A 56,995-nucleotide genomic window follows, 5' to 3' on the forward strand; every position below is an offset into this window, starting at 1 on the left:
CAGCAGCGTCCGCTCCGCCCAGGCGCGGTGCGGCTTCACCTCGTTCATCTTGTTGGTGTACGCGGACCGCAGTACACCCCCGCCGTCGCGTTCCGGCCGGAGGATGTCCTGGGCGTCGCTGAACTCCTCGTGACTGACGACGGACAGCGCGTGCACGGGCAGGACGTGGGAGGGGTGGATGCAGGTCTTGCCGAGGAGGCCGTTGGCGCGGTCCAGGGAGATCTCGCGGAGCAGGCCGTCCATGGCGTGCTCGATGAGCTTCTGACGGAGCGCGGTGGCCTCCACCTCCAGGAAGGGGCTCTGCCGCAGCTGCGGCTTGAACATGCGCTCCTGCACCCGGAAGTACTCCCAGACGGGCCCGGTCACGGTGAAGCCGGTGCCGTCGGCGCGGCCGAGCATGTTCACCACGTCGGAGATCACCGAGGCGACGACCTGGATGTCGTACGCGGTCATGTCGGGGCCGCGGCGCAGCCCGTAGGAGGAGCAGAAGTCGGTGACGCCCAGGCGCAGGGCGAGCACGCGGTCGCGGTACTTGTCGACGGCGCGGAAGATGCCTTCGAGGGTCTCGACGCGGCTTTCGCGGTAGAGCAGCTCGGGCGACTCGAGCACCGGCATGGCGAAGAGACGGCGGCCGGAGGCGGACTCGGCGGCGGTGAGCGCCTCCAGGAAGGGCAGGCCGCGCTCGGCGGTGAACTTGGGCAGCACGAATCCGGACAGCGCCGCGACGGCGGGGCCGAGCCGGCGGACCAGGTCGCCGATCTGCTCCGGCCGGCGGACCCGGACGAACAGCAGCGGCAGGTCCGCGCCGGGCCGTCCGGCGAGGTCGGTGAGCTGGCGGACCAGGTTCTCCTCGCCGGCGACGACCTCGGCGTCGCTGATGGAGTCCTCCAGGCACAGCACCATGGACACCACGCCGCGGGCGCCCTGCTTGCGGACGTCGTCGGCGAGCAGGGGCCGCGTGGCGGGGCTGTAGAGCGTGGCGCCGAGCGCCGCGGACAGCAGCCGGGCCGGGGAGTCGGCGGTGAACTCGCAGGGCTCCCGATAGAAGAGACGTTTCCGCACCTCAGGGGCGATGTGCCCGAAATGACGCATTGAACTCCCCCGTGGCTGTAGTGGACTCTGTGGAGTGCCGGAAGGTGGCCGGTAATAGTACGTAAAAGTCCTTGTCGGCGGTTCCCGCCGGGCATGAACTTCAGGTAACCCCGTGATGACGGAGCCAACCCCCCGCGTTGTCGTGACCAGGACGGAGAAGGCAGGATGACCGCATGACGCACGCGATGCTGAAGGGGTCGAACGTTCCTCTCGAGGCCACCACGGTACGCGCCGTGCTGCGCTGGTCGCCCGGGCAGGGGGTGCCGGACGTGGACGCCTCAGCGCTGCTCCTCGGTCTCGACGGCCGCGTGCGCTCCGACGAGGACTTCGTCTTCTACAACCAGCCCCGGCATCCGTCCGGGAAGGTGTGGCGGCTCGGCAAGAAGCGCGTGGCCGAGGGCCTGACCGACACGATCCAGACAGATCTCGCCGGTGTCGAGTCCGGTGTCGGCCGCATTCTGCTCGTGGCGTCGGCGGACGGGGTGACCTTCGACCGTGTGCAGGCGCTGCGCATCCTGCTGTACGACACGCAGAACCCGGACGGGGAGGCGCTGGCGCACTTCGACGTGAAGCCGGAGACGGGCCAGGAGACGGCACTGATCTGCGGCGAGCTGTACCGGCGCGGGGAGAGCTGGAAGTTCCGGGCGCTCGGCGAGGGCTACTCGAACGGTCTGAAGGGTCTGGCGACCGACTTCGGTATCTCGGTGGACGAGTCGGAGGCCGCCGAGGAGCGGGAGGCGCCGAACACGCCGGAGCCGCCCGCGCAGACGCCCGGATCCGCCTCGCCCGACGCGGTGACGCAGGCGCAGGCGCAGGCGGGGCCGGCCCCGGAGGTGTCCCGCCCGCTGCCGCCCGAGCAGCCGCCCTCGGGCGTGCCCACGCAGCCCGCGTACGGTTACCCGCCGCAGCAGCCCCCGGCCACCGCGCCCGCGCAGCCCGCCTACGGCTACCCGCACCCGACGAGCCCGCCCGCGCACGGCTACCCGGCCCCCGCGCCCGCCACGGCGGCGGCCCAGGCGGCGCAGGACCGGTACGGCTTCCCGCCGCCGGCCACGGGCGCGCCCGACCCGGACTTCCGGCTGCCGCCGCAGGGGCCGCAGTTCATCGGGCGCTAGACAGGCCGGTCGCCGGGCCGGCCGCGCCTCAGCGGTCGGCCTTCGTCTTGAAGCCCCGTCCCCATTGCAGGCCCCAGCCGTACAGCCGGTCCAGCTCGGCCTGGAAGCCGTAGACGAACCGGACCTCGCGGCGCACGAGGATCTCGTTCTTCACGTTCTCGATCAGCACCACCGCGCAGGAGCGGGCCTGCGGCTGTCGCTCGTCGAGGGAGATCTCGATGCGCGGGCCGTTGCTCGGGTAGAGCGTGACGATCGCCTTGGTGCGGTCGAAGGCGGGCGTCTGGTCGTAGATGTAGGCGAAGACCAGTAGGCGTTTGATGTTCTCCCGCTGGTCGAGGTTGACGTAGATCGTCTCGCCGGAGGCGGAGCCGAACCGGTCGTCCCCGCTGAGCTTCACGTACGGCGGACCGTTGACGTCGCCGAGGTAGCCGCCGAGGGGCTGGACCACGCCCTTGGTGCCGTCCTGCAGCTCGTACAGGCAGCCCAGGTCAAGGTCGACGTTGACCATGGACTGGCTGTGTCCGACGACATCCGGCGGCCTGAGCGCCTTGAACGGGTGGCGCAGCAGGCTCTCCCGCTGCAGGCCGCCGATGTCGGAGGTGCGCATCTGCCAGCTCAGGTTGATCCGCAGATGGCCGGTGGCCGCGCCCTGCTTGGTCAGCGACACCTGGCCGTGCCGCTTGGTCAGCTCGATGGCGTTGGTGGCCGCGTTGCCGGAGTCGAAGTCGTCGTTCCGGCCGCGCCGCAGTCCGTCCAGTAAACCCATTCCCGCCCCAAGTCCACTCGTCGAACCCCCGCCGGTGGCCGCGGGGCGCCGGTGCTCCGCACGGCCGACGGGGCGGCCTGCGAGGACTGCTCCTCGTGGCCGCCCCGTCGAGAGCGTTCCTCACCCGGAGGGCTGTCACACCCCGGACACGACCTCTGTCTTGTCGTCCGCCTGTCCCTCGGCCTCCGCGAGGCGCTTGTTGCGGCGCACGGAGGACCAGAAGGAGGCGCCGATCAGGACGACGCCGATGAGACCGGTGACGATCTCGTTGATCTCGTACTGGATGGTGACGAGCAGGATCATCGCCAGGGCGCCGATCGCGTAGTGCGCGCCGTGCTCCAGGTACACGTAGTCGTCCAGGGTGCCCTGGCGGACCAGGTAGACCGTGAGCGACCGGACGTACATGGCGCCGATGCCGAGGCCGAGCGCCATCAGGACGATGTCGTTGGTGATGGCGAAGGCGCCGATGACGCCGTCGAAGGAGAAGGACGCGTCCAGGACCTCGAGGTAGAGGAACATGAAGAACGCGGCCTTGCCGGCCAGGGCGATCGCCGACTTGGGCTTGCCCTCACGCGCCGCCTTCTCCTCCTCCTCGTGCTCGTGTTCCTCCTCCTCTTCGAGCTTGTCCTCGAAGTAGCCGGAGAGCCCGCCCACGATCATGTAGGTGATCAGACCGGCGATACCGGCCAGCAGCACGGTCTCCGCCTTGTCCACGTGCGCGCCGCCGTGCTGGTGGGCGTGGGTGGCGAAGGTCATGGCGGAGATCAGCAGGATGATCAGCGCGATGCAGACCGACAGCATGTCGACCTTGCCGAGCTTGGCCAGCGGCCGCTCCAGCCAGGACAGCCACTTGATCTCCCGGTCCTCGAAGATGAAGTCGAGGAAGATCATGAGCAGGAACATGCCGCCGAAGGCCGCGATGGCCGGGTGGGCGTCGGTGACGAGCTCCTGGTACCGGTCCTTGTCGCTGAGCGCGAGGTCGACCGCCTCGATCGGACCGAGCTGGGCACTGACCGCGACGATGACGACGGGGAAGACCAGCCGCATGCCGAAGACGGCGATCAGGATGCCGATGGTGAGGAAGATCTTCTGCCAGAAGGCATTCATCTTCTTCAGGATTCCGGCGTTGACCACCGCGTTGTCGAAGGACAGCGAGATCTCGAGGATCGAGAGGATCGCCACGATTCCGAAGGCGGTCCACCCCCCGAAGAGGAATGCTGCGACCAGGCCGAGCGCGGTCACCGCGAACGACCAGCCGAAGGTTTTCAGAACCACTGGCTACCCCATGTGTGTGTACGGGTCTCCCCCGCCGCCGTGGCGGCTTTACGAAACGTTGACCCCGAAGTCTAGAGCGATGCCCCGCAGACCCGACGCGTACCCCTGCCCTACTGCACGGAACTTCCACTCGCCCTGGTAGCGGTAGAGCTCACCGAAGATCATCGCCGTCTCCGTGGAGGCGTCCTCGCTGAGGTCGTACCGGGCGAGCTCCTGGCCGTCCGCCTGGTTCACCACGCGGATGAAGGCGTTGCTGACCTGGCCGAAGGCCTGGCCGCGCTCGTCCGCCATGTGGATGGACACCGGGAAGACGATCTTGTCGCACTGCTGCGGCACCTTGGAGAGGTCCACCAGCAGGGACTCGTCGTCGCCCTCGCCCTCACCCGTGAGGTTGTCGCCGGTGTGCTCCACGGAGCCGTCGGGGCTCGTCAGCTGGTTGTAGAAGATGAACCACTCGTCCCCCATGACCCGGCCGCCGCTGCACATCAGCGCACTGGCGTCGAGGTCGAAGTCGGCGCCCGTGGTGGAGCGCGCGTCCCAGCCGAGCCCCACCATCACCTGCGTGAGGTTGGGTGCGGCCTTGGACAGAGAGACATTTCCCCCTTTGGCGAGCGTGACGCCCATGATGCTGGTCCCCCTCCGGGTGGTGTTTCCAGGTGGTCCTGCGCTCCCCCGCGAGGGGGCGTCCCCGGGCGCCGCGCGTGGAGTGCGCGCGGCGCCCGGGCGGCGGCCGTACGGGACGGCCGCTCGGGTCTGTACCCGGGACGTGCCCGGCTCAGACGTTCACGCCGAAGTCCTGCGCGATGCCGCGCAGGCCCGAGGCGTAGCCCTGGCCGATGGCGCGGAACTTCCACTCCGCGCCATGGCGGTACAGCTCGCCGAAGACCATCGCGGTCTCGGTCGAGGCGTCCTCCGACAGGTCGTAACGGGCGATCTCGGCGCCGCCGGCCTGGTTGACGACGCGGATGAACGCGTTGCGCACCTGGCCGAAGGACTGCTGGCGGTTCTCGGCGTCGTAGATGGAGACCGGGAAGACGATCTTCTCCACGTCGGCCGGGACGGCGGCCAGGTTGACCTTGATCGCCTCGTCGTCGCCCTCGCCCTCACCGGTGGTGTTGTCACCGGTGTGCTCGACGGAGCCGTCGGGGCTCTTGAGGTTGTTGAAGAAGACGAAGTTCGCGTCGCTGGCGACCTTGCCCGAGCTGTTCAGCAGGAGGGCGCTGGCGTCCAGGTCGAAGTCGGTGCCGGTCGTGGTGCGGACGTCCCACCCCAGTCCGACGATGACCGCGGTCAGGCCCGGCGCCTCCTTGCTCAGCGATACGTTGCCGCCCTTGCTGAGGCTGACTCCCACGAGTCCTCCCTTGGTGTCCCGGGGGCGGGATGCCCCGTTGTGCATGGATGTCGGATCAACGAGTCGATCCTAGTGACGGGTTCCCCGGACCCGCAGGCCGTGGGGACGGACGATCACAGGGTGTCGAGCGCCGCGAGGTACTCGCCGGCGTCACGGGCTTCCGCCATCGCGCTGCTCACGGTCGCGCGGACGACGCCCTGCCGGTCGATCACGAAGGTGCCCCGTACGGCGCAGCCCTTGTCCTCGTCGAAGACGCCGTAGGCGCGCGAGACGTTGCCGTGCGGCCAGAAGTCGCTGAGCAGCGGGAAGGGAAGATCCTCCTGCTCGCCGAAGACGCGCAGGGTGTGGATCGAGTCGTTGGAGACGGCGAGCACCTCGGCGTCGCGCTCGGCGAACTGCTCCAGCCGGTCGCGGATCTCGCTCAGCTCTCCGGTGCAGACACCGGTGAAGGCGAACGGGTAGAAGAGCAGCACGACGTTCTTCTGCCCACGGAAGTCGGACAGACGCACCGGGGCGCCGTGGTTGTCCTTGAGTTCGAAGTCGGGGGCCTGCGCTCCGACCGGGATCGTCATCGTCGTCCTCGTCCCTCCGGGGTGGTGCCGTGCGGCCACCCTACGCAGGCAGGACGAGGGCCCCGCGAACGGGCCGACGCGTGCGGCGCACGCCGCCGCCGGCCCGTCCGGGGGTGTGTCACCGCTTCGACTTGGCGGCCTTCGGGGTCGCCAGCCGGCTGCCGCTCCAGTCCTTGCCCACGCTGACGCTCTTGGACGCCGTCAGGCCGGCCGTGGTGGCGGCCTCCGAGATGTCACTCGGCTCGACGTAGCCGTCCCGGCCGGTCTTCGGCGTGAGCAGCAGGATCGCGCCGCCCTCTTCGATGTACGTGGTGGCATCCACCAGCGCATCCGTCAGGTCGCCGTCGTCGTCGCGGAACCACAGCACAACGGCGTCAGCCACGTCGTCGTAGTCCTCGTCGACAAGGTCGCTCTCGATGACGCCCTCGATGGCCTCGCGGAGCTCCTGGTCGACGTCGTCGTCGTAGCCGATCTCCTGGACCACCTGCCCGGGCTGGAACCCCAGCCTGGCGGCAGGGTTCGTCCGCTCCTCCGCGTGGTCCGCGGTCGCGCTCACGGGTTGCCTCCTGATCATGTCTTGGGAATATCTCAGCCACGCGCGTGCGCGAAGCATTGGCCGTAGTCCACACGGGCGGGACGGATCGCGCAAGTACCCGGCCGTACGGACCGCCGAAACGGTGACGATCCTGGCCGGGTCACCGCAACTCCAGGCACCCCGTCTCCGTCAGCAGTGATGGACACCACACCTTTGTGCCCCGTTTGGGCGTTTGGGAACCGTCTGTGGGTACGAGACTCGCATGTACTCGCCCCTTGGATCACCGTACCGGCCGCGCCGGGGGATTACCTCTCGGTAGAGATGACGTCCGCGGCCGCGAGGTGGAGCATGGGAGCGGCGCACACCGGGCCGTGGCGAGCGAGACGGCGGCCCATTCACGGCCCTCTGACAGGTAAGGAACAGCGTGGCTTCCGCATCCGATCGCAGCCCGATCATCATTGGCGGCCTTCCGAGTCAGGTTCCTGACTTCGACCCCGAGGAAACCCAGGAGTGGCTCGACTCCCTCGACGCCGCGGTCGACGAGCGCGGCCGGGAGCGGGCCCGTTATCTGATGCTGCGGCTGATCGAGCGTGCCCGCGCCCGACGCGTCGCCGTGCCCGAGATGCGCAGCACGGACTACGTCAACACGATCCCCACCCGTGCCGAGCCGTTCTTCCCGGGCAACGAGGAGATCGAGCGCAAGATCCTCAACGCGACCCGCTGGAACGCCGCCGTGATGGTCTCGCGCGCCCAGCGCCCGGGCATCGGGGTGGGCGGCCACATCGCGACGTTCGCGTCGTCCGCGTCGCTGTACGACGTGGGCTTCAACCACTTCTTCCGCGGCAAGGACGAGGGCGACGGCGGCGACCAGGTCTTCTTCCAGGGGCACGCCTCGCCGGGCATCTACGCCCGCGCGTACCTGCTGGACCGGCTGAGCGAGCAGCACCTCGACGGGTTCCGCCAGGAGAAGTCGAAGGCGCCGTACGCGCTGTCGTCGTACCCGCATCCGCGGTCGATGCCGGACTTCTGGGAGTTCCCGACGGTGTCGATGGGCCTCGGCCCGATCGGCGCCATCTACCAGGCGCGGATGAACCGCTACATGCACGCGCGGGGCATCGCGGACACCTCGAAGTCGCACGTGTGGGCGTTCCTCGGCGACGGCGAGATGGACGAGCCGGAGTCGCTGGGCCAGCTGAGCATCGCGGCGCGCGAGGGCCTGGACAACCTGACCTTCGTGGTCAACTGCAACCTGCAGCGGCTGGACGGCCCGGTACGGGGCAACGGCAAGATCATCCAGGAGCTGGAGTCGGTCTTCCGCGGCGCCGGCTGGAACGTGATCAAGCTGATCTGGGACCGGACCTGGGACCCGCTGCTGGCCCAGGACCGTGACGGTGTGCTGGTCAACCGGATGAACACCACACCGGACGGCCAGTTCCAGACGTACGCCACCGAGTCGGGTGCGTACATCCGTGAGCACTTCTTCGGCGACGACCACCGGCTGCGCGCGATGGTCGAGGGCATGACCGACGACCAGATCCTGCACCTGGGGCGCGGCGGCCACGACCACCGCAAGATCTACGCGGCGTACAAGACGGCGGTGGAGCACAAGGGCCAGCCGACGGTCATCCTGGCGAAGACGATCAAGGGCTGGACGCTGGGCCCGAACTTCGAGGGCCGCAACGCCACGCACCAGATGAAGAAGCTGACGGTCGACGACCTGAAGCACTTCCGGGACCGGCTGCACCTGCCCATCCCGGACAAGGACCTGGAGTCGGGTCTGCCGCCCTACTACCACCCGGGGCCGGACTCGGAGGAGCTGCAGTACATGCACGACCGCCGCCGTTCGCTCGGCGGGTACGTGCCGACCCGGGTGGTGCGGGGCAAACCGCTGGCGCTCCCGGACGACAAGACGTACGCGAGTGTGAAGAAGGGCTCGGGTCAGCAGTCCATCGCGACGACCATGGCCTTCGTGCGGCTCCTCAAGGACCTCATGCGGGACAAGGAGATCGGCCGCCGCTTCGTGCTGATCGCGCCGGACGAGTACCGCACGTTCGGCATGGACTCGTTCTTCCCGAGCGCGAAGATCTACAACCCGCTCGGCCAGCAGTACGAGGCGGTGGACCGGGAACTGCTGCTCGCCTACAAGGAGTCGCCGCAGGGTCAGATGCTGCACGACGGCATCTCCGAGGCGGGCTGCACGGCCTCGCTGATCGCGGCCGGCTCCGCGTACGCCACGCACGGCGAGCCGCTCATCCCGGTGTACGTGTTCTACTCGATGTTCGGTTTCCAGCGCACCGGCGACCAGTTCTGGCAGATGGCCGACCAGCTGGCGCGCGGTTTCGTGCTCGGCGCGACCGCGGGCCGCACCACGCTGACCGGTGAGGGCCTCCAGCACGCGGACGGGCACTCGCAGTTGCTCGCCTCGACCAACCCGGCGTGCGTCGCGTACGACCCGGCGTTCGGCTTCGAGATCGCGCACATCGTGAAGGACGGGCTGCGCCGGATGTACGGCTCGTCGCAGGAGCACCCGCACGGCGAGGACGTCTTCTACTACCTGACGGTCTACAACGAGCCCATCCAGCACCCGGCGGAGCCGGAGAACCTGGACGTAGAGGGCATCCTGAAGGGCCTGTACCGCTTCAGCGAGGGCACCTCGGGCTCGCTCCCGGCGCAGATCCTTGCGTCGGGGGTCGCGATGCCGTGGGCGGTCGAGGCGCAGAAGATCCTCGCCGAGGAGTGGAACGTCAAGGCGGACGTCTGGTCGGCGACGTCCTGGAACGAGCTGCGGCGCGACGCGGTGGAGTGCGAGGAGCACAACCTGCTGCACCCGGAGGAGGAGCAGCGCACCCCGTACGTGACGCGCAAGCTGGCGTCGGCGCAGGGGCCGGTGGTGGCGGTGTCCGACTGGATGCGGTCGGTGCCGGACCAGATCGCGCGCTGGGTGCCGGGGACGTACCAGTCGCTGGGCGCGGACGGGTTCGGCTTCGCGGACACGCGCGGGGCGGCGCGGCGCTTCTTCCACATCGACGCGCAGTCGATCGTGCTGGCGGTGCTGACGGAACTGGCGCGTGAGGGGCACCTGGACCGCTCGGTGCTGAAGCAGGCCCTCGACCGGTACCAGCTGCTGGACGTGGCGGCCGCGGACCCGGGCGCGGCGGGCGGCGACGCGTAGCGCCTGCGGCGGGGGCCGGGGGACGCCACCCGTGGCGGTGGGGCGGCCGCGGGTGCGCTCGGGCCGATGGCACAGTTCCCCGCGCCCCCGAGGGCCGTCCCACCGCCGGCCCGTGAGCGCGGGGAACGTCAACGCGCGCCCGTGGGGCGGAGCTTCAGCAGTGAGGGGGCCTCCGGCCGGTTCGCCGGAGGCCCCCTCGCTGCTGCTGTATACCGGGTCAGAACATGCCGGTCCCCATGGCGCCCGCCCCAGCCAGCCAGATGACTGCCAGGAGCGTGTCGATGGCACCGAGGACCAGGGCGATCAGGGCCGGAACCGAGCGGGAACCCGCCCAGCTGCGGCCCATGGCCAGCCAGCCGCACACCATCGCCGCCGGCCCGAGAACGATGCCCAGGACGAAGAAACCGGCGACGGCGCAGATGGCTCCGATGATCCCGAGCGTCGCGCGATCCGGCCCTCCCCCAACCTCGGACCCGCTCGGTCGGGGGGACCCCCATCGTGACCACGTCCGGCCACTGGTGCGGGGGTGCCTGCGCGTTCCGTGTCCGAAGCTCGCCATCATCAACTCCCTGATGGGTTGGTTGACATGGCGGGTACCCCCGCTTACGTCCTGGATTCCTTCCGTCCTGAATTCCCCTTGTGCGCACGGCGGATGACCGGCGAGGCGCGCCGCACCCCTCCGGCGGCGCGCCTCGGCGGTTCCCTCACGGGGCGTCAGATATGGCCGACGCCCGCGCCCGCCTCCGCGTTCTCACCGCGCTTGGTGAGCAGCGCGACCAGGACCGCGACCGCGGCGACCCCGGCGGCGACCAGCGACGCCAGGCTCATACCGGAGATGAAGGTGTCGTGGGCGACGTCGGTGATCTTCGCGGCGATCGCGTCGGGGGTGCCCTGCGCCACCGGCGGCACACCGACCTGGACCGCCTGGGAGGCCGCGGCGGCCTGCTCCGGGTCCAGCGGCGGCAGCCCGGCCTTCGCCCAGTTGCCCGGCAGGTCGCCGTCCACCTTGGAGGCCATCACGGCGCCCAGCACGGCCGTGCCGAGGCTGCCGCCGACCTGCATGGCGGACTGCTGCAGACCGCCGGCGACACCGGAGAGCTCCAGCGGCGCGTTGCCCACGATGACCTCGGTGGCGCCGACCATGACGGGGGCGAGGCCGAGGCCGAGCAGGGCGAACCAGACGGACATGGCGAGGCTGCCGGTGCTCTTCTCCAGCGTGGAGATGCCGTACATGGCGAGCGCGGTGCAGGCCATGCCGCCGGCCAGCGGGATCCGCGGACCCACCTTGGTGATCATCACGCCCGCGAGCGGCGAGCCGACGATCATCATGCCGGTGAGCGGCAGCAGGTGCAGACCGGCGTCGACCGGGCTCAGCCCGTGCACGTTCTGCAGGTAGAAGGTGACGAAGAACAGGCCGCCCATGAAGGCGATGGCCATGAGGACCATCAGCACGACACCCGCGGACAGCGGGACGGAGCGGAAGAGGCCCAGCGGGATCAGCGGCTCCTTCACCCTGGTCTCCCAGAAGGCGAAGGCGACGAAGCCGGCCACCGAGGCGGCGATGAACCCCCAGGTCCTGCCGTCGCCCCAGCCCCACTCGGGCGCCTTGATGAGCGCCCACACCAGGCAGAACATCGCGCCGGACAGCAGGGCGATGCCGGGGATGTCGAAGGAGCGCGGCGCGTTCTCGGCGCGGTGGTCGAGCAGGATCCACGCGCCGAGCGCGACGGCGAGGACGCCGACCGGCACGTTGATGAAGAACACCGACTGCCAGTTGACGTGCTCGACGAGGACGCCGCCGAGGATCGGGCCGCCGGCGGTGGAGGCGCCGATGACCATGCCCCAGATGCCGATGGCCATGTTGAGCTTCTCGGCGGGGAACGTCGCCCGCAGCAGGCCGAGCGCGGCCGGCATCAGCAGCGCGCCGAACAGGCCCTGGAGCACGCGGAAGACGATGACGAGCGTGATGCTGTCGGACAGGCCGATGGCGCCGGACGCGGCGGCGAAGCCGACCACGCCGATGAGGAAGGTCTGCCGGTGCCCGAAACGGTCACCGAGCTTGCCCGCGGTGATCAGGGACACCGCGAGGGCGAGGAAGTACGCGTTGGTGATCCACTGGACGTCGGCCAGGGTGGCGCCCAGGTCACTGGCGATGGCCGGGTTGGCGATGGCCACGATGGTGCCGTCCAGGGCCACCATCATGACGCCCACGGCGACGGTGAACAGCGTGAACCAGGGGTGCCCGCGCAGCCCCTTGCCGGGCGTCGCCTCCGACGGGCCGGCCGGAGGGCCGTCCCCCTGTCCCGCCTTGTCGAGGGTGGTCTGACTAGTCATACATTCGAGGCTAGTGTCAGCCGCTGACACTTGACAATTCATTTCACCAGTCAGTAACTGACAGGACATGCGCCCCTCGCCCGGCCCGGGCGAACGGTTCAAGGAGGAGCCATGGACACGGTCGGGACCGCCGTGGGCGCCCCACCGCAGCCGGGGCTGCGCGAGCGCAAGAAGCAGCGCACCCGGGACGCCCTGGTACGGGCCGCGCTGGAGCTCATCGCCACGCGCGGCTACGACGGCACGACGGTAGACGACATCGCCGCGGCCGTGGACGTCTCCCAGCGCACCTTCTTCCGTTACTTCGCCAGCAAGGAGGAGGTGGCGCTGTTCGTCCCCCGCCTGGCGGAGCAGCGCATCGCCGAGGCCGTACGGGCCCGCCCGCGCGACGAGGCGCCGCTGGAGACGCTGCGCCGGGCCGTGCTGGACAGCTGGGACGCCATCAACGCGGCCGTGGGCGAGCTCGTCCCCGTGGAGCTGCACATGCGCGTCTACCGGGTCATCGAGTCCACCCCCGCGCTGCTCGCCGCGCATCTGCGCCGGGCGGCGGAGCTCGAGGAGGAGCTGGCGGGCATCATCGCCGAGCGCGAGAGGCTGGACGTCGACACCGACCCCCGGCCGCGCATCCTGGTGGCCGCGTTCGGCGGGGTGATCCGGGTGGCTGAGCGCCGGTGGTCCGCCGGGGACGACCTGCGCACCGAGGCTCTGCGGGAGCTGATGCGGACGTGCCTGGACCATGTCGGACCGGCCCTCGCCACGAACTGGCGTACGACCGCATCCCTGAAACGGCACAACGAAACGTGATCCCGGTCACTGGATTCCCGCGAGACACTCTCGTTCTCCTAGTGTGTCCTCCCAGTGACTTCCTTCGACACCTCCCCCCAGCTGAACATGTGGCGGGCGCTCCTGGCGCTCGCCGTCGTCTTCGTGATGCTGGCGACCACCGGCTGGACGGCACTGCGTCACCAGCGCCACCCCGCTCCCCTGCAGGCGTCGCTCGCCGCGTGGGAGGACGGCCGGGTGGCCGGGAAGCGGCTGCCCGACCCGCAGTCGCAGCCGACGCGACTGGCCCGGTTCTTCGCCTCCCTCACCGACGCGCAGCGGCTCCGGCTCGCCGAGCGCTATCCGCTGGCGGTCGGCAACATGAACGGCGCGCCGGTCGAACTGCGCTACCGCGCCAACCGCATCGCGCTGGCCGAGGCCCGCGAGACGGAGCTGAGACGGGTGCACGACAGCCGGCTCACGCCCGCGGGCCAGGAACAGGCCGCCCGCAGGATGGACCGCATCGAGGCGCTCATGCAGCCTGAGAGGCACATCCTCGCCTTCAACCCGGCGGGCGCCGGACGGGTCGCCGAGGTCTTCGGTGACCTGCGCCACGCCGAGCGGGTGTCGGTGGTCGTCCCGGGCGTCGACACCGATCTGCTGACCTTCCAGCGCTCCGAGCGCCGGCACTCCGCCCCGGTGGGCATGGCCAAGTCGCTGTACAAGGCCCAGCGGCAGGCCGATCCGGCGAGACGCACGGCCGTGGTCGCCTGGGCCGACTACACCGCGCCCAGCGGGCTCGGCATGGACGCGGCCACGGCGATGCGCGCGGAGGACGGCGCGGACCGGCTGGAGGCGATGGTGCGGGGACTGCCCGGCCTCGCCCCGGTCTCGCTGTTCTGCCACAGCTACGGCTCGGTGGTCTGCGGACTGGCCGCGCGGGACCTGCCGGAGCGGGTCTCCGACATCGCCGTGGCCGGCAGCCCGGGGATGCGCGTGGAGCACGCCTCCCAACTGCGCACCACCGCGCGGGTCTGGGCGATGCGGGACGCCGACGACTGGATCCAGGACGTGCCCCACCTGGAGCTCGGCGGACTGGGCCACGGGGCCGACCCGATGGCCGACGGGTTCGGCGCGCGCGTGCTGTCGGCCCGTGACGCCAAGGGGCACGCCGGGTACTTCGTGCCCGGCACGGACAGCCTGCGGAACTTCGCGGGGATCGGGGTTGGCGCATACACGGCGGTGTCCTGTGCGCACCGGAACGACACCTGCCTGGCAGGTTTGTCCCGTACGACCCCTACCGGACGCGCGTAGAAGCGGAGATACTGCGGTATGCGTGGGGAGGGGACGGAGAAGCTCGTGCCGCATACGATGAGCCGCATGGGTGATGTACTGGCCGGATTTCATGCCGCCTGGGAGTTCGAGTCCGACTCCGTGCTCATCCGTTACGTACGAGGGATTCGAACACCCAAGCTGTTCCAGGCGCTCGGCGAGCGGCGCGTGCCGCTGGAGGCGATCGAGGGCGTGACCCTCACGCCCGGCAAGCGCGGGAGCGTGGTCCTGCGGCTGGAGCCCCGCCCGGGAGCCGACCCGCTGATGGAGGCGGCCGCCGGACAGTTGAAGGAGAGCAGCGACCCCTACCGGCTGGTGGTGCCCGCCGAGCGGGAGACGCTCGCCGAGTACTACGCCGACGAACTGCGCGCGCAGCTCACGGAGTCGGGCCCCGCCGAACGCCATCTGGTGGCCGCGCCCGAGCCGCCGCTGCAGTTCAAGGCGTACGACGGCAAGGCGACGTTCGACGGCACCTCCGTGGCGTTCCGCTGGTTCTGGACCGGGGCGTCCTCGGCGAAGTGGAAGGCCGGTGACCAGCGCTTCCCCGTCTCCGAGCTGAGCGGGGTGGAGTGGCGTTCGCCCGAGGTGTTCGAGGGCCATCTGCGGCTGCTGCGCCGGGACACGACGGTGCCGGCGCCGGCGCAGGCCGACCAGGACCCCGCCGCGGTGGTGTTCGGGCTCGGGTACGGGCCCGCGCACGAGTCGCTGCCGTTCGCGGCGGCGGTGCTGGCCGCGGTGCGGGACTGTGCGGCGGTGCCGGCGATATCGTCGCCCGCGGCGGCCGCGGGAGGCGTGCCGTCCGCTCGGCGCGATCCTGCGGACATCGCCGAGCGGATCCGGCACCTCGGGGAGTTGCATCAGGCGGGGCTGGTGACGGACGAGGAGTTCTCCTCGAAGAAGGCGGAGTTGCTCGCCGAGCTGTGACGTTCCCTGCGGGTGCGTGAGGGCTGGGCGCGCCGTTCCCCGCGGCCGTTCGGGGCGCCGCTGGTGGGGCGCCCTCTATTCCCTGCCTGCCGAGGTGAAGGACATGTCCGCGTAGCGGGTGCCGGCGACCTTGTCCGCGATCGGCTCGAGCAGGCTCAGGTCCGCTTCCGTCAGGGTGATGCTCGTGGCAGCCGTGTTCTCGTCCACGCGGGACGGGCTGCGGGTGCCGGGGATGGGGACGACCGGGAGACCGTGGACCGCCGCCTGCTGGTGGACCCAGGCCAGCGCGATCTGCGCCGGGGTCGCGCCGTGGTTCTCGGCGACCGCGCGGACCGGCTCCAGGAGGGCCGCGTTGGCCGCCGCGTTGTCGCCGGTGAAGCGGGGCATCGTGCGGCGGAAGTCGTCCTGCGTGAGGTCCTTCGCGGCGTCCGTGAAGGAGCCGGTGAGGAAGCCGCGGCCGAGCGGCGAGTAGGGGACGAGGGTGACGCCCAGTTCGCGCGCGGCCGGCACCACGGCGTCCTCGATGTCCCTGCTGAACAGCGACCACTCCGACTGCACGGCGGCGATCGGGTGCACGGCGTGCGCGGCGCGCAGCTCGCCGGCCGTCACCTCGCTCAGGCCCAGCTGCTTCACCTTGCCCTCGCGGACCAGCTCGGCCATGACTCCGGCGGTCTCCTCGATGGGCACGTTCACGTCGCGACGGTGCATGTAGTAGAGGTCGATGACGTCGACGCCCAGGCGGCGCAGGCTCGCCTCGACGGCCTGCCGGATGTACGGCGGGTCGTTGCGGACGATGCGCCGGGTCGGGTCGTCCGGCGGGATCGACAGGGCGAACTTCGTGGCGATCCGCACCTCGTCACGGTGCGCCGCGAGGAACGGGGCCAGGAAGCGTTCGTTGTCCCCCGCGCCGTACGCGTCGGCGGTGTCGTAGAGGGTGACGCCCCGCTCCAGGGCGCGTTCCAGGGCCGCCCGGGAGGCGTCCGCGTCGGCGGGGCCGTAGGCGAAGCTCATGCCCATGCAGCCGAGGCCCTGCACGCCCACCTCGGGGCCGTCCGCACCCAGCGTGGTCACGGGGATCGTGTGCTCGCTCATCATGCCCTTTCCGAAGCCAGGGCGCGCCCGGCGTCCGCGTAGAAGCTGATCTTGCGGTCCAGGACGGCGAGGGTGCCCTGGAGTTCGGCGATGCGGGCCAGCACGTCCTCGCGGGTCGTCCTGAGCAGCTCGAAGCGCTCGGCGTACGTGTGGTCGCCGGCCCGGACCAGTTCGGCGTAGCGCACCATGTCGGCGACCGGCATGCCCGTCAGCCGGAGCTTGCCGACCAGGGCGAGCCAGTCGAGGTCGCGGTTGGTGTAGCGCCGCTGCCCGGTGTGGGAGCGGTCGATGTGCGGCATGAGCCCGATGCGTTCGTACCAGCGAAGGGTGTGCGCGGTCAGCCCGGTGAGGGCGGCCACCTCGCTGATCGTGTACTTGTCCTTGCCGTCCGGCCGCCGGTCGCCCTGCGGGGGCATGGCGCAGGTGTCGCTCCTGGTGTCCGTGGTCTCCGTCACCGTCATGCGTCCACGCTAGATCCTTGGAGTGCGCTCCAGGCAAGCGGTGCCGGTGAGAAATGGGCGGACGTGTCGGGAGGCTCCGGCTACCGTGCGCGCATGACCCTCGTACGCCGGGCGGCGCCCGAGGACGCGGAGGAAGTCCTGCGTCTGCGCCAGGTGATGATCGATTCCATGGCCCGCTCCGACCCGTCCACCGCGTGGCACGCGGTGTCCCTGCCGGTGCTGCGCGAGCGGCTGGCGGACGACCGTTCCTTCGCCGTGTTCGTCGTGGACCACCCGGAGCGGCCGGGCGCCCTCGGGGCGCTGGTGGCCGGCACGCTGGACTACCGCATCGGCGGGGCACGGAACCCGCGCGGCACCGACGGGTACGTCTTCAGCGTCGCCACCGACCCGGACGTCCGCCGCCGTGGTTACGCGCGGGCCTGCGTGGGCGCGCTGCTGGAGTGGTTCCGCGAGCAGGGCGCCGGACGGGTGCGGCTGACCGCGAGCCCGGACGCGGAGCCGCTGTACCGGTCGCTGGGGTTCGCGCCCAGACCGGACCCTTTGCTGGAGCTCATGCTCTGAGCGCTTAGGCTCGACCGCATGTCGCTGAAGAGCCTCGCGTCGATCGAGAACTGGCCGGTTCCCACCGCTGCGGCGGGGGTGGTGCGGGCCGACGGCACCGTCCTGGGCAGGCACGGCCCGTCCGGGCACCGCTTCCCGCTCGCCTCGGTCACCAAGCCGCTGGCCGCGTACGCGGTGCTCGTCGCGTACGAGGAGGGGGCGGTCGAGCTGGACGAGCCGGCCGGACCGGACGGCGCGACGGTGCGGCACCTGCTCGCGCACACCTCGGGACTGGCGTTCGACGAGCACCGGGTCACCTCCGCGCCCGGCGAGCGGCGGCTGTACTCCAACGCCGGGTTCGAGCAGCTCGGCGACCACGTGGAGAAGGCGACGGAGATCCCGTTCGCCGAGTATCTGCGGCAGGCGGTGCTGGAACCGCTGGGGATGACGTCCACCTCGCTGGAGGGCTCCCCCGCGAAGGACGGCGTGTCCACGGTGGACGACCTGCTGCGGTTCGCCGCCGAGGTGCAGGCGCCGCGGCTGCTGGACCCGCGGACGGTGGCCGCCGCGATGACCGTGCAGTACCCGGGCACCAAGGGCGTGCTGCCGGGGTACGGCCACCAGAGCCCCAACGACTGGGGGCTGGGCTTCGAGATCCGGGACGGCAAGTCGCCGCACTGGACGGGCGCCTCGTCCTCGCCGCGCACCTTCGGGCACTTCGGCCAGTCGGGCACGTTCCTGTGGATCGACCCGGACGCGGGCGCGGCCTGCGTGGCGCTCGCCGACCGGTCGTTCGGACCCTGGGCGGTGGAGGCGTGGCCGCCGTTCACCGACGGCGTGCTGGCGGAACTGCGCGGCTGACTGCCGCCGTTCGCCCGGATTTGCCGCAATCACCGGCTTCACCTGCGACGTTGCCGTGGGGCCGGTGTGAAAACCCTGTGGAAGCGGTGTCGGTGGCGCGCCCTATGATGCGCCGGACGATCACGCGGGACCAGGGGAGGGCGCGGCATGTTCGGCAAGCTGTTCGGCAGGGGCGGGGAAAGACCGGAGGCGGATCCGTACGCCCTTCCGGCCCCGCGGCGGAGGAACGGCGTCCACCGGCTGCGCGCCCTCGGCGACCGGCGGGTGCTGGCGCTGGTGGAGGCGGCCGACGCGGGCGACTGGGAGGACGTCAAGGAGGCGCTGGCGCCCTTCGACCCGGGCCGTGACCACCTGGTCGTGGACGAGATCGCCAAGGTCGACGGGGTGGAGGACTGGATCGGCCGGGCGGTCGAGGAGGACAAGGAGCACCGGGCGACGGCGCTGCTGATCTCCGGCGCCCGGCACGTCCAGTGGGGCTGGGAGGCCCGCACCGCCGCGCGTGCCGCGCACGTCACCGAGGAGCAGTGGCGGCTCTTCCACGAGCGGCTGCGGATCGCCGAGCGGCACCTGTTCGAGGCGGCCGAGCTGCGGCCCGACTGGGTCACGCCGTGGCACCGGCTGCTGACCTCCGCGCGGGGCATGTCGCTGGGCCCGGCGGTCGCCGACGTGCGGTTCGACGCGGCGCTGCGCCGCGAGCCGCTGGACTTCGAGTGCCACCTCGACCGGCTGACGCAGCTACAGCCGCGCTGGGGCGGGGAGCCCGGGCGGGCCCTGGCGTTCGCGCGGGAGGCGTTCGCGGGCGCACCGGACGGCCACCGGCTGGGCGCGCTGGTCGCGATGGCCCACATCGAGAACTGGGTGGAGTCGGACGACGGCTCCTGCCTCGACACGGCGGAGGTCCAGGAGGAGCTGCGTACCGCGGCGCGGCGCAGCATCCTGCACCCCGCCTATGTGCGGCGGCCCGGCTGGCAGTACGACTTCAGCATGTTCGCCATGGCCTTGTCGCTGTCCGGCGAGGGCGTCGCCTGCGGGCGCGTCTTCCACGAGCTGGACGGCGCCTGGACCGAGTGGCCCTGGTCGTACTTCGCGGAGCCCGAGCAGCAGTACGCCCGCCGCCGGCGCCTCGGCTGAGCGAGCCCGCGCCCCCTCTCCCTCCGTAGGCCCTCTTCACACCCCGGACCGCCCATGACCCTGCCCGAGAACACCCCGGACCGCACCTTCCAGGTGGATCTGCGCGGCCTCGTCGACCTGCTCTCCCACCACCTCTACTCCAGCCCCCGCGTCTATCTGCGGGAACTGATGCAGAACGCGGTGGACGCGCTCACCGCCCGGCACGCCCTCGAACCGGCCTCGCCCGCAGGCTCGTTCGGCATCCGCCTGTACGCCGACCGTTCCGTGGTCCGGGTCGAGGACGACGGCGTCGGCCTCACCGAGGCGGACGTGCACAGCTTCCTCGCCACGATCGGCCGCAGCAGCAAACGCGCCGACGGGATCGCCGAGCAGCGCGGCGACTTCATCGGCCAGTTCGGCATCGGCCTGCTGTCCTGCTTCCTGGTCGCGGACGAGATCCACGTGGTCAGCCGTTCCGCCCGTGCACCCCACGCGCCCGCCGTGGAGTGGCGGGGACGCGGCGACGGCAGCTACAGCGTGCGCACCCTGCCCGCCTCGGCCCGGCCCGTCCCCGGCACCACCGTCACGCTGACCCCGCGCTCGGACGCGGGCGAATGGACCGCGCCCGCTCAAGTGCACGCCCTGGCGAAGCACTTCGGTTCGCTGCTGCGGCACCCGGTGACCTTCGACGACGGCTCCGGCGGGCCCGTCGTGCCGGTCAACCCGGAGGAGGCGCCCTGGGCGCGGACGTACCCGACACCGGGCGCCCGCTCCCGCGCGCTCGCCAAGTACGGCGAGGAGGTGTTCGGCTTCACGCCGCTGGACACCCTGGAGCTGGATCTGCCGGCCGTGGGTCTGAAGGGCGTCGCCTGCGTGCTCCCGGAGGCGGTGCCCGCCGGACGCCGTCACGGACACCGGGTGCACGTCAAGGGCATGCTGCTGTCCGAGCAGGCGGAGGAGATCCTGCCCGACTGGGCGTTCTTCGTGCGCTGCGTCGTCGACGCGGAGAGCCTGCGCCCGACGGCGTCCCGCGAGTCCCTGTACGAGGACGACACCCTCGCCGCCGTCCGGGAAGCGCTCGCCGGGAAGCTGCGCGCGTGGATCGCCCGCGTCGCCGCCAGCGACCCGGAGCTGCTGCACCGCTTCCTCCAGGCGCACCACCTGTCGGTGAAGTCGCTCGCCGTGCACGACGACGAGATCCTGCGGATGCTGCTGCCGTGGCTGCCGTTCGAGACGACCGACGGCCACTGCACCCTGGACGAGTTCTCCCGCACCCACCGCACCGTGCTGGTGACGTCCAGCGTGGAGGAGTTCCGGCAGGTTGCCGCCATCGCGTCGGCCGCCGGGCTCGGCGTGGTCAACGGCGGCTACACCTACGACCGCGAACTGGCGCACCGGCTGCCGGAGATCAGGCCCGAGGTGAGCGTCGCCGACCTCGACCCGGCGACCCTCACAGCGCACCTCGACCCGGTCGACCGGGAGACGGAACTGGCCGCCGCGGCCTATCTGGCGCTCGCCCGGGACGCCCTCGCGGTGTTCGACTGCGACGTCGCGCTGCGCGCCTTCCAGCCCGCGTCCGCGCCCGCCCTGCTCGTCGACAGCCGCGAGGCCCGGCACGAGCGCACCCGCTCCCGGCTCGCCCGCGAGCAGGAGGGCGGCCTGTGGGGCGACATCCTCGGCGCCCTCCAGCAGGAGGCGCCGCGCGCCCAGCTGATCCTCAACCAGCTGAACCCGCTGGTGCGCACCGCCGTCGCGATCGCCGAGCCGGAACTGGCCCGCACCAGCGCCGAGGCCCTGTACGGGCAGGCGGCGCTGCTGTCCCGGCGTCCGCTCAGGCCCGCCGAGTCCAGCCTCATCAACCGCTCCTTCCTCGACCTTCTCGCCCACGCCCTGCGCAAGGACCGCTGACGATGCAGACCCCGCCCCAGACCACCGACGAGCTGTACGCGGCGCTGCGGGAGAACGGCGCCCTCCCCTACGGCCGCACCCGGACCGTCGCCGCCGAGGAACTCGCCGAGGCGGCCGAGCTGTTCGGCGAGCCGGAGCCGCTGATCCACGCCCTGCTGGAGCTCCAGGAGGCGTACACGTACGGCTCCGAGCCGCGGAAGTCGCCGGTCGTCTTCGCCCGGCTGCTGAACCTCTTCGACGAGCGGCCCGACGTGTTCGACGACCGGCTGCGCCACCAGCTGTTCTGGCGGTTCAAGTGGGTCGCGGGCGCCCTGCGCTCCCTGCCCGAGGTACCGCTGGCGAGCCTGCGCCAGTGGCTCACGGAGATGCGGGACCGCTACGAGAAGGCGGGCCTCGACCTCCAGCCGTACTACGGGCAGGCGTACCTGCTCGCCGCGCACGTCGGCGAGGACACCACCCTCGCCTACGAGTTGTGGGCGGGCCGGGCCCGGAGCCTGCTCAGCGACTGCGAGGCGTGCGAGACCTGCGAGCGCGCCCTGCACCACGTGGCGGCGGGCGACGACGAGCGGGCGCTGCGCCACTGGGAGCCGGTGCTCGCGGGCAAGGAGTCCTGCCAGGAGGAACCGGCCCACTCCATCTCGTACGCGCTGCTGCCGCTGCTTCGGACCGGCCGTACGGACGAGGCGCGCCATCTGCACCTGGCGGGCTACCGCGGCTGCCGCCGCAACCCGTCGATGGCCGGGGAGATCGGCCGCCACCTGGAGTTCTGTGCGCTGACCGGCAACGAGGCGCGCGGCCTGGAACTGCTGGCGGAGAACCGGAACCTGTTCGACGAGGTGGACTCGCCGCTGGCCCTGCTCGACCTGCTCACCGGCGTGGAGGTGCTGCTCGCCCGCGTGGAGGCGCTGGGCCACGGGGAGCTGCCGGCCGCCGGGTTCCCCGGCCGGAGCTGGACGGTGACGGAACTGCGGGCCGAGGTGCGGGGGCGCGCCGACGACCTGGCTGCCCGTTTCGACGCCCGCAACGGCACGACGACGCACGCCGGCCGCCGCGGGGCCCGTCTGGCGCAGGCGCCGCTGCTGGAGTCGCTGGAGCTGACGCTGCGTCCGCGCACCCTGGAGGACGTGGCCCCGGCCCCCGCGGCGCCGGCGCCGGCACCCGCCGAGCCGCTCCCCGAATCGCCGGCGGACCTGATCAGGCGGGCGCGAGAGCTGGACGAGCAGGGGCACCCGGACGCGCACGCCTGCTGGGCACGGCTGCGCGAGCTCACCGCCGCCCGCGACTACGTCCACCCGGACGATCCGGACGTCGGACCGCTGCTGCGCCTGCGCGCCGAACTGCTGGAGGAGGAGGCGACGCTGGCGGACCGAAGGAACGCGCACGGGGACGCGGCGACGCTGTACGAGGAGGCGTCGGGTCTCTACGAGGACGCGGGGCTCCCGGGGCACGCGACGCTGGCCCGGGCGCAGGCGGTGCTGGCGGGGGTGCGGGTGGGGCCGGACGGTTCCGGCTCCACGCAGGAGTCCGACACCACCGCAGGGTCCGGCCCGGCCCAGGGACCCGACACCACCGCAGAGTCCGGCACGGCCCAGGGACCCGACTCCGCGCACGGGTCCGGCCCGGCGCGGGACTCCGCCCCCGCCGCAGGGGTCGGCAGCGCCTACGGGGCCGGCTCCCCGCAGCCGTCCGACTCCACCGAGCGACCCGGCACGACGCACAGGGCCGGCCCGGCGCGGGGCTCCGCCCCCGCCGCGGGGGTCGGCAGCGCCTACGGGGCCGGCTCCCCGCAGCCGTCCGACTCCGCCGAGCGACCCGGCACAACGCACGGGTCCGGCCCGGCGCGGGCATCCCGGCCCGCGGCCGGCCCCGGCTCCGTCGAGGGTTCCGCCTCCGCGGGAAGGGCCGGTTCGGCTGCGGGTCCGGGACCCGCGGCGGGCCCCGACGCCCATGTCACCGCGCTGTCCGCGGCGTACGCGACGCTCGTGCGGCTGCACGAGGAGGCGGCCGGTCTCGCTCCGTTCCTGGAGGCGCGGCTGCTGCGGCTGCGGGTGAGCGCACTGGGACTGCGGCTCCAGGAAGCCGGGGACCGGCAGCAGGTCGCGTCCGTCCTCGCCGAGGCGGAGCTGCTGCACGACTTCGCCGCCCGGCACGCCCTGGCCGGCCAGATCGCGGGCGCGCGGCTGCTGCGGGCCACCACGCACGCCATGTCCGGCGACCTCCCCACCGCGCTCGCCGAGACGGACGCGCTGGTGGGGCTGTTGCGGACGGACGGTCCCGCCTGGCACCTGCCGCGCGTGCTCGCGCTGCGCGGCAAGATCCAGCTGGGTGTCGGTGACGCCGAGGCCGCGCACGCGAGCCTCGCCGAGGGGCTGCGGCTGGCGGCCGAGTGGCCCGGCGACACGGTCGACGCCCCGACCCTGCACGGCGAACTGGCGCAGGCGTGCCTGCGCCTGGGCCGGCCCGACGAGGCCCTGCGCCATCTGACCCGCTCGGCGGAGCTGGACCTGCGGGCGGGCAACCGGTTCGACGCGTTCTGCTCCTACAGCAACGTGGCACAGCTGAGCCTCGACCTGGGCCGCATCGAGGACTGCATCGCCCTGCTCGACTCGGTGCTGATGGAGCCGGACGTCGTGGACGGCGGGCTGGACGACCGGCTCGTGGCCCAGCTGCGGCTGACGCGGGCCCGCGCGCTGCACGCCGGGGACGACCTGAAGGCCGCCACGGCGGAGTTCGTGGCCCTCGCGGCCGAGTCGGCCGGCTGGGACGACGACCCGGGCAGCCACGCCATGATCGCCGCGGAGACGGCCGTACTGCTCGGTGAGGCCGGGGAGTTCGGGCAGGCGCGGGAGGCCGTGGACCGGGCGCTCGCCGCCCACGCGCGCGACCCGCGGTTCGAGATGCTCAGCAACGCACTGCGGGAGCTGGCCCGGCTCCAGGCGCACCGGCAGGGCCCGGACGGGCTGGAGGGCGCCCGTGCCTTCCTTCAGGACGCCGGCCGGGTCGCCGATGCGGCCCGGGCCGCCGGGTTCGAGGCGCACGGCCGCTCGCTGGACTCCGCCCTCGCCTACGAGCACGGGCGGGTCAACGCGTACGGGGGCGCCTACGAGGAGGCGCTGGCGGCGCTGGAGAAGGCTCTCGGGCTGCTCGGGGAACCGGGCGAGGACGCCACGGAGGCCGCCGAGTGGGCGGAGTGCGTGCGGCTGGCCGGAGTCGTGGAGGGCGTCTACCTGGAGCGGCGTGCGGCGGCGCTCGGACGGGTCGGGGCGGCGGTGGAGCGGCTGACGGCGCTCGGCCACGGCGAAGTGGCGGAGACGCTGGCGGAGCTGGCGGAGAGGCTGCGGGACGAGGAGTGAGCAGGGCGGGAAGGGCGGGGCGTGGCCGCGGGGCCGGCCCCGCCCTCCCGTCTCGTTATGCGGAACGGTTCACCACCGTCCGTCTCACGCCGTGACTGTGACGGTAATCATGTTTACGCAGCGTATCTGGGCCGGTTGATGACCTTGTGTCACTCCGGCTTTGTGGCACGGGCGTTAACGAGCGGCCGAACCTCTTGTGCAATCCGCGTAGACAGATCAATCTTTCGCCTGGCGACAGGACATGCGGATCACGTCCACAGCGTCCGTGTTTGGCATGTTCCTGACATGCGTGCGTCCCGGTGACCCGGGCCGGACGTCCGCCGACCGGCGCCTCACCCCCAGGAGACGCCACCCCCACACTCCCCACCTGTCGAGGAGAAACCTCAGATGGCAGTGAAGCGAAACGCCAAGCACAGGTCGATCGTCGGCGTCGGCGCGGTCGCCGCGGCGGCTCTCGCGGGCGGTCTGTTCACCGCTCCCGCCGCGCACTCCGCCGAATCCCCCAAGGGGACGATCGCCTACGCGGATGCGCCGAACGCGGTCGCGGGCAGCTACATCGTCACCCTGAAGCCGGACACCAGGGCCACCACCGCCAAGGGCAAGGGCCTGGCCGAGAAGTACGGCGCCGACGTCGGGCACACCTTCCGCGAGGCCGTCAACGGCTACACCGTGGAGGCCACCGAGGCGGAGGCCGCCGAGCTGGCCGCCGACCCCTCGGTCGCGCTGGTCGAGCAGAACCGCACCTTCACCATCCAGGCCACGCAGACCAACCCGCCGTCCTGGGGCCTGGACCGCATCGACCAGACCGCGCTGCCGCTGAGCGGCTCGTACACCTACGACGACACCGCCGGCCAGGGCGTCACCGCGTACATCATCGACACCGGTGTGCGCATCTCCCACAGCGACTTCGGCGGCCGCGCCCGCAACGGCTACGACGCGGTCGACGGCGACTACGTCGCCCAGGACGGCAACGGCCACGGCACCCACGTCGCCGGCACCGTCGCGGGCACCGCGTACGGCGTCGCCAAGAAGGCCTCCGTCGTCGGCGTCCGCGTCCTCGACAACAACGGCTCCGGCACCACCGCCGGCGTGATCGAGGGCGTCGACTGGGTCGCCGCCAACGCGGTCCTCCCGGCCGTGGCCAACATGTCGCTCGGCGGCGGCGCCAGCACGACGCTGGACAACGCGGTGCGCAACGCCATCGCGGCCGGCGTCACCTTCGCCGTGGCCGCGGGCAACGAGTCGACGACCGCGACCGGTTCGCCGGCCCGGGTGGCCGAGGCGATCACCGTCGGCGCGACCACCTCGACCGACGCCCGCGCCAGCTACTCCAACTACGGCTCGAACCTGGACATCTTCGCGCCGGGCTCGTCCATCACGTCGGCCTGGCACACCGGCGACAGCGCCACCAACACCATCTCCGGCACCTCGATGGCCACCCCGCACGTCGCGGGCGCCGCGGCGCTGTACCTCGCGGACAACCCGTCGGCCACCCCGTCGCAGGTCGCCTCCGCGCTGATAGCCAACTCCGTCTCCGGCGCCGTCTCCAACCCGGGCAGCGGCTCCCCGAACCGTCTGCTGTACGTCGGCGGCAACGGCGGCACGACCCCGCCGGCCGGCAAGACGTTCACCAGCTCGACGCGGTACACCATCAGCGACCGGACGACGGTCGAGTCCCCGATCGCCGTCACCGGTGTCTCGGGCAACGCCCCGTCGACCCTCAAGGTCCCGGTGAACATCGTCCACACCTACATCGGTGACCTGACGGTGTCCCTGGTCGCTCCGAGCGGCCGCGTCTACACCCTGAAGGCCTCCGGCACCGGCGGCTCGACGGACAACATCAACACCACGTACACCGTGAACGCCTCCTCGGAGACGGCCAACGGCACGTGGAAGCTCCGCGTCACCGACGGCTACGCCGGTGACACGGGCTACATCAGCAGCTGGGGCCTGACCTTCTGAGGCGTCGCCTCCGAGCTCCGCTGAACCCTCACCGCCCCGGCACGGGTCCCCGTGCCGGGGCGGTGCGCGAAAGGCCGGTGCTCTCGCGTCCGGTCAGCACACACTGCACGGCCCCCACCCCGGCAACGCCGTCCTCACCGAGCGCGTCAGCCGCTCAGGTGCCGGCTGAAGAAGCTCAGCGCGCCGTCCAGCTCGGACGGCGGGAGCTCGCCGTGTCCGCCCGGGTTGGCGTGGAGCGACTTCTGCTCCGAGGCCAGGGCGTCGTACAGGGCCAAGCTCTGTTCCCTCGGCACCCGTTCGTCGTCCCACTGGACCAGGAACCGCACCGGCACGGTGATCCGGGAGGCGGCCTCCGCCGAGGCGTGCGCGCCGCCCAGGCCCAGCACCGCGGCACGGACCCGGGGTTCGGCGGCGACGAACGGGACGCCCAGTCCGCATCCCAGCGAGACGCCCCAGTAGCCCACCGGGCCGGGGCCCACGTGGTCGAGTTCCCGCACCGCGTCCAGAACCGCCCGCCACTCCGGCACGGTCCGCCGGGCCACCAGCGCCTGGAACTCGGCGATCAGCGGCGCCAGTTCCTCGCCCGCCTCCACGCGGGCCTGGTTCCCGGCCGTGAGGCGGTCGTACTCCGCGACCTCGGGCCGGTCGCCGTGGGCGGGGACGTCGACGCAGACGGCGGCGTAGCCGCACTCGGTGACGAGGCGGTGGGCGAGCACCGCGACGCCGGGGTCCTTCTTGTGCCGGCCGCCGCCGTGTCCCAGGAGGACGAGGGGACGGGTCACGGCTTCACCGCCGTCCGGCGTCCACAGGACGCCGGGGATCTCGCCGAGGGTGAAGAGCTGTTCGCGGACGCCGTCGGACGACGTCCCGGAGAGGAAGCGCATGGAAAAGCGGCCTTTCGCAGAGCCTCTGCGGGCGCTCCCTAGGCCATGGGAGGGAGGGAGGCCCGACCTGTCGAAGCGTTGATCGGTCTCACCTCCTCGGGTCGCAGCGCTGCACGGCGGCAGGAACGTACCACGGCGCTGCTCTCAGAACCCCGACATCTCCCACATCAGCACCTCCGCCTCCCCCTCCGCGACCGCCTCCGCGTCCTTCTCGTCCGTGAGGCGGGCCGCGTCGCCCGGGCCCAGGATTTCGCCCTCCAGGCGGACGTCACCGCGGACCACGTGGACGTAGACGTAGGGCGCCGCGGGGACCGCCGTGCGCTCCCCCGCCGACAGCCGGCGGACGTGGAGCATCGCGCCTGCCTCCGGGAGGGCGTACGGAGTCGAGTCGGCTATGCCGTGGACGACCTCGTAGCGGGGTTCGCCGCCCGGCTTGAGGGGGGCCAGCCACATCTGGAGGAAGGTCAGCGGGGTGCGGGCCGCGTTGCGCTCCACGTGGCGGACGCCCGACGCGGCGCTGAGACGCTGGACGTCACCGGGGCGGATGACCGTCTCGTGGCCCTGGGAGTCGCGGTGGGTCAGCTCACCGGAGATCACCCACGTGACGATCTCGGTGTGGCTGTGCGGGTGCTCGCCGAAGCCGGCGCCCGGACCCAGGTGCTCCTCGTTGCAGGCGATCACCGCGCCGAAGCGCAGGTTGTCCGGGTCGTAGTGGGGGCCGAAGGAGAGGGCGTGCCACGACTCGATGCCCGCCGCCGGGTCCCCGCCCCTGTAGCGTTCGCTCGCTCGCCTGACGTCCATCACGCCCTCCACGGTAGGCCCTCCCCGAGGAGCCCGGGACGGCGCACGGCGGGGGCACCGGAGCCCGGACACGGGGCACGGGCCACGGGCGGGGTGCGACCCTGGGGCACGGCCCGCCGTCCGGATAAGGCAGTCTTGTCCCGTGCCCGAACCCGAAACCAGTACCCCCGGACCCGCTGCACGCCCCGCCCACCCGCACTCCGCGACACTGAAGCGGCTGGAGCAGTCGTCCGGCTCGCTCGCCGCCCAGGCCATCGCGCGGATGGACGAGACGCTGCCCTGGTACCGGGCGATGCCGCCGGAGAACCGTTCCTGGATCGGCCTGGTCGCCCAGGCGGGCATCGCCGCCTTCACCGAGTGGTTCCGGCACCCCGACGCTCCTCAGGCCATCTCCACCGACGTCTTCGGCACCGCGCCGCGCGAGCTGACCCGGGCCATCACGCTGCGCCAGACCGTGGAGATGGTGCGGACCACGATCGAGGTGATGGAGACCGCCATCGACGAGGTGGCGGCGCCCGGCGACGAGAGCGTGCTGCGCGAGGCGCTCCTCGTCTACGCCCGCGAGATCGCCTTCGCCACCGCCCAGGTGTACGCCCAGGCCGCCGAGGCACGCGGTGCCTGGGACGCTCGCCTGGAGTCGCTCGTGGTGAACGCCGTGCTCAGCGGCGAGGCCGACGAGGGCGCCGTGTCACGGGCAGCCGCGCTCGGCTGGAACTCCCCGGAGCATGTGTGCGTGGTACTGGGCACCGCCCCGGACGGGGACTCCGAGCTGACCGTGGAGGCGATCCGGCGGGCCGCCCGGCACGCCAAGCTCCAGGTGCTCACCGGAGTCCTGGGCGACCGTCTCGTCGTCATCGCGGGCGGCAGCGACAACCCGCTGGCCGTCGCGAAGTCGCTGATCGGCCCGTACGCGGCCGGCCCCGTCGTGGCCGGGCCCGTGGTGCCGGACCTGCTGGCCGCGACCCGGTCCGCGCAGGCCGCCGCCGCGGGCCTCAAGGCGTGTTCCGCCTGGCAGGATGCCCCGCGCCCGGTGCTGGCGGACGATCTGCTGCCGGAGCGCGCGATGGCCGGCGACCCCTCGGCGCGCGAGCAGTTGGTGGAGGAGATCTACAGACCGCTCGAGGAGGCCGGCGCGGCGCTCCTGGAGACGCTCAGCGTCTATCTCGAACAGGCGAGCAGTCTCGAAGGCGCGGCGCGCATGCTGTTCGTTCACCCCAACACCGTTCGTTACCGGCTCCGACGTGTGACAGACGTCACCGGTTGGTCACCCTCCGATGTACGCTCGGCGTTCACCCTGCGGATCGCGCTGATCCTGGGGCGTCTGGCCGATGGTGATCTCCAGACCTAGTCTTTTGTCGGGGGTCGACAAAACCCCCTCCCGTTCTTCGTCCTTGTCCCCACGGGCGGCCGCGCCCGTACGCAAGAGAGAGTGTGAGAGTGCTCGTACTCGTCGCTCCCGGCCAGGGCTCCCAGACGCCCGGCTTCCTGACCGAATGGCTCGAACTCCCCGGCGCCGCCGACCGTGTCGCCGCGTGGTCCGACGCCATCGGACTCGACCTGGCCCACTACGGCACGAAGGCCGACGCGGACGAGATCCGCGACACGGCCGTCGCGCAGCCGCTGCTGGTCGCGGCCGGGCTGCTGTCCGCCTCGGCACTGGGTGACATCGGCCCCGGCGCGGTAGCCGGTCACAGCGTCGGCGAGATCACCGCCGCCGCCCTCGCCGGCGTGCTCGACGACACCGCCGCGCTCTCCCTGGTCCGCAAGCGGGGTCTGGCCATGGCCGACGCCGCCGCGATCACGGAGACCGGCATGGCGGCGCTGCTCGGCGGCGACCCCGAGGTGACCGTCCCGCACCTGGAGAAGCTGGGTCTCACTCCGGCGAACATCAACGGCGCCGGCCAGATCGTCGCCGCCGGCACCATGGAGCAGATCGCCGCGCTGGAGGCCGACAAGCCCGAGGGCGTCCGCAGGGTCGTCCCGCTCAAGGTCGCCGGCGCCTTCCACACCCACCACATGGGCCCCGCGGTCGAGACGCTGGCGGAGGCCGCCAGGGCCCTCGCACCCGCCGACCCGAAGGTCGCCTACGTGTCCAACAAGGACGGCAAGGCGGTCGCGTCCGGCGCCGAGGTGCTGGAGCGCCTGGTGGGCCAGGTCGCCAACCCGGTCCGCTGGGACCTGTGCATGGGGACCTTCCAGGAGCTCGGTGTCACGGCCCTCCTGGAGCTGTGCCCCGGTGGCACCCTGACCGGTCTGGCCAAGCGTGCCCTGCCCGGCGTCAAGACGCTGGCCCTGAAGACCCCCGCCGACCTCGACGCGGCCCGCGAGCTCCTCGCCGAGCACGCCGCCTGACGCCCTTAAGGAGCCGACCCGCATGGCGAAGATCAAGCCCAGCAAGGGCGCCCCGTACGCGCGCATCCTCGGCGTGGGCGGCTACCGCCCCACCCGGGTCGTGCCGAACGAGGTGATCCTCGAGACGATCGACTCGTCCGACGAGTGGATCCGCTCGCGCTCCGGGATCGAGACCCGGCACTGGGCCTCCCCGGAGGAGACGGTCGCCGCGATGTCGATCGAGGCGTCCGGCAAGGCCATCGCGGACGCCGGGATCGACGCCGCGCAGATCGGCGCCGTCGTCGTGTCGACCGTGTCGCACTTCGCGCAGACCCCGGCCATCGCGACCGAGATCGCCGACAAGCTGGGCACGGACAAGGCCGCCGCCTTCGACATCTCCGCCGGCTGCGCGGGCTTCGGCTACGGCCTGACCCTCGCCAAGGGCATGGTCGTCGAGGGTTCCGCGGAGTACGTCCTGGTCATCGGCGTGGAGCGGTTGAGCGACCTGACCGACCTGGAGGACCGCGCGACGGCCTTCCTGTTCGGTGACGGCGCGGGCGCCGTGGTCGTCGGCCCCTCGCAGGAACCGGCCATCGGCCCGACCGTGTGGGGCTCCGAGGGCGACAAGTCCGAGACGATCAAGCAGACCGTCACCTGGGACCGCTTCCACATCGGTGACGTCTCCGAGCTGCCCCTGGACAGCAAGGGCAACATCAAGTTCCCCGCCATCACCCAGGAAGGCCAGGCGGTGTTCCGCTGGGCCGTGTTCGAGATGGCGAAGGTCGCCCAGCAGGCGCTGGACGCGGCCGGGATCAGCGCGGACGACCTGGACGTCTTCATCCCGCACCAGGCCAACGTGCGGATCATCGACTCGATGGTGAAGACCCTCAAACTGCCGGAGCACGTCATGGTCGCCCGTGACATCCGCACCACCGGCAACACCTCGGCCGCCTCGATCCCGCTCGCGATGGAGCGGCTCCTGGCGACCGGCGAGGCGAAGAGCGGCGACACCGCGCTCGTCATCGGCTTCGGGGCGGGTCTCGTGTACGCCGCGACTGTCGTTACCCTCCCCTAGGCACTCCGTGCCGGATCATGCATCCGGTACAGGAGGAAACACCGCCACACCCTCTGGAATCACAAAGAAGGAGCGCCACCATGGCCGCCACTCAGGAAGAGATCGTCGCCGGTCTCGCGGAGATCGTGAACGAGATCGCCGGCATCCCGGTTGAGGACGTCCAGCTGGACAAGTCCTTCACCGACGACCTGGACGTCGACTCGCTGTCCATGGTCGAGGTCGTCGTCGCCGCCGAAGAGCGCTTCGACGTCAAGATCCCGGACGACGACGTCAAGAACCTCAAGACCGTCGGCGACGCGACCGACTACATCCTCAAGCACCAGGCCTGAGCACGCGCGGGGCGTGAGCCCCGCAAGGGCCGGGAGCTCCCCGGTCCCGCCACCCGGCGGTGGCGCCGTACGCATCCTCGTCAATCGTTGGAGAAAGAATTCCGATGAGCTCGACCAATCGCACCGTGGTCGTCACCGGTATCGGCGCAACCACACCGCTGGGTGGCGACGCGGCCTCTACCTGGGAGGGCCTCGTCGCCGGTCGTTCCGGCGTGAAGTCCCTGGAGCAGGAGTGGGCCGCCGAGCAGGCGGTCCGTATCGCGGCCCCGGTGGCCGTGGAGCCGACCGAGGTCATCCCCCGGCCGCAGGCCCGCCGCCTGGACCGCTCGGCGCAGTTCGCGCTGGTGGCGGCCAAGGAGGCCTGGGCGGACGCCGGTTTCGAGGCCAAGGCCGGCGAGGACCCCAGCGTCGACCCCGACCGGCTGGGCGCGGTGATCGCCTCCGGCATCGGCGGCGTGACGACCCTGCTGGACCAGTACGACGTGCTGAAGGAGAAGGGCGTCCGCCGCGTCTCCCCGCACACCGTCCCCATGCTGATGCCGAACGGCCCGTCCGCGAACGTCGGTCTGGCCGTGGGCGCCCGCGCGGGCGTGCACACCCCGGTGTCCGCGTGCGCCTCGGGCGCGGAGGCCATCGGCTACGCCATCGAGATGATCCGCACCGGCCGCGCCGACGTGGTCGTCGCGGGCGGCACGGAGGCGGCGATCCACCCGCTGCCGATCGCCGCGTTCGGCAACATGATGGCGATGTCCAAGAACAACGACGACCCGCAGGGCGCCTCGCGCCCCTACGACGTCGCCCGGGACGGCTTCGTCATGGGCGAGGGCGCGGGTGTGATCGTCCTGGAGTCCGCCGAGCACGCGGCCGCGCGCGGCGCCCGTGTCTACGCGGAGGCGGTCGGGCAGGGCATCTCGGCCGACTCGCACGACATCGTGCAGCCGGAGCCGGAGGGGCGGGGCATCACGCACGCCTTGCAGAACCTGATGGACCGCACGGACCTGGACGCGGCGGAGATCGTGCACGTCAACGCGCACGCGACGTCGACGCCTGCCGGTGACATCGCCGAGCTGAAGGCGCTGCGCAAGGTGTTCGGGGACGACGCGGACCACATGGCGGTGTCCGCGACGAAGTCGATGACCGGTCATCTGCTGGGCGGCGCCGGTGGTGTCGAGTCCGTCGCCACCGTGCTGGCGCTGTACCACCGGGTGGCTCCGCCGACGATCAACGTGGAGAACCTCGATCCCGAGGCGGAGGCCAACGCGGACGTCGTGCGTGGTGAGGCGCGGAAGCTGCCCGTCGACGGGCGGATCGCCGCGCTGAACGACTCGTTCGGGTTCGGTGGGCACAACGTGGTGCTGGCGTTCCGGACGGTCTGACCGCCCCAGGGGCGATGTCAGGAAGGGGCTCACCTCTGGGAGGTGAGCCCCTTCCGCTGTCGGCCCTTCGCGCAGTTCCCCGCGCCCCTTCGGGGCGCCACTCCTAGCGGTGTCTATACGACCTGGTGGAGCCAGCGGACCGGGGCGCCTTCTCCTGCGTAGCGGAACGGCTCGAGTTCGTCGTCCCAGGGCTTGCCGAGGAGCTTGGCGATCTCCGACTCCAGGTCGGTGTCCTCCGTGCGGGAGCGGACCAGCGCGGCGCGCAGGCGGTCCTCCGGGACGAGGATGTCGCCGTGGATGCCGGTGACGGCGTGGAAGATGCCGAGGTCGGGGGTGCAGCTGTAGCGCTCGCCCTCGGCGGTGGGGCACGGCTCGGAGGTGACCTCGAAGCGCAGCATCTGCCAGCCGCGCAGCGCGGAGGCGAGCTTGGAGGCGGTGCCGGCCTGACCCTGCCAGGAGAACTCCGAGCGCCAGGTGCCGGGGGTGGCCGGCTGGCGGATCCAGTCCAGGCTGACGCGCGTGCCGAGCACCCCGGCGACGGCCCACTCGACGTGCGGGCACAGCGCGCGCGGCGCGGAGTGCACGTACAGAACTCCACGAGTCGTCACCGGAACCTCCGGGCTGAGCGGGTCGTCTTCGATCGGGCGGAACGGCCACGGCCCGGCGGGCCGCGTTGAGGGCGAGGCTACCGTGCGACGGGGCAAGGAGTGTGACGTACCGTCCGTCCCGGGGGCGGGAAAGTCGTGCCTTTCACCCGGCAGGACGTCTGTGCGGGCGCCTGGGTTCATTCCGGACGGGCCCTCCGGAGGAGCGGGAACTCCCGTGCGTTGTTATGGGTTGGGGGACGGCACGGACGTGGCGGGACGCTCGGGGAGGCGGCGGATGGTGCAGGCGACGCGGAGGCGGGGACGCCGTGCGCGGGCCGTGCTCGCCGCCGTGGCGGCCGTCGCGTTCGGCGTGGCGGGCTGCGACGCGGGCGGCGGGGACGATCCCGGTGCGGCCGCGTCGAGGACGCCGTCCGCCCGGCCGACGCCGCTGTGGGACACCCGCCCGGACTCGGTGGCCGCGGTGGGCGACTCCATCACCCGTGGCTTCGACGCCTGCGCGGTCCTGACGGACTGTCCGGAGGTGTCGTGGGCGACGGGTGACAGCAAGGAGATCGACAGTCTGGCCGTACGGCTGCTGGGGCGGGCCGGGGCGGCCGGGCGGAGCTGGAATCACGCGGTGACCGGCGCCCGGATGGAGGACCTGCCGGGGCAGATGGCGCGCGCGGTGAAGCGGGAGCCGGAGCTGGTGGCGGTGATGGTGGGGGCGAACGACGCCTGCCGGCAGAGTGTGGCCGCGATGACCCCGGTGGAGGAGTTCCGCGCGGACTTCGAGGAGGCGATGCGCACCCTGCGCGAGGCGCTGCCGAAGACGCAGGTGTACGTGGCGAGCGTGCCGGACCTGAAGCGGCTGTGGTCGCAGGGGCGGACCAGCGCGCTGGGCAAGCAGATCTGGAAGCTGGGGATCTGCCCGTCGATGCTGGGCGACGCGGACGCCACGGACGCGGCGGCGACCGAGCGGCGGGCGACGGTGCAGCAGCGCGTGGAGGACTACAACGAGGTGCTGCGGGAGGTGTGCGCGAAGGACCGCTGCTGCCGCACCGACGGCGGCGAGGTGTACGCGTACCGGTTCGGCACGGCACAGCTGAGCCGCTGGGACTGGTTCCACCCGAGCGTCGACGGTCAGGCCGAGCTGGCGGAGATCGCCTACCGGGCGGTCACGGCTCCGGGCCCGTGACCTATTGTTTCGCACATGAACGAACTCATCGGCACACTTTCCGACGGCACGCCGGTGCACCGCTGGACCCTGGAGCGGGCGGGCGTACGGGCGCGGATCCTGTCGTACGGCGGGATCGTGCAGGACGTCGAGGTGCCGGACCGGGACGGGCGGACCGGGAACGTGGTGCTGGGGTTCGACGGCCTGGACGGCTATCTCGCGCACCCGGACCCCTTCCTGGGTGCCCTCATCGGACGGTACGCCAACCGGATCGGGGGCGCCCGCTTCACCCTGGACGGCACGGAGCACGTCCTCGCGCCGAACGACGGGCCGAACTCGCTGCACGGCGGTGAGCGGGGCTTCGACAAGCGCGTCTGGGACGTCACCGAGGTCGCGCACGGGCTGCGGCTGTCACTGGTCGCCGGGGACGGCGAGGAGGGCTTCCCGGGCCGGCTGGGGGTCACGGTGACCTACACGCTGGACGAGCGGGGCGCGCTGCACATCGCGTACAAGGCGGTGACGGACGCCCCCACGCATGTGAACCTGACGAACCACACGTACTGGAACCTGGCCGGTTCCGGCACCGCGCGCGGTCACGAGCTGCGGGTGGCCGCGTCCCGGTACACGCCGTCCGGTGCCGATCTGATCCCGGCCGGCGAGCTCGCGGACGTCTCCGGCACGCGCTACGACTTCCGCGAGGCGCGCAAGGCGGGCGGCGGCTACGACGACAACTTCGTCCTGGACAAGGGGGTGACGGCGGACGCCGAGGAGGTGGCCGAGCTGTACGACCCCGCGTCGGGCCGGGTGCTGACGGTCGCCACCACGGAGCCGGGCCTGCAGGTGTACACGGCGGACCACATCGGGGAGCCGTTCGAGCCGGGCGCGGGCATCGCGCTGGAGACGCAGCACTTCCCGGACTCCCCGAACCGTCCGGAGTTCCCGAGCACGGTGCTGCGGCCGGGCGAGGTGTTCCGTTCGGAGACCGTCTACGGCTTCTCCGTGCGGTAGCGGACGGGCCCGGGCCGGGCGGGACCGGACACACATGAGCCCCGGTCCGGGGTCAGGGTCCCGGGCCGGGGCTGTACATGGGCTACCCCGCAGGACCCCGACGTTAACCGCTGACTCGCTCCGGCGGCCGGGGATCCGGGCTGGGCGAGGAATCCCGTACGAACCCTTCACATTCGGCCACGGGCGTTCCCGCGCCGGCCGGACGGTGTCCTTCGCACCGTGGTGTGATCCACCTCGGTCACGCGATACTGCGGCCTTCCGGCATCCACCCGTACCCCACGACGACGGAAGGCCCCCTCCTGTGATCTCACCCCGTGTGCGCATCGGTGTGCTCGGTCTGGCCCTGCTGACCGCCCTGTCCTCGCCCGTCACCGCCACCGCCGCGGAACCGGCGGCCCCCGGTTCCGCGGCGCCGCCCACCGTCGAGGAGTCGCGCCTCGACAGGACCGCGCCGCAGGAGATACTCCGGCGCTCCGGCTTCGACACGGTCGCGCCGGCCTTCGCCCGTGCCCTGGACCGGGCCCGCTCGTACGCTGAGGCGCGGCGGGTCGTGGAGCGGGAGGGCTCCGCGCTGTGGCGCAGAGCGGTGGACCGGGTGCAGGGCAGGGGCCCGGCGGGCGGCGACCTGAGCCGGGACGACGACCGGCCGCTGTACTGGGCGCGCCTCGGCATGACGCGTGAACTGCGCGGCTGGGAGCCCCGGTTCGGGCTGGACGCGGAGCGGCGGGCGCGGCTGATCGACACGCTGGAGCAGACTTCGCGCGGGCAGACCGCGATCAGGTACCCGCACGGCAAGGGTCTGAAGCGGGTGCTGGTGACCGGCTTCGACCCGTTCACGCTGGACCGGGACATCCGTATCTCCAACCCGTCGGGGGCGGTCGCGCTGGCCCTGGACGGCACGGTGATCGAGACGGCGAGCGGCCCGGCGCGTGTCGAGACGGCCGTGTTCCCGGTGCGCTGGCGGGACTTCACCGACGGCACGGTGGAGCGGGCGCTGCGGCCGCACCTGCCGGAGGTCGACCTGTTCACCACGGTGAGCCAGGGCCGGGTGGGCCGTATCGACGTCGAGCGCACCAACGGCGCCTGGCGGGGCGGCTTCGGGGACAACGAGAACACCGGGCGGCCCGAGATCGTCCCGGTGTCCGACCCGGCCTCGCAGCCGCAGTGGACGTCGACGACGCTGCCGTACGCGGCGATCGTCGCGGCGGACACCGGCCGGTTCCCGGTGTACGACAACACCGCCGTGACGGAGGTCCCGGCGGGCGGGACGGAGCCCGTGGAGCGGCCGGACGGGCCGACGCCCGGCTCCACGGCACGTGCCGGGGGCGGCGGTGACTACCTGTCCAACGAGATCGCCTACCGGGCGACGCTGCTGCGCGACCGGCTGGGGCTGCACGACACGCTGCCGGGCGGGCATGTGCACACGCCTGTGCTGGAGTTCGGCGCCGGCAACACCACCGAGGTCACCGACCCGCAGTTCGTGCGGAACCGGCTGGACATCGTCGCCCAGGTGCGCGCGATCGTGGCCGTCGCGGTCAGTGCGTCGGAGCGAGCGCGAGGCTGACGCCGAGGCCGGCCAGCGCGGTCCCGATCACCTTGTTGAGGACGCGCTGGCCGCGCAGCATGAGGCCGCGCATCCGGTCGTGGGAGAAGAACAGCGCGACGGCGGCGAACCACAGCAGGTGGGCCAGCGACATGAACAGGCCGTAGCCCGCCTGCTGGAGGAGCGGAGTGCCGGGGCCGACGACCTGCGCGAACGTCGAGACGACGAAGAGCGTCGTCTTGGGGTTGAGGACGTTGGTCAGGAAGCCGGTGCGCAGCGCGGCGAGCGGGGTCTGACCGGTGCGGTGCTCCAGGTCGACGGTGACCTCGGCGCGGGTGCGGAAGGTGCGTACGCCGATGTACACGAGGTAGGCCGCGCCGGTCAGTTTGACGACCGTGAAGAGGAAGGCCGAGGAGGCGATCAGCAGCCCCACGCCGAGCATCGTGTAGGTGACGTGCACCAGGACCCCGGCGGCCACCCCGGCGGCGCCGAGCAGCCCGGTGCGACGGCCGTACAGGTAACTGCCCCGGACCACCATGGCGAAGTCGGCGCCCGGGGCGATCACCGCGAGGACGGTGATGAGGGCGACGGCGAGGACCTCGGTCACGCGTCGACGCCCTCCTCCTCGGGCTCGGCGGCGCTGTCGTCGCCCTTGGTCTCCTCGCCGAGGAGGTCCCGGGCCATGAGGGTGGCCCCGGCGACGGCGCCGGGCATCAGGAACACCGCGACGAACGGCACGAGGAACGCCACCGCGAGCGGGGTGCCGAAGCCCCACACGAGGGTCTTGCGGGACCGCAGCAGGGTGAGGCGCTCACGCAGCTCCACGCCGCGGCGCTGGAGCGCGACGGCGGTGAGCTCCTCGGTGAGGAAAAACCCGGTGACGAAGAAGCCGATCACCGGCACGACGGTCTGCCCGGCCACCGGGATGAACCCGAGCGCGAACAGCAGCACCGCCCACACGGCCGCGCGCGCGAGGATGCGGAGGCTGTCGCGGCCGGAGATCCACAGCTCGCGCCAGAGCGGCAGGTCCGACTCGGGCGCGGTGCCGTCGGGCGAGACGTCCCGGTCGACCTTCTCGGAGAGGCTCTCGTAGAACGGCTGCCCGACGAGCAGGGTCACGGCGGTGAAGGTGAGCACGCTCAGCAGCAGGCCGAGCGCGAACAGCACGGCGGTGAGGAAGCCGCGGAACAGGCCCGCCCAGGGGTCGGCCCAGTCGTCGGCGAACGGCGTCGCCCAGCCGACCAGGTCCGCGCCCCACAGGGCGAGGGCGATCAGGGCGGCCGCGTACAGCACCAGGGTGATCAGTCCGGGCAGCAGCCCGAAGCCGTACTGCCTGCCGTGCCGGCCGACCCACTTCTGGCCCTTCAGCAAGTACCGGAATCCTGCCCCGAGATCGCGCATGGGAGGACTGTAGCGGGCGCCCGGACGGGTGACGGGCGAGGGCCGCACCCCACGTCCCAGGATGCGGCCCACGCCGTACGCAACGACGCCGGCCGGGCGGGCGTCACGGCCGGCCCGGCCCCCTTCGTCACCGGGCGACGGCGGCCTCGGCGGCCCCCTCCTCGTCCGAGGCGGCCCGGTGCGCGCCCTCCGGCCCGCGCAGGGCGATGTGGACCAGCAGGACGGCCATGACGGCGACGCCCGCCCACATGGCCCGCTGCCAGCCCTCCACGAAGGACTCCTGCGCGGCGCGCACCAGGTCGTGGGCGTGGCCGCCGGTGCTCGGGGCCACCTCGACGGCGTTGGCGATCCCCTCCCGCGCGGTGTCCGCGGCCTCCGGGGGGACGCCGTCGAGCCGGTCGTCGACGGCGGCGCGGTAGCCGCCGGCCACGAGCGCGCCGAGCAGCGCGACGCCCAGCGCGGTGCCGAACTCCCGGGTGATGTCGTTGAGGGCCGAGGCGACGCCCTGCCGGTCGCGGGGCAGGGAGGCGGTGATCGCCTCGGTGGAGGGCGTCATCGACAGGCCCATGCCCGCGCCCATGGCGAGCGTGCCGGGCAGCACGGACAGGTAGCCGCCGTCGACGGAGACGAACAGGGCCATCAGCGCGAGGCCGAGGGCGGACAGGGCGATGCCGGCCGTCATGGTGGCGCGGGCGCCGATCGCTGCTGCCGCTCTCGGTGCCAGTCCGGACGTCGCCATCATGGTGACGGCCATGGGCATCATCGCCGCCGTGGACAGCAGGCCCGACCAGCCCAGCACGGCCTGGAAGAACGGGAAGAGGACGACGGCGACGCCGGCCTGGACCCCGAACACGACGAGCAGCGTGAGGGAGCCGCCGGCCAGGCCGCGCTCGCGGAAGAGGCGCACGTCCAGCAGCGACGCGTCACGGCGGCGCAGCTCCCAGGCCACGAAGGCGACGGCGGCGGCCAGTCCGGCCACGAGACCGGTGAGCGTCGCGGGGGCGGTCCAGCCGCGCTCCGGTCCTTCCTGGAGGACGAAGATCAGGCCGACGACGGCGACGGTGGACAGCAGCGCGCCTGCCGTGTCGAAGGAGGAGGCGGGCCGCTCGCGGGAGTCGGGCACCGACCTCACGGTCGCCACCAGCGCCGCGGCCGCCAGTGCGACGGGCAGCGCGAACAGCCACCGCCAGTCCGCGACGTCCACGAGGAGCGCGGAGAGGAACATGCCGAGGATGCCGCCGCCTCCGGCGACGCCGGTCCACACGCCGATCGCCCTGCCGCGTTCCTTCTCCGGGAACGTGGAGGTGATCACGGCCAGGGTGATCGGCATGATCATCGCGGCGCCGGTGCCCGCGGCCACCCGGGCGCCGATCATCACGGCGGGCGACGGCGCGAACGCGGCCACCACACCGGCCGTGCCGAACAGGACCAGCCCCGCGATCAGCACGGGTTTGCGGCCCAGGCGGTCGCCGACCGCGCCGAGCGGCAGCAGCAGGGCGGCCAGGGCGAGGGTGTAGACGTTGACGATCCACAGCACGGTCGTCTGGGAGGCGCCCCACTCGACGGCCATGTGGGTCTGGGCGACGTTCAGGCCGGACACCGAGGCGACGACGGCCATCAGCGCGACCGACACGGCGGTCAGCACCGCGCGCAGCTGTCGCGCGTCCGGCGTCCCGGTGCGGCTCGGTGGCGCCTCCGCCGCCGGGGTGGGCTGGTCACTGCTCATGGTCTCCTCCGAAAACGGCGTGCGGGATCGGCGCCGGGACAGCCCCGGCCGCCGAAGGGGGCGGGCGGGGCGGCGGCCTCGTGGACCACCGCCCCGCTCTGCCCCGCGACGCTAGGCCTGTATTGCGGCGGAGGCATACGATGTTGCTCATGACGCAAGAAGATGGCGGGCTGGACGGCCTCGTACGCAAGAGGATCCGTGCGCTGCGGGTCGCGCAGGGGTGGTCCCTGGAGGAGCTCGCGACCCGGGCGAACCTGAGCCAGTCCTCGCTGAGCCGGATCGAGAACGGGCAGCGCCGGCTCGCCCTGGACCAGCTCGTCGTCCTCGCCCGGGCCCTGGACACCACCCTGGACCAGCTGGTGGAGAACGCCGACGACGACGTGGTCGTCAGCCCGATGGTCGACGGCGCCCACGGCCTGATGCGCTGGCCCGTGAAGGGCGACCCCGGGATGAGCGTGGTGCGTCAGCGGCTGACCGCTCCCCCGCCCGACAACCCCGCCCGGATGCGTGCCCACCCCGGCCGGGAGTGGCTGGTGGTGCTCTCCGGCACCGCGGTCCTGATGCTCGGGCACCGCCGGTACCGCGTCGGGACCAACCAGGCGGCCGAGTTCCCCACCATGACCCCGCACGCGATCGGGGCGGAGGGCGGCCCCTGCGAGATCCTCGGCATCTTCGACCGCGACGCCCGCCGCGGTCACCAGCGGGACACCGGGGACGGCACGGAGGGCGAGGGCGCCGGGGGCGCCGGGCGGCGGGGCGCGTAGGGGCCGCCCGTACGCGCCCGCACGAGAACGACCGCACCCGGCGGCACGGATCGTGCGGCCGGGTGCGGTTCCGTGGCTCCGGGGAGCCCTGCGTCAGAGCTTGACGATCATCTTCCCGGTGTTGTCGCCGCGCAGGACGCCGAGGAAGGCGTCCAGGTTGTTCTCGATGCCCTCGACGACCGTCTCGCGGTACTTCAGCTCGCCGGAGCGGATCCAGGCGCCGACCTCCTCCACGAACTGCGGCTGCAGGTCGTAGTGGTCGCCGACGAGGAAACCCTCGATACGGCCGCGGGTCTGGATGAGGCGGGCGAGGTTCTTCGGGCCGGGCGCGGGCTCGGTGTTGTTGTAGACGGAGATCGCGCCGCAGATGGCGATGCGGCCGTCCCGGTTCAGGGAGCCGATGGCCGCCTCCAGGTGGTCGCCGCCCACGTTGTCGAAGTACACGTCGACGCCGTCGGGGGCGGCGGCGCGCAGCTGCTCGCTCACGGGGCCGTTCTTGTAGTTGAACGCGGCGTCGAAGCCGTACTCCTCGGTGAGGAGCTTGACCTTCTCGTCGGAGCCGGCGGAGCCGATCACCCGGGAGGCGCTCTTGAGCTTGGCGATCTGGCCGACCTGGCTGCCGACGGCGCCGGCCGCGCCGGACACGAAGACGGAGTCGCCCTCCTTGAACGAGGCGGTGCGCAGCAGGCCCGCGTAGGCGGTGAGGCCGGTCATGCCGAGCACGCCCAGGTACGCCGACAGGGGCGCGGCCTCGGGGTCCACCTTGACGGCGGTCTTCGCGTCCACGACGGCGTACTCACGCCAGCCGAGGAAGTGCAGGACGTGGTCGCCGACGGAGATCCCCTCGGCGTTCGACGCGACGACCTCGCCGACGGCGCCGCCCTGCATGGCCTTGCCCAGCTCGTAGGGGGCGACGTAGGACTTGGCGGCGCTCATGCGGCCGCGCATGTACGGGTCGACGGAGAGGTACTCGTTGCGCACCAGCACCTGACCCTCGCCCGGGGTGCGGACCTCCGCCTCGACGAACGCGAAGTCCTCCGGCTTGGGCCAGCCGACCGGCCGGCTGGCCAGCTGCCATTCGCGTGCGGTGGCGGGGGGCGTGGGGGTGACGGACATGAAGAGGACCTTTCCTCGAATACTTCAGTACCTGAAACAACCATGCGGCTGAACATTTCAGACTGTCAAGTACATGGGTACCCTGGTGGGCATGGCCACACCCCGCACCACACCCAGCCGCCCCGACGATCTCACCCTGGAGGTCGTCGAGCTGATCGGCGCGGTCGTGGCGCGCTACCACGAGGAGTACGAGGAGGCCGCCGCCGAGCACGCGCTGACCGGCGCGCAGGCGAAGCTGCTGAGTCTGCTCAGCCTGGAGCCGCTGCCGATGCGGAGGCTGGCGCAGCGGCTGAAGTGCGAGCCGTCGAACGTCACGGGCATCGTGGACCGGCTGGAGGCCCGCGGTCTGGTGGAGCGCCGCCCCGACCCGGGGGACCGGCGCGTGAAGCTGGCGGCGGCGACGGACGAGGGGCGGCGGGTGGCGCGCGGCCTCCGGGAGTCCCTGCGGTTCGCCCGCGCGCCGCTGGCGGGACTGTCCGACCCGGAGCGGGTCGCGCTGCGGGACGCGCTGCGGCGGATGCTGGAGGTCGAGGGCGGCTAGGCGGGGCGCGCCGCCCGGCGGCGTCGCCGGTGCCGCGCACGGGCGTTCCCGGTCACGGCTGTGGCGGGGACGGCTGCCGTGCCGACCGGGCCTCGGGTGCTGCCGCCACTGGGACCGCACCGGCCTGGGCCGACTCCCCCGTCGCCCGCTGCACGCGCCGGAGGAGAAGCCGGTGGGCGACGGCCGTCGGCCGGTCGCCCTCCGTACGCCTGAGACTCTCCGGGCAGGGCTTCAACGGCTGCCACCAGCACCACGAGGCCGGATCGGCCACCGAGGCACCCAGGCCGCCGGGCCGTCACCGAGCGAGCACCGACGCCCGGTCACCGGCCGGCCCGGATCGGATCGGCCGGGCCCTCGTGGCCCATGCTCAGGTGCACCACCAGAGGAACTTCTTGCACGTCTTGGTCGGTTCGGGTTCCGGCTCGGGCTCGTCCGTCGTGGGGTCCGGGTCGGGGGTGTCCGTGTCCGGGGGGTCCTCGCCCTCCGGGGGCTGTTCCGGGGTCGGGTCCTCGGCCGTGGAGGTCTCGGCGGGGGCCGAGGAGGCCGTCGCCGACGCCGACTCCTTGTCCGCCTCCTCCGACTCCTCGCCCTCGGGGGAGGACGCGGAGGCCGAGACGGAGCCCGACGCACCGGGGCTGGGGGACGTCCCGGGCTCCCCCGGACGCGGGGCGCTTCCGCTCGCCGACCCGCTGGGCTCGACCTCGTCCGCCCCGCCGTCGACCGACTCGTCGCCCGCCACGGCGGGACGATTGTCCGAGCCGGGCGCGTCCAGGCCCAGTTCCGCGAGGCTCAGTCCGCCGGCCGCGAGGACGAAACCGGCGACGATCAGCAGGGTCCGGTTGCGACGGCGGCGGTGGGCGGCCGCCTTGCGGTCCCGGCGGCTCTGCCCGGCGCCCTCGTCCTCGCCCTCCGGCCGCCTGCCCCGGCGCCGGTCCGCGCGCCGGCCGCGGGGCGGGGCGTCCGCCGCCGCCCCCTCGTGCGGGTCGGGGTCCTCGTCGTCCCGGCCGCCGTCACCGCCGTCGTCGTACCCGTCGCCCGCGTCGGCCCTCACGGGCGCGTTGCCCCCGGGCGCGGCGGCCTGCTGGGCGCGCAGCGTCTCGACGGGCGTGCCGCAACCGGGGCAGGCCAGGGCGCCGTTGAGGTGCCGTCGGCAGGGGTGGCAAAAGTCCATGACGCGGGAAGATTAGGTTCCGGTCCGGTCCGGTTCCTAGGGCTTGCTGTGAAGGTTTGGTGCGGACCCTTGCGCAATGGTTTCGAAACCGGAGAAACCCTTATGTGCGCGACCCATTGACACCCCCGCCGGACCGTCCTTACTGTCTCGCCAGCATTTCGAACGTGTGACGAAATATCGAACGCGTCGATCCGCCGCATCCATGCCAGTCCATCACCGCAGCGAGGGGCCAACTGCCGTGCGCATCACCGGAATCAGCACACACGTGGTCGGGACGCCGTGGCGCAACCTGACGTACGTCCAGGTGCACACCGACGAGGGGATCACCGGGGTCGGCGAGACCAGGATGCTCGGCCACACCGACGCCCTCCTGGGCTATCTGAAGGAGGCCGAGGCCAACCACGTTCTCGGCTCCGACCCGTTCGCCGTCGAGGACCTGGTCCGCCGCATGAAGTACGGCGACTACGGCCGCGCGGGGGAGATCGTGATGTCCGGCATCGCGGTCGTCGAGATGGCCTGCTGGGACATCAAGGGCAAGGCGCTCGGCGTCCCCGTCTGGCAGCTGCTCGGCGGCAAGGTCACCGACAAGGTGAAGGCGTACGCCAACGGCTGGTACACCACCGAGCGCACCCCGGAGGCGTACCACAAGGCGGCGCGCGCGGTCATGGAGCGCGGGTACCGGGCGCTGAAGATCGACCCCTTCGGCACGGGCCACTTCGAACTCGACCACCAGGACACCCTGTACGCCGTCTCCCTGATCGAGGCGGTGCGGGACGCGATCGGGCCCGAGGCCGAGCTGATGCTGGAGATGCACGGCCGTTTCTCCCCCGCCACCGCCGTCCGTCTCGCGCACGAGCTGGCGCCCTTCCGGCCCGCTTGGCTGGAGGAGCCGGTGCCGCCGGAGAACCTCAAGGCACTGGAGAAGGTCGCCGCGAAGGTGGACATGCCGGTCGCGACCGGTGAACGCATCCACGACCGCATCGAGTTCCGCGAGCTGTTCGAGAGCCAGGCGGCCGACATCATCCAGCCCGACGTCGGCCACATCGGCGGCATCTGGGAGACCCGCAAGCTCGCGGCGACCGCGGAGACCCACTACACGCTGATCGCCCCGCACAACGTCGGCGGCCCGGTGCTCACCGCCGCGTCCCTCCAGGTCGGCTTCACCGCCCCGAACTTCAAGATCCTGGAGCACTTCAACGACTTCGCGGACGCGGAGATCAAGAAGGTGGTCAAGGGCGCTCCCGTGGTCGACCCGGAGGACGGCTGCTTCCACCTCTCCGACGCGCCCGGTCTCGGCGTCGAGCTGGACGTGGACGCGGCCGCCGAGTTCCCGCAGCAGCAGGCCCGGTTCGACCTGTGGGCCGAGGGCTGGGAGCAGCGCAAGCCGAAGGGCACGGGACAGTGAGCACCGCCGTCGTCGTCGAGGCGCCCGGCACCCACCGTCTGGTCCCGCACGGGCCCCGCGAGCCCGGCCCCGGAGAGGCGCTGGTGCGCGTCCACGCGGTCGGCATCTGCGGCAGTGACCGCGAGGTGTACCAGGGCAACAGGCCCGAAGGGTACGTCCGTTACCCGCTCACCCCGGGCCACGAGTGGTCCGGAACCGTCGCCGCCGTCGGGGCCGGGGTGCCCGCGGGCCTGGTCGGGCGCAAGGTGGTCGGCGAGGGTTTCCGCAACTGCCAGGTGTGCGACCGCTGTCACGCCGGGGAGACCACGCTGTGCACGGCGGGCTACGAGGAGACCGGGTTCACGGAGCCCGGCGCCATGGCCACCACGCTGACCCTGCCCGCCCGGCTGCTGCACCCCCTGCCGGACGGCGCCGACCTCACCGCGGCGGCGCTGCTGGAGCCGGCCGCGTGCATCGCCGCCGCCGCGCTGAAGGCACGCGCGGTGCCGGGCGAGCGGGTCGCGGTGGTCGGCACCGGCACGCTGGGGATGTTCGCGGTGCAGTTCCTCGCGGCCGCCTCGCCCGCCGAGCTGCTGGTGGTGGGCACCCGGGACGACCGCGAGGCGCTGTCCCGGCGGTTCGGGGCCACCGACTTCCGCACCAAGGACCGGCCGCTGCCGGACGACGTGGACGTGGTGATCGAGACGGCCGGGTCCGCCGACGCGGCCCGTACCGCGGCCGGGCTGCTGAGGCGTGGCGGCCGGCTGGTGCTCACCGGCATCCCGGCGCCGGGCGCGGACGGGCTGGACCCGACCGACCTGGTGGTGCGGCAGCTGGAGGTGCACACCGTGTTCGGCGCGCCGCCTGACGCCTGGGCGCACACGGTGCGGATGTTCGGCGCCGGACTGCTCGACCCGCTGCCGCTGGTCACCCATGAACTGCCGCTCGCCGAGTTCCCGGACGCCATCGAGCTGGTGGGCTCCGGCGATCCGAAGGTGGGCAAGGTCCTGCTGCGTCCCTGAGCCCGCGCCGGTACGAGGACGAGCCGACGGCCCTCGTACCGGCGCGTCCCCGACCCGAACACACGCTCCGACGTTCCACCCCGGACCCGGCCGGCCCGTGCCGCGGACCGCGAACCTCGTCCGACATATCGAACACCGAAGGACACCCTGTGACCGACGCTTCCGCCACGGCGCCCCGCAGGCCCGGTGAGCAGGCGCTCACCGCGCTCGGCCTGGGCGCGCCCGCCCTCGACCCCGCCGACGCCTCACCGCACTCCTTCCCCGGCGGCGGCCGCTGGCGCACCGAGGTCCCCTCGTGCGAGGGGCCCGAGGCGCTGGCGGTGGTGCTGAAGGAAACCTCCCGCCTCGACGTGCCGGTGCACCGGATCAGCCAGGGCAGCGGCGTGTGGATGCTGACCGACGCCGAGATCACCGAGATGGTCGAGGCGACCGCCGAACGGGACATCGAACTCTGCCTGTTCACCGGCCCGCGCGGCACCTGGGACATCGGCGGCTCCACCCGCACCGACTCGCACGGCGCCGGGCTGCGCGCCCGTGGCCACGACGCGGTGGCCGGCTGCGTCGAGGACGCGGTGCGCGCCACCGAACTGGGCGTGAAGTGCCTGCTGGTGGCCGACGAGGGCGTGCTGTGGACGCTGCACCGGGCACGGACGGCGGGCATCCTCCCGGCGGACACCACGCTGAAGGTGTCGGCGCTCGTCGGGCCGGTCAACCCGGCGTCGTTCGCGGTGCACGAGCACCTCGGCGCGGACTCCGTCAACGTGCCCAGTGACCTGACGCTCGCCCATCTCACGGAGATCCGGCGGGTGTCGGCGGCCCCGATGGACATGTACATCGAGGCGCCCGACGACCTGGGCGGTTATGTGCGGATGTACGAGGTCGCCGAGCTGATCCGGCGCGGCGCCCCGGTGTACCTGAAGTTCGGGCTGGCCAAGGCGCCCGGCATCTACCCGTACGGCCACCACCTGCGGGAGGTCGCGCTGTCCACGGCGAAGGAGCGGGTGCGGCGCGGCCGGCTGGCGCTGGACCTGCTGGCGCGGCACGGCGCCGACGGCGGTATGGCGCCGCTCGGTTCGCGGCTGCCGGGCGACCTGCGCAGGTTCGACATCCCGTCATAACGTTCCGGAAACTCAGCTTCACACAAGTGGACACAGCCGCGCACAATCCCACACACCCGCTGCCGGGCTCCGGGGGTGACGCCTCCTCAGCCGCACATCACGGCACCGCTTCGCGCACCGCACCACGACTCGAACCGAGTCACCGCCCAGCTCGACCCGCCCGACGATCAAGGAAGATCATCATGCGTAACCGCAGAGCCGCATTCGCCGCCACGGCCACCGCCGTCGCCCTCGCCCTCTCCCTGACCGCCTGCGGCCAGAGCGGCGAGGGCGGCAGCGAGGAGAACAAGGACGGTTCCGAGGGAGCCACCATCGGCATCGCGATGCCGACCAAGTCCTCCGAGCGCTGGATCGCCGACGGCGACAACGTCGTGAAGAACCTCGAGGACAAGGGCTACAAGACCAAGCTGGTGTTCGGCGAGGACGAGCCGGACCAGCAGGTGTCGCAGATCGAGAACATGATCACGCAGGGCGTGGACGCCCTGATCGTGGCGGCCATCGACAACAAGTCCCTGGGCAACGTGCTCCAGCAGGCCGCCGACGCCGACATCCCGGTCATCTCCTACGACCGCCTCATCCTCGGCACCGAGAACGTCGACTACTACGCCTCGTTCGACAACGAGAAGGTCGGCGAACTCCAGGGCAGCTACATCGCCGAGCAGCTGGGCCTGGCGGACGGCAGCGAGAAGGGCCCGTTCAACATCGAGCTGTTCGCGGGCTCCAACGACGACAACAACACCCGCTACTTCTTCCAGGGCGCGATGAACGTGCTGCAGCCCTACATCGACAAGAAGCAGCTCGTCGTCCGCTCGGGCCAGACCGAGCTGACCCAGGTCACAACGCTGCGCTGGGACGGCGCCACCGCCCAGCGGCGCATGGACGACATCCTCACCAAGTCGTACAAGAGCGCCAAGGTCGACGCGGTGCTCTCCCCGTACGACGGCATCTCCATCGGCATCCTGTCCGCGCTGAAGTCGGACGGCTACGGCACCGCGAACAAGCCGCTGCCCGTCATCACCGGCCAGGACGCCGAGGTCGCCTCGGTGAAGTCGATCATCTCGGGCCAGCAGTCGATGACCGTCTACAAGGACCTCCGCCAGCTCGCGAAGGTGGCCTCCGACATGGTGGACGCCCTGCTCAACGACAAGAAGCCCGAGGTCAACGACACCAAGACGTACGACAACGGCTCCAAGGTGGTGCCGGCCTACCTGCTGGAGCCGGTCGCCGTGAACAAGGACAACTACAAGAAGGCCCTCGTCGACTCCGGCTACTACAAGGAAAGCGACCTCAACTAACCGCCGCCCCTCAAGGATTGGAAGGCACGACCATGGCGGGACCCGTCCTGGAAATGCGCTCGATCGTCAAGACCTTTCCCGGCGTCAAAGCGCTGTCGGACGTCAACCTGACCGTCCGGCAGGGCGAGGTCCACGCCGTCTGCGGGGAGAACGGCGCCGGCAAGTCGACCCTGATGAAGGTGCTCTCCGGCGTCCATCCCCACGGCACCTACGAGGGCGAGATCCTCTTCGAGGGGGAGGTCTGCCGCTTCAAGGACATCCGGGCGAGCGAGCAGCGCGGCATCGTCATCATCCACCAGGAGCTGGCGCTGGTGCCGTTCCTCTCCCTCGCGGAGAACATCTTCCTCGGCAACGAACACGCCACGCGCGGGTTCATCAACTGGAACGAGACGCTGCGGCACGCCACCGAGGTGCTGCGCCGGGTGGGGCTCGACGACCACCCGGAGACCCGGGTCGCCGACATCGGCGTCGGCAAGCAGCAGCTGGTGGAGATCGCGAAGGCGCTGTCGAAGAGGGTGAAGCTGCTGATCCTCGACGAGCCGACCGCGGCGCTGAACGACGAGGACAGCGGCAAGCTCCTGGACCTGATCCTGGAGCTGAAGAAGCAGGGCATCACCTCGATCATCATCTCGCACAAGCTCAACGAGATCCGGCGGGTCGCCGACTCGGTGACCATCCTGCGCGACGGGCGGACCATCGAGACGCTCGACGTGAAGGCGCCGGAGACCACCGAGGACCGGATCATCAGCGGCATGGTCGGCCGGGACCTGGAGCACCGCTTCCCGGAGCGCACCCCGCACGAGCCGGAGGAGGGCTCCGCCCCCGCCCTGGAGATCCGCAACTGGACCGTGCACCACCCCATCGACCAGTACCGCAAGGTGGTCGACGACGTGTCGCTGCACGTGCGACGCGGAGAGATCGTCGGCATCGCGGGGCTGATGGGCGCCGGCCGCACGGAGCTCGCGATGAGCGTCTTCGGGCGCTCCTACGGCCGGTACGCGGGCGGCACGGTGCTCAAGGACGGCAAGGAGATCCGTACGAAGTCGGTCGCCGAGGCGGTGCGGCACGGCATCGCGTACGTCACCGAGGACCGCAAGCACTACGGGCTCAACCTCATCGACACCATCAACCGGAACATCTCGCTGAGCGCGCTGGGCAAGGTGGCGCGGGCCGGTGTGGTCAACGAGCACGAGGAGCGGAAGGTCGCCGAGTCGTTCCGCACCTCCATGAACATCAAGGCGCCGACCGTGTTCGAGCCGGTGGGCAAGCTGTCGGGCGGCAACCAGCAGAAGGTCGTCCTCAGCAAGTGGATCTTCACGGGCCCCGACGTGCTGATCCTCGACGAGCCCACCCGCGGCATCGACGTGGGCGCCAAGTACGAGATCTACACGGTCATCGACCGGCTGGCCGCCGAGGGCAAGGCGGTGGTCTTCATCTCCTCCGAGCTGCCGGAGCTGCTCGGCATGTGCGACCGCATCTACACCATGGCCGCCGGACAGCTGACCGGGGAGTTCTCGCGGTCCGAGGCCTCGCAGGAATCGCTGATGCGTCAGATGACGAAGGACAAAGAGGTAACCCGATGAGCACGGATGTGACCGCCAAGACGCCGGCGCCGGCGCCGTCCGGCAAGGGCGGCGGGGCCGGGAACGGCGGACTGTGGGGGCTGGTCCTGGCCGGCATGCGCCGCAACATGCGGCAGTACGGCATGCTGATCGCCCTCGGCCTGATCGTGACGCTGTTCGCGGTGTGGACCGACGGCGACCTGCTGCTGCCCCGCAACGTCTCCAACCTGGTGCTGCAGAACAGCCACATCCTGATCCTCGCGATCGGCATGATGCTGGTCATCATCGCCGGCCACATCGACCTGTCGGTGGGATCGCTGACCGCGTTCGTCGGCGCCCTGGCCGCCGTGCTCATGGTCAAGAACGACATGCCCTGGCCGCTGGCCGTGGCACTGTGCCTGGCCATCGGCGCGGTCTCCGGAGCCGTGCAAGGGTTCTTCATCGCGTACGGCGGCATACCGTCGTTCATCGTCACCCTCGCGGGCATGCTGATCTTCCGCGGTCTGACGGAGATCTATCTGGAGGGCCAGACCCTCGGCCCGTTCCCCGAGGGCGAGCAGAAGATCGGCAACGGCTTCCTCCCGGAGATCGGCCCGGAGACCAACTACCACAACCTCACGCTGCTGCTGGGCTTCGTGCTGATCGCGGCCGTGCTCCTCCAGGAGGTCCGCGACCGCAGGCGGCAGAAGTCGTTCTCGCTGGACGTGCTGCCGCGCAACCTGTTCCTGCTGAAGCTGGTCGCGGTGACCGCTGCGATCCTCACGGTCACCCTGCTGCTCGCCAGCTACAAGGGCACCCCGATCGTGCTGCTGGTCCTGGGCGTGCTGGTGGTCGGCTACAGCTACGTGATGCGCAACGCCGTCTTCGGCCGCCACATCTACGCCATCGGCGGCAACCTGCCGGCGGCCAAGCTGTCCGGCGTGAAGGACAAGAAGGTCACCTTCGCCGTCTTCCTCAACATGGGCATGCTCGCGGCCCTGGCCGGTCTGGTGGTCGCCGCCCGGCTGAACGCGGCCTCGCCGAAGGCGGGCCTCAACTTCGAACTCGAGGCGATCGCCTCGGCGTTCATCGGCGGGGCCTCCATGAGCGGCGGTGTCGGCACCGTGCTGGGCGCCATCATCGGCGGTCTCGTCCTCGGCGTGCTGAACAACGGCATGAACCTCCTCAGCGTCGGCACCGACTGGCAGCAGGTCATCAAGGGCCTCGCCCTGCTGGCCGCGGTCGGCTTCGACGTGTGGAACAAGCGCAAGGTCGGTTCGTAAGTCAGCCCGGGCCCCGCCGCGCGGCGGGGCCCTTTCCCTCTAGGGAGCCGCACTGATGGAACTGAACAGACGCACGGTCATCGCGGGAGCCGCCGCGGCCGGAGTGGCCACCACGGCCTGGGGCGGGACGGCGCACGCCTCGTCCAAGGGCGGGGGCAGGCCGGTCCGGAAGCCGTTCGGCAGGCTCGCCGACGGCACCCGGGTGGACCGCTGGACGCTGGAGAACGGCGGCACCCGGATGGGGGTCCTCTCCTACGGCGGCATCGTCCACTCGCTGGAGGTCCCCGACCGGCGCGGCCGGTACGCCAACATCTCCCTCGGCCTGCGCACCCTGGAGGAGTACGTCGCCTCCAGCCCGTACTTCGGGGCGCTGATCGGCCGGTACGGCAACCGCATCGGCGAGGGGACCTTCACCCTCGACGGCACCCGGTACCAGCTCTCCGTCAACGACGGCGACAACAGCCTGCACGGCGGCGAGCAGGGCTTCGACAAGCGGGTCTGGGACGTCGAGCCGTTCACCCGCGGTTCCGACGTGGGCCTGCACCTGTACTACACGTCCGCCGACGGGGAGATGGGCTACCCGGGCACCCTGCGCGCCAAGGTGACGTACACCCTCACCCGGCACGGCGACTGGCGCGTCGACTACGAGGCCGTCACCGACCGGCCCACGGTCGTCAACCTCACCAGCCACGTCTACTGGAACCTGGCCGGTGAGGGCAGCGGCGGCATCACGGACCACGAGCTGTCGATCGCCGCCTCCCGTTACACGCCGGTCGACGCGGGCCTGATCCCCACCGGTGAGCTGGCGAAGGTCGCGGGCACCCCGTTCGACTTCCGGCGCGCCAAGCCGGTCGGCCGGGACATCCGCACCGCCCACCAGCAACTGCTGTACGGGCAGGGCTTCGACCACAACTGGGTGCTGGACAAGGGCATCACCTCCCGCCCGGAGCACGCGGCGACCCTGCGTGACCCGGCCTCGGGGCGCACCCTGCGCATCGCGACGAACGAGCCGGGCCTGCAGTTCTACTCCGGCAACTTCCTCGACGGCACGCTCGTCGGCAGCGGCGGCCGGGTGTACCGGCAGGGGGACGGGCTGTGCCTGGAGACCCAGCACTTCCCGGACTCCCCGAACCAGCCGGCGTTCCCCTCGACCGTGCTGCGGCCGGGCGAGACGTACCGGACGACGACCGTGCACACCTTCGGGACGTGAGCCGCGCGCCGGTGTGAGCGCTGCGGTGTGAGGGCTGCGGGTGTGAGGGCTGCGGTGCGGGTCTCACGGTGTGAGGGGTTCCGGTGTGAGCGCACTCACAGGGCGTCCTCACATTTTCCTCACACGTGCTGAACGGCGCCCCGCATCGCTCCGTACTCCTGGGTGGCCCGTGCTCCCCCGCGCGGGCCACCCAGGCATGACGGGCCCGTCACGTCCCCGGCGGGCCCGCCGCACACGGAGGTTCCCTTGCCCGACAACGTCACCTCGTTGTTCCGCAGCACCGCGGCGCACAGCCCGTCGATGGCGGCGCTGACGAGGGAGAGCGACGGGGCCGGACCGGTGGACTTCTGCATTCCCTGCAACCCGTACTTCCCCACCCCCGCCATGTTCGAGGAGATGGCGGCCCGGCTGCGCGACATCATCACGTACTACCCGAGCAGCGCGGACACCATCACCGCCGAGCTGTGCAGCCTCCTGCGGCTGCCGCCGCAGTGCGTGGCGATGGGCAACGGCTCGACGGAACTCATCACCTGGATCGACCATCTGCTGGTGCGCGAGTCGCTCGCCGTGCCCGTGCCGACGTTCGGCCGCTGGACCGACCAGCCGATGGAGACCGGCAAGCGGGTCGACATGTTCCCCCTCCAGGAGTCCAGCGGCTTCGCCCTGGACCTCGCGCAGTACGCCGAGTTCATCCGCGCCCGCGGCACCAGGGTCGCCGTCATCTGCAACCCGAACAACCCCGACGGCGGCTTCCTGCACAAGCACGCGGTCGTGCAGTTCATGGACGCCATGGCCGACCTGGACCTCGTGGTGATCGACGAGTCGTTCCTGGAGTTCGCCGACGCCGAGAACGAGCCGAGCGTGGTGCAGGAGGCGATGCTGCGCCCCAACGTCATCGTGCTGCGCAGCCTCGGCAAGAACTTCGGCCTGCACGGCATCCGCTTCGGCTATCTGGTCGCCAACCCGGCGCTCGCCGGGCGGGTGCGCGCCATGCTGCCCAAGTGGAACCTCAACTCCTTCGCCGAACACGTGGTGTTCATGCTGAAGGAGCACGGGGCCGAGTACGCGCAGAGCCTGCACCAGGTGCGCCGCGACCGGATGGACATGTCCGGCCAGCTCTCCTCGCTGCCCGGCCTCACGGTCTACCCCTCACAGGGCAACTTCCTCTTCGTGCGCCTGCCCGTCGGCGCCGAGGGGACCGTGGTACGGGACCGGCTGCTCACCGAGCACCGGATCCTGGTGCGTGAGTGCGGCAACAAGATCGGCTCGTCCAGCCGCTTCCTGCGTCTCGTGGTGCGCCCCCAGGTCGACGTCCGTCGCCTGGTGACCGGCCTGGAACAGGTGCTCTACGGGACGTCCAGGAGGGGAGCCGCCGTGTCCGAGCAGGCCACAGGGACCGCCTACAGCTCGGGCACGGCGGCGGTGGACCGCCTGGTGAGCCAGACCAACGGGGCCGGGACGCGCGGCCTCGCACAGGCCGCCGGCGCCGGCATGCCGCTCCCCGCCGCCGCGTCCGCCCCCGCGGTGGGCCCGGGCGGCGGGATGCCGGTGCCGGCCGCGGCGGGGCTGCCGCAGCCGGAGCCCCAGCCCGTGCCGCAGGAGGCGCCCCGGCCGCAGCCCGTGCCTCAGCCCGCCCCTCAGTCCGTGCCGCAGCCGGTTCCCGTACCCCAGCCGGTCCCGGTGCCCCAGCCGGTCCCGGTGCCCCAGCCACAGCCGCAGCAGCTCCCGCAGCCGGCGGCGTACCCGGAGCCGGCCCCGCAGCCCGCCCCGGCCGCGCCGCTCCTCGCCCCGGCGGCCGCCTTCGCGGCACCCGCGCCAGCGCCCGCACCCGCACCGACGCCCGCACCCGCACCGACGCCCGTGCCCGCGGCGATGCAGGTCCCGCCCGCCACCGGGCCGACCCCGCCCGGCGTCCCGGCGCGCGGCGGGCTGACGGCCGCCCAGGTGCGGGGCACGGACGGGCTGTCCATGGCCCCGGCGACGGGCTGGCCGGGGGCGCAGAGCTGGCCCGACGCGGCGGGGATGGGACAGGCGGCGGGCTGAGACACCCGGCCGGGCACCCGCGTCGGCTTCCCTCACTGCCCTGCCGAGGTCTCCGTCGGGGTCGGGCAGGGGTCACCGGTGCCGGACGGTGAGGCCGTGGGCCCCGGGTCGGGAGCGGTCGGCTCCGGGGAACAGGGGGCCGAGGTGGTCGGGTCCGGTGAGGGCTCGGCGCTCCCGGTCGGGGACTCGTCGGGCGGTTCCGTGGGCTCCTGGCTCGTCGGGGGGCCCGTCGGCGAGGGGGTCGGGGACGTGCTGGGCCCGGGGGACGGCGACGTGGGGTCCGGGCTGCCCGGGACGGACGGGGAAGGACGCGGGGACGGCCCCGTGCCGCCGGAGGGGCTGGGCTGGGGCCCGACGACCACGCCTCCGCCACCGCCGCCCCCGCTGCCGCCGTCGACCGGTTCGGTCGCCGGGGTGTCGCCGCCCGCGCCGGGGCTGCGGGGGACGACGCCCTTCCCGTCGGGCACGGCGTGCACCCCGCGGCTGTAGAACGCCAGCCAGTACCGGACCAGGCTCAGGTAGGAGCGGGAGTGGTTGTAGCTCAGGACCGCCCGGTCCAGGTCCGCCGGGCGGCGCAGGTCCCGGTCGCCGAAGCACAGGTAGTGGCCGGCCGCCAGCGCCGCGTCGAAGATGTTGTTCGGGTCGGCGCGGCCGTCGCCGTTGCCGTCCGTGCCCCAGCGGGCCCAGGTGGACGGCAGGAACTGCATCGGGCCCACCGCACGGTCGTAGACGGTGTCGCCGTCGTGGGCGCCCCCGTCCGTGTCCCGGATCAGCGCGAAACCCCGTCCGTCGAGGGGCGGTCCGGTGATGCGGCCGAGCGTCGTGCCGTTCGCGTCGACCGCGCCGCCGCGTGCCTGCCCGGACTCGACCTTGCCGATGGCGGCCAGCAGCTCCCACGGCAGCCGGCAGCCGGGGTCCGTCCTGGCGACCGAGGACTCGGCGGCACGGTAGGCGCGCAGTACGGTGGCCGGAATGCCCGACTCGGCGCGGACCTGCCGGTGCAGCACGGGTGAGGCGGGCGCGGGCTTCGCGGTGCGCAGGGGCGGAAGCTCGGTGTGGTACGAGCCGTCACCCGGCGGGGCGAGCTCCGCGTACGGGTCGCCCACGGGCGCCGGCCTGCCGCCGTCGCCCGCCGGTTCGGCCCTGGCCTTCATGCCGTCCCGGACGAGGGCGGGCCCCTGCGAAGCGGTCAGGGCCGCCATGGCCGCCACGGCGAGCGCACTCGCACGCAGTCCCCTGCGGGCCCGGCCGGAGTACCGGCGACGGGGTCGTCGTACGGACATGGGCGTCACTCCTGTCGGATCCGGATGCGGTGCGGTGTCTCCGCGGGTCGTTCGGGCGGGGCCGGGTCGTGCGGTGCACCTGCGGGCGCGGGCGCGGTCGGGCGGGGCCGGGTCGTGCGGTGCACCTGCGGGCGCGGGCGGGGTGCCGGTGGTGCCGGGTGGTGTGAGGGCCCGGGTGCGGCCGGTACGGGTTCCATCGGGTGCCGGGTGGTGCGGGTTGTACCGGGTGGTGCGGGTGCCTGCGGTACGCGGCGGGCCGTGGTGCGGTCGGGGCGGGTGCCGCACCTACGGGGGCGAGGCCCTGACGGTGCGGCAGATCGGGCGACGCGGGCGTCGGCGATGCGGTGCCCTTGCGGCGCGGGCGTGCGGGGTGCGGGTGGGGCGGGGTCCGGTGGGGCGGTCGGGGCGGGTGGCCGGCGGGGAGCGGTCCGGTGCCGGTGAAGCGTCCGGGGTGCGGCGCGGCCGGGTGCCGGCG

49 protein-coding genes (1 of these 49 running past the window's edge) are annotated in these 56,995 nt (G+C 72.2%); 29 read left to right on the plus strand and 20 right to left on the minus strand.

The features are described 5' to 3' along the window. Positions 1-1,092 carry the 5' portion of an HpcH/HpaI aldolase/citrate lyase family protein gene (locus tag ACF1AG_RS02085; protein WP_359601046.1) on the minus strand. The gene continues 72 nt to the left of window position 1, outside the view, so 1,092 of the gene's 1,164 nt are visible here — the first part of the coding sequence; it begins with the start codon at positions 1,090-1,092; the stop codon falls past the left edge of the window. A 173-nt stretch (positions 1,093-1,265) separates the two neighbouring features. Here ACF1AG_RS02085 and ACF1AG_RS02090 point away from each other — a divergent pair, with 173 nt between their 5' ends. Continuing rightward, complete coding sequence (locus ACF1AG_RS02090; protein ID WP_359601047.1) at positions 1,266-2,207, plus strand: TerD family protein; 942 nt, start codon at positions 1,266-1,268, stop codon at positions 2,205-2,207. Between the two features lie 28 nt (positions 2,208-2,235). On the opposite strand, the gene ACF1AG_RS02095 is transcribed toward ACF1AG_RS02090, so the two are convergent. The 6 genes from ACF1AG_RS02095 to ACF1AG_RS02120 all read right to left on the minus strand — a co-directional run bounded on the left by ACF1AG_RS02095 (position 2,236) and on the right by ACF1AG_RS02120 (position 6,727). After that, positions 2,236-2,973 (minus strand): Tellurium resistance, encoded by a 738-nt coding sequence (locus ACF1AG_RS02095; RefSeq protein WP_359601048.1) that lies wholly within the window; start codon positions 2,971-2,973, stop codon positions 2,236-2,238. Between the two features lie 135 nt (positions 2,974-3,108). Beyond that, positions 3,109-4,248, minus strand: a complete 1,140-nt coding sequence (locus ACF1AG_RS02100; RefSeq protein ID WP_359601049.1) for a DUF475 domain-containing protein — start codon at positions 4,246-4,248, stop codon at positions 3,109-3,111. A gap of 48 nt (positions 4,249-4,296) precedes the next feature. Further along, positions 4,297-4,872, minus strand: a complete 576-nt coding sequence (locus ACF1AG_RS02105) for a TerD family protein (RefSeq protein WP_359601050.1) — start codon at positions 4,870-4,872, stop codon at positions 4,297-4,299. 151 nt (positions 4,873-5,023) lie between these two features. Beyond that, complete coding sequence (locus ACF1AG_RS02110) at positions 5,024-5,599, minus strand: calcium homeostasis/redox stress adaptation protein (protein WP_359603388.1); 576 nt, start codon at positions 5,597-5,599, stop codon at positions 5,024-5,026. Positions 5,600-5,712: 113 nt separating this feature from the next. Next, complete coding sequence (locus ACF1AG_RS02115) at positions 5,713-6,171, minus strand: peroxiredoxin (protein ID WP_359603390.1); 459 nt, start codon at positions 6,169-6,171, stop codon at positions 5,713-5,715. Positions 6,172-6,289: 118 nt separating this feature from the next. Next, positions 6,290-6,727 carry a DUF3052 domain-containing protein gene (locus ACF1AG_RS02120; protein WP_031018687.1) on the minus strand — a complete coding sequence of 146 codons (438 nt, stop codon included), beginning with the start codon at positions 6,725-6,727 and terminating at the stop codon, positions 6,290-6,292. Positions 6,728-7,130: 403 nt separating this feature from the next. On the opposite strand from ACF1AG_RS02120, the gene aceE reads away from it, so the two are divergent. Then, entirely contained in the window at positions 7,131-9,878 is a 2,748-nt protein-coding gene (gene aceE / locus ACF1AG_RS02125; RefSeq protein WP_359603392.1) for a pyruvate dehydrogenase (acetyl-transferring), homodimeric type, read from the plus strand. Between the two features lie 217 nt (positions 9,879-10,095). Here the strand turns inward: aceE and ACF1AG_RS02130 are convergent, their stop codons facing one another. Both ACF1AG_RS02130 and ACF1AG_RS02135 read right to left on the minus strand, forming a co-directional pair. Further along, complete coding sequence (locus ACF1AG_RS02130) at positions 10,096-10,440, minus strand: small hydrophobic protein (protein WP_359603394.1); 345 nt, start codon at positions 10,438-10,440, stop codon at positions 10,096-10,098. A gap of 152 nt (positions 10,441-10,592) precedes the next feature. Further along, positions 10,593-12,212 carry an MFS transporter gene (locus ACF1AG_RS02135; protein ID WP_359603396.1) on the minus strand — a complete coding sequence of 540 codons (1,620 nt, stop codon included), beginning with the start codon at positions 12,210-12,212 and terminating at the stop codon, positions 10,593-10,595. Positions 12,213-12,323: 111 nt separating this feature from the next. Between ACF1AG_RS02135 and ACF1AG_RS02140 the strand changes: the two genes are divergently transcribed. The 3 genes from ACF1AG_RS02140 to ACF1AG_RS02150 all read left to right on the plus strand — a co-directional run bounded on the left by ACF1AG_RS02140 (position 12,324) and on the right by ACF1AG_RS02150 (position 15,227). Continuing rightward, positions 12,324-13,013, plus strand: coding sequence for a TetR family transcriptional regulator (locus ACF1AG_RS02140; protein ID WP_359603398.1), 690 nt, complete (start codon positions 12,324-12,326; stop codon positions 13,011-13,013). 54 nt (positions 13,014-13,067) lie between these two features. After that, entirely contained in the window at positions 13,068-14,285 is a 1,218-nt protein-coding gene (locus ACF1AG_RS02145) for an alpha/beta hydrolase (protein WP_359603400.1), read from the plus strand. Between the two features lie 66 nt (positions 14,286-14,351). Then, positions 14,352-15,227: a DUF4429 domain-containing protein gene (locus ACF1AG_RS02150; RefSeq protein WP_359603402.1), complete on the plus strand. Its 876-nt coding sequence runs from the start codon at positions 14,352-14,354 to the stop codon at positions 15,225-15,227. Positions 15,228-15,302: 75 nt separating this feature from the next. Here ACF1AG_RS02150 and ACF1AG_RS02155 read toward each other — a convergent pair whose 3' ends face one another. Further along, positions 15,303-16,319, minus strand: coding sequence for an aldo/keto reductase (locus tag ACF1AG_RS02155; RefSeq protein ID WP_387794621.1), 1,017 nt, complete (start codon positions 16,317-16,319; stop codon positions 15,303-15,305). Further along, on the minus strand, positions 16,319-16,780 hold the full coding sequence (locus tag ACF1AG_RS02160) for a MerR family transcriptional regulator (RefSeq protein ID WP_359603405.1): 462 nt from the start codon (positions 16,778-16,780) through the stop codon (positions 16,319-16,321). The genes ACF1AG_RS02155 and ACF1AG_RS02160 overlap by 1 nt, the downstream gene beginning before the upstream one ends. Positions 16,781-16,873: 93 nt before the next feature. Here ACF1AG_RS02160 and ACF1AG_RS02165 point away from each other — a divergent pair, with 93 nt between their 5' ends. The 6 genes from ACF1AG_RS02165 (at position 16,874) to ACF1AG_RS02190 (ending at position 26,514) form a co-directional block, all read left to right on the plus strand. Then, positions 16,874-17,341 (plus strand): GNAT family N-acetyltransferase, encoded by a 468-nt coding sequence (locus tag ACF1AG_RS02165; RefSeq protein WP_359603407.1) that lies wholly within the window; start codon positions 16,874-16,876, stop codon positions 17,339-17,341. A gap of 18 nt (positions 17,342-17,359) precedes the next feature. After that, on the plus strand, positions 17,360-18,181 hold the full coding sequence (locus tag ACF1AG_RS02170; RefSeq protein ID WP_359603409.1) for a serine hydrolase domain-containing protein: 822 nt from the start codon (positions 17,360-17,362) through the stop codon (positions 18,179-18,181). A gap of 147 nt (positions 18,182-18,328) precedes the next feature. Then, a complete protein-coding gene (locus tag ACF1AG_RS02175) occupies positions 18,329-19,312 on the plus strand; it encodes a hypothetical protein (protein WP_359603411.1) in 984 nt (327 codons plus the stop codon). 54 nt (positions 19,313-19,366) lie between these two features. Continuing rightward, complete coding sequence (locus ACF1AG_RS02180) at positions 19,367-21,199, plus strand: HSP90 family protein (protein ID WP_359603413.1); 1,833 nt, start codon at positions 19,367-19,369, stop codon at positions 21,197-21,199. A 2-nt stretch (positions 21,200-21,201) separates the two neighbouring features. After that, positions 21,202-24,552 carry a hypothetical protein gene (locus ACF1AG_RS02185; RefSeq protein ID WP_391809204.1) on the plus strand — a complete coding sequence of 1,117 codons (3,351 nt, stop codon included), beginning with the start codon at positions 21,202-21,204 and terminating at the stop codon, positions 24,550-24,552. A 387-nt stretch (positions 24,553-24,939) separates the two neighbouring features. Further along, positions 24,940-26,514, plus strand: a complete 1,575-nt coding sequence (locus ACF1AG_RS02190) for a S8 family serine peptidase (protein WP_359603417.1) — start codon at positions 24,940-24,942, stop codon at positions 26,512-26,514. Positions 26,515-26,660: 146 nt separating this feature from the next. Here ACF1AG_RS02190 and ACF1AG_RS02195 read toward each other — a convergent pair whose 3' ends face one another. Further along, a complete protein-coding gene (locus ACF1AG_RS02195) occupies positions 26,661-27,398 on the minus strand; it encodes an alpha/beta hydrolase (RefSeq protein WP_359603419.1) in 738 nt (245 codons plus the stop codon). 144 nt (positions 27,399-27,542) lie between these two features. Continuing rightward, the gene (locus tag ACF1AG_RS02200) at positions 27,543-28,199 is read right to left on the minus strand and encodes a pirin family protein (protein ID WP_359603421.1); all 657 of its coding nucleotides are present in this window, start codon (positions 28,197-28,199) and stop codon (positions 27,543-27,545) included. Positions 28,200-28,341: 142 nt separating this feature from the next. Between ACF1AG_RS02200 and fasR the strand changes: the two genes are divergently transcribed. The 5 genes from fasR to ACF1AG_RS02225 all read left to right on the plus strand — a co-directional run bounded on the left by fasR (position 28,342) and on the right by ACF1AG_RS02225 (position 33,310). Further along, on the plus strand, positions 28,342-29,547 hold the full coding sequence (gene fasR / locus ACF1AG_RS02205) for a fatty acid biosynthesis transcriptional regulator FasR (RefSeq protein WP_359603423.1): 1,206 nt from the start codon (positions 28,342-28,344) through the stop codon (positions 29,545-29,547). 89 nt (positions 29,548-29,636) lie between these two features. Next, entirely contained in the window at positions 29,637-30,551 is a 915-nt protein-coding gene (locus ACF1AG_RS02210) for an ACP S-malonyltransferase (RefSeq protein ID WP_359603425.1), read from the plus strand. Between the two features lie 22 nt (positions 30,552-30,573). Continuing rightward, positions 30,574-31,605 carry a ketoacyl-ACP synthase III gene (locus ACF1AG_RS02215; protein WP_359603426.1) on the plus strand — a complete coding sequence of 344 codons (1,032 nt, stop codon included), beginning with the start codon at positions 30,574-30,576 and terminating at the stop codon, positions 31,603-31,605. Between the two features lie 80 nt (positions 31,606-31,685). Continuing rightward, positions 31,686-31,934 (plus strand): acyl carrier protein, encoded by a 249-nt coding sequence (locus ACF1AG_RS02220; protein WP_004931691.1) that lies wholly within the window; start codon positions 31,686-31,688, stop codon positions 31,932-31,934. A 104-nt stretch (positions 31,935-32,038) separates the two neighbouring features. After that, on the plus strand, positions 32,039-33,310 hold the full coding sequence (locus ACF1AG_RS02225; protein ID WP_359603428.1) for a beta-ketoacyl-[acyl-carrier-protein] synthase family protein: 1,272 nt from the start codon (positions 32,039-32,041) through the stop codon (positions 33,308-33,310). A gap of 113 nt (positions 33,311-33,423) precedes the next feature. Here the strand turns inward: ACF1AG_RS02225 and ACF1AG_RS02230 are convergent, their stop codons facing one another. Beyond that, on the minus strand, positions 33,424-33,918 hold the full coding sequence (locus tag ACF1AG_RS02230; protein ID WP_359603430.1) for a DUF3145 domain-containing protein: 495 nt from the start codon (positions 33,916-33,918) through the stop codon (positions 33,424-33,426). Positions 33,919-34,192: 274 nt separating this feature from the next. Between ACF1AG_RS02230 and ACF1AG_RS02235 the strand changes: the two genes are divergently transcribed. The 3 genes from ACF1AG_RS02235 (at position 34,193) to ACF1AG_RS02245 (ending at position 37,643) form a co-directional block, all read left to right on the plus strand. Next, positions 34,193-35,092 carry an SGNH/GDSL hydrolase family protein gene (locus ACF1AG_RS02235; protein ID WP_391809205.1) on the plus strand — a complete coding sequence of 300 codons (900 nt, stop codon included), beginning with the start codon at positions 34,193-34,195 and terminating at the stop codon, positions 35,090-35,092. Positions 35,093-35,107: 15 nt separating this feature from the next. Continuing rightward, positions 35,108-36,079, plus strand: a complete 972-nt coding sequence (locus tag ACF1AG_RS02240; protein WP_359603434.1) for an aldose epimerase family protein — start codon at positions 35,108-35,110, stop codon at positions 36,077-36,079. Positions 36,080-36,380: 301 nt separating this feature from the next. Continuing rightward, a complete protein-coding gene (locus tag ACF1AG_RS02245; RefSeq protein WP_391809206.1) occupies positions 36,381-37,643 on the plus strand; it encodes a pyroglutamyl peptidase in 1,263 nt (420 codons plus the stop codon). On the opposite strand, the gene ACF1AG_RS02250 is transcribed toward ACF1AG_RS02245, so the two are convergent. The 3 genes from ACF1AG_RS02250 to ACF1AG_RS02260 all read right to left on the minus strand — a co-directional run bounded on the left by ACF1AG_RS02250 (position 37,615) and on the right by ACF1AG_RS02260 (position 40,749). Beyond that, complete coding sequence (locus ACF1AG_RS02250) at positions 37,615-38,229, minus strand: LysE family transporter (RefSeq protein ID WP_359603217.1); 615 nt, start codon at positions 38,227-38,229, stop codon at positions 37,615-37,617. The genes ACF1AG_RS02245 and ACF1AG_RS02250 overlap by 29 nt on opposite strands. Next, complete coding sequence (locus ACF1AG_RS02255; RefSeq protein ID WP_359603215.1) at positions 38,226-39,023, minus strand: EI24 domain-containing protein; 798 nt, start codon at positions 39,021-39,023, stop codon at positions 38,226-38,228. Before ACF1AG_RS02255 ends, ACF1AG_RS02250 begins: the two co-directional genes overlap by 4 nt. 127 nt (positions 39,024-39,150) lie before the next feature. Then, positions 39,151-40,749 carry an MFS transporter gene (locus ACF1AG_RS02260; protein ID WP_387794614.1) on the minus strand — a complete coding sequence of 533 codons (1,599 nt, stop codon included), beginning with the start codon at positions 40,747-40,749 and terminating at the stop codon, positions 39,151-39,153. Positions 40,750-40,898: 149 nt separating this feature from the next. Between ACF1AG_RS02260 and ACF1AG_RS02265 the strand changes: the two genes are divergently transcribed. Further along, positions 40,899-41,513, plus strand: coding sequence for an XRE family transcriptional regulator (locus ACF1AG_RS02265; RefSeq protein ID WP_359745225.1), 615 nt, complete (start codon positions 40,899-40,901; stop codon positions 41,511-41,513). Between the two features lie 93 nt (positions 41,514-41,606). Here the strand turns inward: ACF1AG_RS02265 and ACF1AG_RS02270 are convergent, their stop codons facing one another. Beyond that, entirely contained in the window at positions 41,607-42,629 is a 1,023-nt protein-coding gene (locus ACF1AG_RS02270; RefSeq protein ID WP_391809207.1) for an NADP-dependent oxidoreductase, read from the minus strand. A gap of 91 nt (positions 42,630-42,720) precedes the next feature. Here ACF1AG_RS02270 and ACF1AG_RS02275 point away from each other — a divergent pair, with 91 nt between their 5' ends. Continuing rightward, the gene (locus ACF1AG_RS02275; protein ID WP_359603209.1) at positions 42,721-43,170 is read left to right on the plus strand and encodes a MarR family transcriptional regulator; all 450 of its coding nucleotides are present in this window, start codon (positions 42,721-42,723) and stop codon (positions 43,168-43,170) included. A gap of 367 nt (positions 43,171-43,537) precedes the next feature. Here the strand turns inward: ACF1AG_RS02275 and ACF1AG_RS02280 are convergent, their stop codons facing one another. After that, positions 43,538-44,341 carry a hypothetical protein gene (locus tag ACF1AG_RS02280; RefSeq protein ID WP_387794613.1) on the minus strand — a complete coding sequence of 268 codons (804 nt, stop codon included), beginning with the start codon at positions 44,339-44,341 and terminating at the stop codon, positions 43,538-43,540. Between the two features lie 238 nt (positions 44,342-44,579). Between ACF1AG_RS02280 and ACF1AG_RS02285 the strand changes: the two genes are divergently transcribed. The 8 genes from ACF1AG_RS02285 (at position 44,580) to ACF1AG_RS02320 (ending at position 55,237) form a co-directional block, all read left to right on the plus strand. Further along, complete coding sequence (locus tag ACF1AG_RS02285; RefSeq protein ID WP_359603205.1) at positions 44,580-45,746, plus strand: mandelate racemase/muconate lactonizing enzyme family protein; 1,167 nt, start codon at positions 44,580-44,582, stop codon at positions 45,744-45,746. Then, entirely contained in the window at positions 45,743-46,747 is a 1,005-nt protein-coding gene (locus ACF1AG_RS02290; protein WP_359603203.1) for an alcohol dehydrogenase catalytic domain-containing protein, read from the plus strand. The genes ACF1AG_RS02285 and ACF1AG_RS02290 overlap by 4 nt, the downstream gene beginning before the upstream one ends. 149 nt (positions 46,748-46,896) lie before the next feature. Then, positions 46,897-47,865 (plus strand): hypothetical protein, encoded by a 969-nt coding sequence (locus ACF1AG_RS02295; protein ID WP_359603201.1) that lies wholly within the window; start codon positions 46,897-46,899, stop codon positions 47,863-47,865. 182 nt (positions 47,866-48,047) lie between these two features. Further along, positions 48,048-49,160, plus strand: coding sequence for a multiple monosaccharide ABC transporter substrate-binding protein (chvE, locus tag ACF1AG_RS02300; protein WP_359603199.1), 1,113 nt, complete (start codon positions 48,048-48,050; stop codon positions 49,158-49,160). 32 nt (positions 49,161-49,192) lie between these two features. After that, complete coding sequence (gene mmsA, locus ACF1AG_RS02305; RefSeq protein WP_359603197.1) at positions 49,193-50,743, plus strand: multiple monosaccharide ABC transporter ATP-binding protein; 1,551 nt, start codon at positions 49,193-49,195, stop codon at positions 50,741-50,743. Next, positions 50,740-51,984, plus strand: coding sequence for a multiple monosaccharide ABC transporter permease (gene mmsB / locus ACF1AG_RS02310; RefSeq protein ID WP_359603195.1), 1,245 nt, complete (start codon positions 50,740-50,742; stop codon positions 51,982-51,984). The genes mmsA and mmsB overlap by 4 nt, the downstream gene beginning before the upstream one ends. 55 nt (positions 51,985-52,039) lie before the next feature. Further along, positions 52,040-53,194 (plus strand): aldose epimerase family protein, encoded by a 1,155-nt coding sequence (locus ACF1AG_RS02315; RefSeq protein ID WP_391809208.1) that lies wholly within the window; start codon positions 52,040-52,042, stop codon positions 53,192-53,194. Positions 53,195-53,440: 246 nt separating this feature from the next. Next, a complete protein-coding gene (locus tag ACF1AG_RS02320) occupies positions 53,441-55,237 on the plus strand; it encodes a pyridoxal phosphate-dependent aminotransferase (protein ID WP_391809209.1) in 1,797 nt (598 codons plus the stop codon). Positions 55,238-55,269: 32 nt separating this feature from the next. Here ACF1AG_RS02320 and ACF1AG_RS02325 read toward each other — a convergent pair whose 3' ends face one another. Next, positions 55,270-56,520, minus strand: a complete 1,251-nt coding sequence (locus tag ACF1AG_RS02325; protein ID WP_359603189.1) for a lytic transglycosylase domain-containing protein — start codon at positions 56,518-56,520, stop codon at positions 55,270-55,272. Positions 56,521-56,995 lie beyond the last annotated feature (475 nt).

Origin of the sequence: Streptomyces sp. NPDC014764 (assembly GCF_043082785.1) — a bacterium.
GTDB lineage: Bacteria > Actinomycetota > Actinomycetes > Streptomycetales > Streptomycetaceae > Streptomyces > Streptomyces althioticus.

Bases quoted from the DNA above. Each gene is read 5' to 3' on its own strand.
- ACF1AG_RS02105 (WP_359601050.1), bottom strand. From the start codon at position 4,872: ATGGGCGTCACGCTCGCCAAAGGGGGAAATGTCTCTCTGTCCAAGGCC.
- ACF1AG_RS02260 (WP_387794614.1), bottom strand. From the start codon at position 40,749: ATGAGCAGTGACCAGCCCACCCCGGCGGCGGAGGCGCCACCGAGCCGC.
- ACF1AG_RS02170 (WP_359603409.1), top strand. From the start codon at position 17,360: ATGTCGCTGAAGAGCCTCGCGTCGATCGAGAACTGGCCGGTTCCCACC.
- ACF1AG_RS02150 (WP_359603402.1), top strand. From the start codon at position 14,352: ATGGGTGATGTACTGGCCGGATTTCATGCCGCCTGGGAGTTCGAGTCC.
- ACF1AG_RS02240 (WP_359603434.1), top strand. From the start codon at position 35,108: ATGAACGAACTCATCGGCACACTTTCCGACGGCACGCCGGTGCACCGC.
- ACF1AG_RS02140 (WP_359603398.1), top strand. From the start codon at position 12,324: ATGGACACGGTCGGGACCGCCGTGGGCGCCCCACCGCAGCCGGGGCTG.
- ACF1AG_RS02280 (WP_387794613.1), bottom strand. From the start codon at position 44,341: ATGGACTTTTGCCACCCCTGCCGACGGCACCTCAACGGCGCCCTGGCC.
- ACF1AG_RS02265 (WP_359745225.1), top strand. From the start codon at position 40,899: ATGACGCAAGAAGATGGCGGGCTGGACGGCCTCGTACGCAAGAGGATC.
- ACF1AG_RS02195 (WP_359603419.1), bottom strand. From the start codon at position 27,398: ATGCGCTTCCTCTCCGGGACGTCGTCCGACGGCGTCCGCGAACAGCTC.
- ACF1AG_RS02315 (WP_391809208.1), top strand. From the start codon at position 52,040: ATGGAACTGAACAGACGCACGGTCATCGCGGGAGCCGCCGCGGCCGGA.
- ACF1AG_RS02135 (WP_359603396.1), bottom strand. From the start codon at position 12,212: ATGACTAGTCAGACCACCCTCGACAAGGCGGGACAGGGGGACGGCCCT.
- ACF1AG_RS02200 (WP_359603421.1), bottom strand. From the start codon at position 28,199: ATGGACGTCAGGCGAGCGAGCGAACGCTACAGGGGCGGGGACCCGGCG.
- ACF1AG_RS02165 (WP_359603407.1), top strand. From the start codon at position 16,874: ATGACCCTCGTACGCCGGGCGGCGCCCGAGGACGCGGAGGAAGTCCTG.
- ACF1AG_RS02155 (WP_387794621.1), bottom strand. From the start codon at position 16,319: ATGAGCGAGCACACGATCCCCGTGACCACGCTGGGTGCGGACGGCCCC.
- ACF1AG_RS02215 (WP_359603426.1), top strand. From the start codon at position 30,574: ATGGCGAAGATCAAGCCCAGCAAGGGCGCCCCGTACGCGCGCATCCTC.
- mmsA (WP_359603197.1), top strand. From the start codon at position 49,193: ATGGCGGGACCCGTCCTGGAAATGCGCTCGATCGTCAAGACCTTTCCC.
- ACF1AG_RS02090 (WP_359601047.1), top strand. From the start codon at position 1,266: ATGACGCACGCGATGCTGAAGGGGTCGAACGTTCCTCTCGAGGCCACC.
- mmsB (WP_359603195.1), top strand. From the start codon at position 50,740: ATGAGCACGGATGTGACCGCCAAGACGCCGGCGCCGGCGCCGTCCGGC.
- ACF1AG_RS02275 (WP_359603209.1), top strand. From the start codon at position 42,721: ATGGCCACACCCCGCACCACACCCAGCCGCCCCGACGATCTCACCCTG.
- ACF1AG_RS02220 (WP_004931691.1), top strand. From the start codon at position 31,686: ATGGCCGCCACTCAGGAAGAGATCGTCGCCGGTCTCGCGGAGATCGTG.
- ACF1AG_RS02115 (WP_359603390.1), bottom strand. From the start codon at position 6,171: ATGACGATCCCGGTCGGAGCGCAGGCCCCCGACTTCGAACTCAAGGAC.
- ACF1AG_RS02325 (WP_359603189.1), bottom strand. From the start codon at position 56,520: ATGTCCGTACGACGACCCCGTCGCCGGTACTCCGGCCGGGCCCGCAGG.
- ACF1AG_RS02180 (WP_359603413.1), top strand. From the start codon at position 19,367: ATGACCCTGCCCGAGAACACCCCGGACCGCACCTTCCAGGTGGATCTG.
- ACF1AG_RS02130 (WP_359603394.1), bottom strand. From the start codon at position 10,440: ATGATGGCGAGCTTCGGACACGGAACGCGCAGGCACCCCCGCACCAGT.
- ACF1AG_RS02160 (WP_359603405.1), bottom strand. From the start codon at position 16,780: ATGACGGTGACGGAGACCACGGACACCAGGAGCGACACCTGCGCCATG.
- ACF1AG_RS02175 (WP_359603411.1), top strand. From the start codon at position 18,329: ATGTTCGGCAAGCTGTTCGGCAGGGGCGGGGAAAGACCGGAGGCGGAT.
- ACF1AG_RS02095 (WP_359601048.1), bottom strand. From the start codon at position 2,973: ATGGGTTTACTGGACGGACTGCGGCGCGGCCGGAACGACGACTTCGAC.
- ACF1AG_RS02225 (WP_359603428.1), top strand. From the start codon at position 32,039: ATGAGCTCGACCAATCGCACCGTGGTCGTCACCGGTATCGGCGCAACC.
- ACF1AG_RS02190 (WP_359603417.1), top strand. From the start codon at position 24,940: ATGGCAGTGAAGCGAAACGCCAAGCACAGGTCGATCGTCGGCGTCGGC.
- ACF1AG_RS02235 (WP_391809205.1), top strand. From the start codon at position 34,193: ATGGTGCAGGCGACGCGGAGGCGGGGACGCCGTGCGCGGGCCGTGCTC.
- ACF1AG_RS02270 (WP_391809207.1), bottom strand. From the start codon at position 42,629: ATGTCCGTCACCCCCACGCCCCCCGCCACCGCACGCGAATGGCAGCTG.
- chvE (WP_359603199.1), top strand. From the start codon at position 48,048: ATGCGTAACCGCAGAGCCGCATTCGCCGCCACGGCCACCGCCGTCGCC.
- ACF1AG_RS02185 (WP_391809204.1), top strand. From the start codon at position 21,202: ATGCAGACCCCGCCCCAGACCACCGACGAGCTGTACGCGGCGCTGCGG.
- ACF1AG_RS02255 (WP_359603215.1), bottom strand. From the start codon at position 39,023: ATGCGCGATCTCGGGGCAGGATTCCGGTACTTGCTGAAGGGCCAGAAG.